The organism is Frankia torreyi, assembly GCF_000948395.1.
GTDB classification, from domain to species: domain Bacteria; phylum Actinomycetota; class Actinomycetes; order Frankiales; family Frankiaceae; genus Frankia; species Frankia torreyi.
In genome coordinates, this window is record NZ_JYFN01000002.1 from 57672 (window position 1) to 114065 (window position 56394).

General features: G+C 74.3%; 50 protein-coding genes and 1 pseudogene (1 of these 51 cut by a window edge). 23 read left to right on the top strand and 28 right to left on the bottom strand.

What is annotated here, in order from left to right:
* Positions 1-2: 2 nt before the first annotated feature.
* Entirely contained in the window at positions 3-938 is a 936-nt protein-coding gene (locus FF36_RS01445; protein ID WP_044883270.1) for a sulfotransferase family protein, read from the bottom strand.
* 237 nt (positions 939-1175) lie between these two features.
* On the opposite strand from FF36_RS01445, the gene FF36_RS01450 reads away from it, so the two are divergent.
* Positions 1176-2102 (top strand): glycoside hydrolase family protein, encoded by a 927-nt coding sequence (locus FF36_RS01450; protein ID WP_044883108.1) that lies wholly within the window; start codon positions 1176-1178, stop codon positions 2100-2102.
* A gap of 90 nt (positions 2103-2192) precedes the next feature.
* Here the strand turns inward: FF36_RS01450 and FF36_RS01455 are convergent, their stop codons facing one another.
* Both FF36_RS01455 and FF36_RS01460 read right to left on the bottom strand, forming a co-directional pair.
* Positions 2193-3407 carry an ABC transporter substrate-binding protein gene (locus FF36_RS01455; protein WP_044883109.1) on the bottom strand — a complete coding sequence of 405 codons (1215 nt, stop codon included), beginning with the start codon at positions 3405-3407 and terminating at the stop codon, positions 2193-2195.
* 573 nt (positions 3408-3980) lie between these two features.
* On the bottom strand, positions 3981-4745 hold the full coding sequence (locus FF36_RS01460) for a crotonase/enoyl-CoA hydratase family protein (protein WP_044883110.1): 765 nt from the start codon (positions 4743-4745) through the stop codon (positions 3981-3983).
* Positions 4746-5249: 504 nt separating this feature from the next.
* Between FF36_RS01460 and FF36_RS01465 the strand changes: the two genes are divergently transcribed.
* From FF36_RS01465 to FF36_RS01475, 3 genes are all read left to right on the top strand, one after another.
* Entirely contained in the window at positions 5250-6557 is a 1308-nt protein-coding gene (locus FF36_RS01465) for an XdhC family protein (protein ID WP_082121583.1), read from the top strand.
* A 643-nt stretch (positions 6558-7200) separates the two neighbouring features.
* On the top strand, positions 7201-8754 hold the full coding sequence (locus tag FF36_RS01470) for an MFS transporter (protein WP_052680889.1): 1554 nt from the start codon (positions 7201-7203) through the stop codon (positions 8752-8754).
* Between the two features lie 246 nt (positions 8755-9000).
* Positions 9001-9786, top strand: coding sequence for a TetR/AcrR family transcriptional regulator (locus FF36_RS01475; RefSeq protein WP_236705905.1), 786 nt, complete (start codon positions 9001-9003; stop codon positions 9784-9786).
* Between the two features lie 120 nt (positions 9787-9906).
* Here FF36_RS01475 and FF36_RS01480 read toward each other — a convergent pair whose 3' ends face one another.
* The 4 genes from FF36_RS01480 to FF36_RS01495 all read right to left on the bottom strand — a co-directional run bounded on the left by FF36_RS01480 (position 9907) and on the right by FF36_RS01495 (position 13831).
* A complete protein-coding gene (locus FF36_RS01480; RefSeq protein ID WP_044883111.1) occupies positions 9907-10833 on the bottom strand; it encodes an SDR family oxidoreductase in 927 nt (308 codons plus the stop codon).
* Positions 10834-10928: 95 nt separating this feature from the next.
* Complete coding sequence (locus FF36_RS01485; RefSeq protein ID WP_044883112.1) at positions 10929-11861, bottom strand: LLM class F420-dependent oxidoreductase; 933 nt, start codon at positions 11859-11861, stop codon at positions 10929-10931.
* Positions 11858-12517 carry a pyridoxamine 5'-phosphate oxidase family protein gene (locus tag FF36_RS01490; RefSeq protein WP_052680890.1) on the bottom strand — a complete coding sequence of 220 codons (660 nt, stop codon included), beginning with the start codon at positions 12515-12517 and terminating at the stop codon, positions 11858-11860. Before FF36_RS01490 ends, FF36_RS01485 begins: the two co-directional genes overlap by 4 nt.
* 114 nt (positions 12518-12631) lie before the next feature.
* The gene (locus FF36_RS01495; protein WP_128423239.1) at positions 12632-13831 is read right to left on the bottom strand and encodes a lipase family protein; all 1200 of its coding nucleotides are present in this window, start codon (positions 13829-13831) and stop codon (positions 12632-12634) included.
* 142 nt (positions 13832-13973) lie between these two features.
* On the opposite strand from FF36_RS01495, the gene FF36_RS35820 reads away from it, so the two are divergent.
* Together FF36_RS35820 and FF36_RS01505 are read left to right on the top strand one after the other, a co-directional pair.
* Positions 13974-15587 (top strand): amidohydrolase family protein, encoded by a 1614-nt coding sequence (locus tag FF36_RS35820; RefSeq protein WP_044883114.1) that lies wholly within the window; start codon positions 13974-13976, stop codon positions 15585-15587.
* A 58-nt stretch (positions 15588-15645) separates the two neighbouring features.
* Positions 15646-16251: an acyl-CoA thioesterase gene (locus FF36_RS01505; protein WP_242417945.1), complete on the top strand. Its 606-nt coding sequence runs from the start codon at positions 15646-15648 to the stop codon at positions 16249-16251.
* 333 nt (positions 16252-16584) lie between these two features.
* Here FF36_RS01505 and FF36_RS01510 read toward each other — a convergent pair whose 3' ends face one another.
* Both FF36_RS01510 and FF36_RS01515 read right to left on the bottom strand, forming a co-directional pair.
* Entirely contained in the window at positions 16585-17157 is a 573-nt protein-coding gene (locus FF36_RS01510) for a DUF2752 domain-containing protein (protein ID WP_236705906.1), read from the bottom strand.
* On the bottom strand, positions 17150-17773 hold the full coding sequence (locus tag FF36_RS01515) for a TM2 domain-containing protein (RefSeq protein ID WP_044883117.1): 624 nt from the start codon (positions 17771-17773) through the stop codon (positions 17150-17152). Before FF36_RS01515 ends, FF36_RS01510 begins: the two co-directional genes overlap by 8 nt.
* Positions 17774-18445: 672 nt before the next feature.
* Here FF36_RS01515 and FF36_RS01520 point away from each other — a divergent pair.
* The 3 genes from FF36_RS01520 to FF36_RS35300 all read left to right on the top strand — a co-directional run bounded on the left by FF36_RS01520 (position 18446) and on the right by FF36_RS35300 (position 21251).
* Complete coding sequence (locus FF36_RS01520; protein WP_044883118.1) at positions 18446-18952, top strand: hypothetical protein; 507 nt, start codon at positions 18446-18448, stop codon at positions 18950-18952.
* A gap of 285 nt (positions 18953-19237) precedes the next feature.
* Positions 19238-20995 carry a bifunctional aminoglycoside phosphotransferase/ATP-binding protein gene (locus FF36_RS01525; RefSeq protein ID WP_052680891.1) on the top strand — a complete coding sequence of 586 codons (1758 nt, stop codon included), beginning with the start codon at positions 19238-19240 and terminating at the stop codon, positions 20993-20995.
* Between the two features lie 112 nt (positions 20996-21107).
* Positions 21108-21251 carry a hypothetical protein gene (locus FF36_RS35300; protein ID WP_157871691.1) on the top strand — a complete coding sequence of 48 codons (144 nt, stop codon included), beginning with the start codon at positions 21108-21110 and terminating at the stop codon, positions 21249-21251.
* A 99-nt stretch (positions 21252-21350) separates the two neighbouring features.
* Here the strand turns inward: FF36_RS35300 and FF36_RS01535 are convergent, their stop codons facing one another.
* Both FF36_RS01535 and FF36_RS01540 read right to left on the bottom strand, forming a co-directional pair.
* A complete protein-coding gene (locus FF36_RS01535) occupies positions 21351-21986 on the bottom strand; it encodes a response regulator (RefSeq protein WP_009738617.1) in 636 nt (211 codons plus the stop codon).
* 83 nt (positions 21987-22069) lie between these two features.
* Entirely contained in the window at positions 22070-24724 is a 2655-nt protein-coding gene (locus FF36_RS01540) for a DEAD/DEAH box helicase (RefSeq protein WP_082121587.1), read from the bottom strand.
* 166 nt (positions 24725-24890) lie between these two features.
* Between FF36_RS01540 and FF36_RS01545 the strand changes: the two genes are divergently transcribed.
* Positions 24891-25868 (top strand): acyl-CoA desaturase, encoded by a 978-nt coding sequence (locus FF36_RS01545; RefSeq protein WP_082121588.1) that lies wholly within the window; start codon positions 24891-24893, stop codon positions 25866-25868.
* A 74-nt stretch (positions 25869-25942) separates the two neighbouring features.
* Here FF36_RS01545 and FF36_RS01550 read toward each other — a convergent pair whose 3' ends face one another.
* Positions 25943-26272, bottom strand: a complete 330-nt coding sequence (locus FF36_RS01550) for an FDXHR family putative zinc-binding protein (RefSeq protein ID WP_044883120.1) — start codon at positions 26270-26272, stop codon at positions 25943-25945.
* A 218-nt stretch (positions 26273-26490) separates the two neighbouring features.
* On the opposite strand from FF36_RS01550, the gene FF36_RS01555 reads away from it, so the two are divergent.
* Positions 26491-28536, top strand: a complete 2046-nt coding sequence (locus FF36_RS01555; protein WP_044883121.1) for a DNA polymerase — start codon at positions 26491-26493, stop codon at positions 28534-28536.
* Between the two features lie 166 nt (positions 28537-28702).
* Here the strand turns inward: FF36_RS01555 and FF36_RS01560 are convergent, their stop codons facing one another.
* Positions 28703-29452 carry an aminoglycoside phosphotransferase/kinase family protein gene (locus FF36_RS01560; protein ID WP_044883278.1) on the bottom strand — a complete coding sequence of 250 codons (750 nt, stop codon included), beginning with the start codon at positions 29450-29452 and terminating at the stop codon, positions 28703-28705.
* Between the two features lie 154 nt (positions 29453-29606).
* Here FF36_RS01560 and FF36_RS01565 point away from each other — a divergent pair, with 154 nt between their 5' ends.
* A complete protein-coding gene (locus FF36_RS01565) occupies positions 29607-30413 on the top strand; it encodes a class I SAM-dependent methyltransferase (protein ID WP_044883122.1) in 807 nt (268 codons plus the stop codon).
* A 392-nt stretch (positions 30414-30805) separates the two neighbouring features.
* Here the strand turns inward: FF36_RS01565 and FF36_RS35305 are convergent, their stop codons facing one another.
* The 4 genes from FF36_RS35305 to FF36_RS01580 form a co-directional block, all read right to left on the bottom strand.
* Positions 30806-30964, bottom strand: coding sequence for a hypothetical protein (locus FF36_RS35305; RefSeq protein WP_157871692.1), 159 nt, complete (start codon positions 30962-30964; stop codon positions 30806-30808).
* 240 nt (positions 30965-31204) lie between these two features.
* The gene (locus FF36_RS01570; protein ID WP_052680892.1) at positions 31205-31717 is read right to left on the bottom strand and encodes a DUF4262 domain-containing protein; all 513 of its coding nucleotides are present in this window, start codon (positions 31715-31717) and stop codon (positions 31205-31207) included.
* Between the two features lie 160 nt (positions 31718-31877).
* Positions 31878-32309, bottom strand: a complete 432-nt coding sequence (gene msrB, locus FF36_RS01575) for a peptide-methionine (R)-S-oxide reductase MsrB (RefSeq protein WP_044883123.1) — start codon at positions 32307-32309, stop codon at positions 31878-31880.
* A gap of 60 nt (positions 32310-32369) precedes the next feature.
* Positions 32370-32795 (bottom strand): hypothetical protein, encoded by a 426-nt coding sequence (locus tag FF36_RS01580; protein WP_044883124.1) that lies wholly within the window; start codon positions 32793-32795, stop codon positions 32370-32372.
* A gap of 96 nt (positions 32796-32891) precedes the next feature.
* Here FF36_RS01580 and FF36_RS01585 point away from each other — a divergent pair, with 96 nt between their 5' ends.
* Entirely contained in the window at positions 32892-33242 is a 351-nt protein-coding gene (locus FF36_RS01585) for an RNA polymerase-binding protein RbpA (protein ID WP_009738606.1), read from the top strand.
* Positions 33243-33376: 134 nt separating this feature from the next.
* Here FF36_RS01585 and FF36_RS39850 read toward each other — a convergent pair whose 3' ends face one another.
* The 5 genes and pseudogenes from FF36_RS39850 to FF36_RS01605 form a co-directional block, all read right to left on the bottom strand.
* Positions 33377-34207, bottom strand: coding sequence for a polyprenol monophosphomannose synthase (locus FF36_RS39850; RefSeq protein ID WP_044883125.1), 831 nt, complete (start codon positions 34205-34207; stop codon positions 33377-33379).
* Positions 34208-34239: 32 nt separating this feature from the next.
* Positions 34240-34834: apolipoprotein N-acyltransferase (locus tag FF36_RS36755; RefSeq protein WP_242422230.1), on the bottom strand; the 595-nt coding region annotated here is incomplete at its 5' end.
* A gap of 4 nt (positions 34835-34838) precedes the next feature.
* Positions 34839-35985, bottom strand: a pseudogene (locus tag FF36_RS36760) (apolipoprotein N-acyltransferase); the annotation flags it as partial.
* Between the two features lie 319 nt (positions 35986-36304).
* The gene (locus FF36_RS01600; protein ID WP_044883280.1) at positions 36305-37906 is read right to left on the bottom strand and encodes an amidohydrolase; all 1602 of its coding nucleotides are present in this window, start codon (positions 37904-37906) and stop codon (positions 36305-36307) included.
* Between the two features lie 292 nt (positions 37907-38198).
* A complete protein-coding gene (locus tag FF36_RS01605) occupies positions 38199-38642 on the bottom strand; it encodes an Lrp/AsnC family transcriptional regulator (protein WP_044883127.1) in 444 nt (147 codons plus the stop codon).
* 267 nt (positions 38643-38909) lie between these two features.
* On the opposite strand from FF36_RS01605, the gene FF36_RS01610 reads away from it, so the two are divergent.
* From FF36_RS01610 to FF36_RS01635, 6 genes are all read left to right on the top strand, one after another.
* The gene (locus tag FF36_RS01610) at positions 38910-39980 is read left to right on the top strand and encodes a 5'-3' exonuclease (protein WP_044883128.1); all 1071 of its coding nucleotides are present in this window, start codon (positions 38910-38912) and stop codon (positions 39978-39980) included.
* 392 nt (positions 39981-40372) lie between these two features.
* On the top strand, positions 40373-42760 hold the full coding sequence (locus FF36_RS01615) for an SDR family oxidoreductase (RefSeq protein WP_044883129.1): 2388 nt from the start codon (positions 40373-40375) through the stop codon (positions 42758-42760).
* A complete protein-coding gene (locus tag FF36_RS01620) occupies positions 42757-43887 on the top strand; it encodes an MDR/zinc-dependent alcohol dehydrogenase-like family protein (RefSeq protein ID WP_044883130.1) in 1131 nt (376 codons plus the stop codon). Before FF36_RS01615 ends, FF36_RS01620 begins: the two co-directional genes overlap by 4 nt.
* A gap of 109 nt (positions 43888-43996) precedes the next feature.
* A complete protein-coding gene (locus FF36_RS01625; RefSeq protein ID WP_236705909.1) occupies positions 43997-45583 on the top strand; it encodes a lactate racemase domain-containing protein in 1587 nt (528 codons plus the stop codon).
* Positions 45584-45686: 103 nt separating this feature from the next.
* Positions 45687-46910: a lysophospholipid acyltransferase family protein gene (locus FF36_RS01630; protein ID WP_044883131.1), complete on the top strand. Its 1224-nt coding sequence runs from the start codon at positions 45687-45689 to the stop codon at positions 46908-46910.
* A 71-nt stretch (positions 46911-46981) separates the two neighbouring features.
* On the top strand, positions 46982-47554 hold the full coding sequence (locus tag FF36_RS01635; protein WP_044883132.1) for a GrpB family protein: 573 nt from the start codon (positions 46982-46984) through the stop codon (positions 47552-47554).
* 160 nt (positions 47555-47714) lie between these two features.
* Here the strand turns inward: FF36_RS01635 and FF36_RS01640 are convergent, their stop codons facing one another.
* Positions 47715-48473 carry a phosphotransferase gene (locus FF36_RS01640; protein WP_044883133.1) on the bottom strand — a complete coding sequence of 253 codons (759 nt, stop codon included), beginning with the start codon at positions 48471-48473 and terminating at the stop codon, positions 47715-47717.
* Between the two features lie 263 nt (positions 48474-48736).
* On the opposite strand from FF36_RS01640, the gene FF36_RS40560 reads away from it, so the two are divergent.
* Positions 48737-49270, top strand: coding sequence for a hypothetical protein (locus FF36_RS40560; protein ID WP_052680893.1), 534 nt, complete (start codon positions 48737-48739; stop codon positions 49268-49270).
* A gap of 9 nt (positions 49271-49279) precedes the next feature.
* On the top strand, positions 49280-49705 hold the full coding sequence (locus FF36_RS01650; RefSeq protein ID WP_044883134.1) for a PPOX class F420-dependent oxidoreductase: 426 nt from the start codon (positions 49280-49282) through the stop codon (positions 49703-49705).
* A 92-nt stretch (positions 49706-49797) separates the two neighbouring features.
* Here the strand turns inward: FF36_RS01650 and FF36_RS01655 are convergent, their stop codons facing one another.
* Positions 49798-50751: a hypothetical protein gene (locus FF36_RS01655; protein WP_044883283.1), complete on the bottom strand. Its 954-nt coding sequence runs from the start codon at positions 50749-50751 to the stop codon at positions 49798-49800.
* A 684-nt stretch (positions 50752-51435) separates the two neighbouring features.
* Positions 51436-52134, bottom strand: a complete 699-nt coding sequence (locus tag FF36_RS01660; RefSeq protein ID WP_236705910.1) for an FMN-binding negative transcriptional regulator — start codon at positions 52132-52134, stop codon at positions 51436-51438.
* Between the two features lie 74 nt (positions 52135-52208).
* On the opposite strand from FF36_RS01660, the gene FF36_RS01665 reads away from it, so the two are divergent.
* Positions 52209-52976: a TetR/AcrR family transcriptional regulator gene (locus tag FF36_RS01665; RefSeq protein WP_242417941.1), complete on the top strand. Its 768-nt coding sequence runs from the start codon at positions 52209-52211 to the stop codon at positions 52974-52976.
* 90 nt (positions 52977-53066) lie between these two features.
* Entirely contained in the window at positions 53067-53858 is a 792-nt protein-coding gene (locus FF36_RS01670; RefSeq protein ID WP_044883286.1) for an SDR family NAD(P)-dependent oxidoreductase, read from the top strand.
* A 126-nt stretch (positions 53859-53984) separates the two neighbouring features.
* Here the strand turns inward: FF36_RS01670 and FF36_RS01675 are convergent, their stop codons facing one another.
* From FF36_RS01675 to map, 3 genes are all read right to left on the bottom strand, one after another.
* Complete coding sequence (locus FF36_RS01675) at positions 53985-54677, bottom strand: GNAT family N-acetyltransferase (protein ID WP_242417940.1); 693 nt, start codon at positions 54675-54677, stop codon at positions 53985-53987.
* 70 nt (positions 54678-54747) lie between these two features.
* On the bottom strand, positions 54748-55911 hold the full coding sequence (locus tag FF36_RS01680) for an epoxide hydrolase family protein (protein WP_044883288.1): 1164 nt from the start codon (positions 55909-55911) through the stop codon (positions 54748-54750).
* A gap of 213 nt (positions 55912-56124) precedes the next feature.
* Positions 56125-56394, bottom strand: the end of a protein-coding gene (gene map, locus FF36_RS01685; protein WP_044883289.1) for a type I methionyl aminopeptidase. It continues 501 nt past the right edge of the window; 270 of the gene's 771 nt are visible here — the last part of the coding sequence; its start codon lies off the right edge, out of view; the stop codon is at positions 56125-56127.

A 56394-nucleotide genomic window follows, 5' to 3' on the forward strand; every position in this document is an offset into this window, starting at 1 on the left:
GGTCAGTCGATCACCTCGGGTTCGAGGCCGACGGTGAGCCAGTCGCGGTAGACCAGCCCGGTGAGCTCCTCCAGCCGGGCGATGTCGTCGACGAAGTAGGGCAGCACCGCGCGGCGCTGCTCCGGGGTCAGTTTCGGCCGGCCGCCCTTCTGGCGTTGCAGCGCGGACAGCAGCGGGTCGCGCACCACGCGGCGCACCGGCACGGGGAAGTGGTGGCCGACGCGGCCGCCGGTCCGCAGCACCGCGCGCAGCGCCGTGTTCACCGGGGTGTCGGCGACGAACGGGGTGACGTTCTCCGACGGCACGAGGCCGACGAGGCCGGTCTCGACGCCGAGGAACTCGCAGACGCGGTCCAGTGTGGCGGCGGGGGAGTCGCGCAGGTCCCGGTAGCGCAGCAGCAGCACCTGGTCGCGGGAGAACAGGCCGAACAGGTGGGCGAGCTGCTCGCCGTAGCGACCGAGGGACACATAGTGCCAGAACTGCGCCCAGCCGGCGTCGCGGCGCTGCTCCTCCAGCGCACAGGCGCGGACGAAGTCCCGTTCGCTCTCCAACCCGGCGGCCCACAGATGCGTCCAGTTGGAGTGGGCGCGGTCGACCGGATTACGCAGCAGCACGATGATCCGCACCTTTGGCAGCAGGCGGCGGATCCGGTTCTGCGCGTCGAGGTCGTACAGATAGAACGGGGTGGCCTCGCCGGTGAGCGTCCCTGCCGGCGCGGGGGCGAACAGCGCCTCGTAGTCGCGGCGGCGCCACACGTGCTCCTGGTAGGTCTGGGCGTCGCCGGGCCCGCCGCGGGCCGGCGGCGGGCCCTCGGACAGGAAGAACTTCGGCTCCTTGACCTGCGGCAGGAACAGCCCGGGATGGCGCGACAGCGCGGCGTGCAGCGCGGTCGTGCCGGCCTTGGGCACGCCGAGGACGAGGAAGTCGGGCAGGGCCATCGGCGGTCGCTCCTGACGGACGGGGGATCGGCCGCGGCCGATCCGCACGGACAGGGATCGGCGTCAACCGATCCGCGGGCACCCGGCGGCGCCGGTCGAAAGGCCAGCCGCGAGAGGCCATCCCCACTGGCATAGCCGAGTAACCCGACCGGTGAAATCAGGATGCTAACCGCGTAACGGCCCTGGCGGGGCCCACTTCGCAAGCCTCCCCGTGTAGCGGAACGGTAGGGTTGCGCGGTGGCAATCAGCCAGCAGCACACGGCGTCCGAGACCATCCCCCTGCCCGGTCGGCAGCCCGCGACGACGGTGGCGCCCGCCCCCGGGCACGGCCCCGGCTTCTGGGCCGGCGCGCCCTGCGCCGTGCTGGCCGACGGCGTGTTCTACCTGGCCTACCGGCTGCGCCGCCCGGTCGGTGCCGGCCGCGGCTTCGGACTGGTCATCGCCCGCTCCACCGACGGGGAGACGTTCACGCAGATCGCCGGCATCCCCCGGGACCCGTTTGGCGCGGAGAGCCTGGAGCGGCCCGCACTGGCGGTGACCCCGCAGGGGTCGTGGCGGCTCTACGTCAGCTGCGCCGCCCCGGGCAGCCCGCACTGGTGGGTGGACCTGCTCGAGGCCGACTCCCCGGCCGCCTTCGACCCGCATCGGCGGCGCACCGTGCTGCCCGGCGACCCGGCGACCCTCGCCGTGAAGGACCCGGTCGTCGCCCTACTCGACGGGCGGTGGCAGCTGTGGGCGTCCTGCCACCTGCTCGACGACCCGGCCGCCACCGACCGGATGGACAGCCGGCACGCCACCAGCCCCGACGGCGTCCACTGGACCTGGACCGGGACGGCGCTCGCCCCCCGCCCGGGCCACTGGGACGCCCGCGGCGTGCGGATCACCTCCGTGCTCACCGGCGGCACCCAGCCGGTGGCCTACTACGACGGGCGGGCCAGCGCCGCGCAGAACTGGGCCGAGCACACCGGCCTCGCCGTCGGCATCACCCCCGACCGCTTCCACGCCGTCGGCACCGAGCCGGTCGCCTTCTCCCCGGACGGCGACGGCGCGCTGCGCTACGTCAGCGTCGTGCCCCTGCCCGACGGCGCCCACCGGTTGTACTACGAGGCCGCCCTGCCCGACGGCAGCCACGAGCTGCGCACGGAGCTGCACCCGGCGCCCTGAGCCGCGGCTCGTCACGCGTCGCCGGGTGCCGGTCGTCCCCGGGGGCGGACGCGGTCGCCTCCACCCCCGGGGACGCGGATCAGGGCCGGCTCAGGAGGTGATCTCCTTGCCGCAGAGCTGCTCCTTGACGACGTCGAACGCGGTGCCGGCATCGTTGACCTGCACGAAGGCGTAGCAGGTGGTCTGGCGGCCCTGGCCGTGGGCGATGTCGATGGGCTGGATGAGGCCCTCGGCGTCGTAGTTCGTCACCGCGCGCAGCCCGTCGATGAAGCCCTGCCGGGTCGGGCAGTCGCCGGCCTCCTCCAGCCCGCGGACGAACATGTCCGTCTGGATGTAGGACATCAGCGGGATGTCCTGCTGCGGCTGGTCGATCTGCGGGGCGTAGCGGTTCATCGCGTCGACGTAGGCGGCGATCGCCGGCCCACCGGACTCGAACGGGCGGTAGAACAGCGGCACCGTCACCCCCGCCATCCCGGCGCCGTACCGCTTGAGCAGCCCGGCGTCGTACCCGTTGACGGCCATGACGACCTTGGGTGCGTGCCCGGCGGCGCGCAGCTGCGCGAGAACCTGGACGAGGGCGTCGGTGTCGGTGATGGCGAGCAGCGTGTCGGCGCCGCTGTCGACGACGCGCTGGGCGACCGCCGCCGGGTTGTCCGCGCCGGGGGTGTAGCTGACGGTCCCGCCGTCGCTGACGCCGGCCGCCGTCATGCTCTGGACGAGCTTGGTGCCCACGTCGGAGACGCCGCCGGACAGCGCGGTCTGCAGCAGCACCGACCGGCTGCCCCCGCGGGACTTCACGAACGTGCCGTAGGTGTCCACGGGGGCGCCGGTGGTGTAGGAGAACGAGAACATGTTGCGGTACTTCGACCAGATGCCCTCGGCGGCCAGCCCCGTGACGGGGACGCTCTGGTCGTTGAGGTACTGGGCGCTGCCGCTGGCCGCGATCGTGGACTCGATGAGGCCGAAGACCTGCTGGTGCTCGATGAGGTCACGCGCGGCGATCGCGTTGGCCGCCGGCGTGCCCTGGTCGTCCCGCCAGTCGTAGAAGATCTTCCGGCCGTTGACGCCGCCCTTGGCGTTGATCGCGCCGAGCCGGGCGTCGATGCCGGCGCGGGCCGCCTGCAACGGCCCCGACACCGCGCCGGTGTCCGGGTAGACGACGCCGATGTGGATCGCGTTCTTGGTCACCCCGGGTGCGTCGCAGTCGCCGGCGGCGCCCGCCGCGCCGCTGGCGCAACCCGTGGCAGTGGCCGCGGTCAGGGTGAGCGCGACGGTCGCGAGACGTAACTGGACGTGGCGGCGCATAAGCGGCGAACCCCTCGGTGGCTGACGGTGGACGATCGACGATGACGGGCGACGATCAGCGAACGGTGCATGCGGACTCCGATCTCGTCGGCAGCAGGGTGCGCCTGGCCGGAACCACGACTGCGATGTTCACCGCCTGTGACAACAGGCACGTGCCCGAGGCGCGGACATTACCGTAAAATGTCCACACCCGAGCACAATACCGAGCCCACTTTTATGGTCTTATGCCTGGTGGGCCTGGGTGTCGGCCGGCAACTGCGCGTAAGGTGCGGCGGGCCCAGCGTCCCGCCGGCGGGCACGCTCACCGCCGCTGTGGTGACACTGGGCAGCCCTCCGCCGGCCCGGCTCGCCGTCAGGCCGCCCGCCCGGCTCGCCGGCCGGCCAAACTACCCGCGCGCGCAGCGGCCGCATCAGATCAGGGACGGCCAGAATCGGGGTCGGCCGCGCGCCCGCGCGCGGCGGCCGCGTCGCGGCGCGCGGCGGCCGCGTCGCGGCGCGCGGCGACCGCGCGCGGGGTGAGGAAGTGTCCGCCCGCGGCCGCCGCGTGCCGTCAGTCCCCTCGCCGGGCGAGGGTCACTCGCCGCGCCAGACCGGCGCCCGCTTCTCGGCGAACGCCAACGCGCCCTCCTTGGCGTCCGCGGAGGCGAACACCGGCTCCATGATCTTTGCCTGGCGGTCGAACGCCTCGTCGGCCGGCCAGGCCGACGCCGAGGCGACGATCTCCTTGGTGGCGGCGACGGCCAGCGGGCCGTTCGCCGCGATCCGGGCGGCGAGCGCCCGGGCGCCGGCCAGCGCCTCGCCGGCCGGGGTCAGCACGTTGACCAGGCCGTAGCGGTGGGCGTCGGGGGCGGAGAGCTGGTCTCCGGTCAGCGCCAGTTCCAGGGCGACCTGGTAGGGGATGCGCTTGGGCAGGCGCAGCAGGCCGCCGGCGCCGGCGACGAGACCGCGCTTGACCTCCGGGATGCCGAAGGCGGCGTTCTCGGCGGCGACGACGAGGTCGCAGGCCAGCACGACCTCGCACCCACCGGCCAGGGCGTAGCCCTCGACGGCGGCGATGATCGGCTTACGCGGCGGCGACAGCGTGATACCGGCCAGGCCCCGGCCCTCGACGACGACGTTCTCGCCCCGCAGGAACGCCTTGAGGTCCATCCCCGAGCAGAACGTGCCGCCCGCGCCCGTGATGATCGCCACGGTCAGGTCCTTGCGGGCCTCGAACTCGTCGAGGGCGGCGGCGACCCCCACGGACACGGCGCTGTTCACGGCGTTGCGCGCCTGCGGGCGGTTGATCGTGATGACGGTGACCCCGTCGGCGTGTTCGACCAGAACTTCGTCGGACATACGTGCTCCCTTGTTGACGGACAGTAAGCCACGCGCGCCCGCGCCGCCGCATACGGGTGATCTCGTCGCGGACGTGGCTGTTTTCGCGCAATACCCGGTGGCCGAACGCTACCGCTAGCGCGCCGCAGAGGAGAGTTCTCGCCCACGCCACCGCCCTCGCCCGAATCCGTCCCGCCGGATCGAGCAGCGCCGGGTCGTGGGTCTGCGCCGGGTCGTGGGTCTGCGCCGGGTCGTGGGTCTGTGCCGGGTCCGGGTACCGCCAGGTGTCCTCCGTGATCCTCGCCGGTCGGCGGCCCGTCGGCGGTGGCCCGCCGAGTTGCTGGAGGGTGGCGACGGTTCCAGTCCCGTGAACGGGGCGCCCCGCCCGCGGGGATCGGACGTCGGCGAAGATGGGATGTCGGCGAGGATGGGATGTCGGCGAGGATGGGATGTCGGCGAGGATGGGATGTCGGCGGGGATGGGACGTCGGCAGAGAGGGAACGTCGGCGGAGAGGGGCGGCGCCGGTGCGCGAGATCGCCGACGCGCTGCGGCGATGGCGGGCCGAGGGCGGCGCGTTCGCGGTGGCGACCGTCGTCGGGGTGCAGGGCAGCGCGCCCCGCCAGCCCGGCGCCGCCATGGCCGTCGCCGCCGGCGGGGAGGTCGTCGGCAGCGTGTCCGGCGGCTGCGTCGAGGGTGCGGTCTACGAGGCCGCGGCCGAGGCGATCCGCACCGGCGTGCCCGTCCTGGAGAGCTACGGCATCTCCGACGACGACGCCTTCGCCGTCGGCCTGACCTGCGGCGGGACCATTGACCTGATCATCGTCCCGTACCCGGCCCGCGGGCCGTCCGCGGGCACGGGCGCGCGGGGCGCGGGCGGCGTGCTCGACGCGGTCCTCGCCGCGCTGGCCGCCGACGACGCGGTGGCGCTGCTGACCGTCGTCGGGGGAGGCAGGTTGGGTGGGCAGGTGGCGGTGTGGCCCGATCGCACCGTGGGTTCGTCCGGGGTCGCCGGTCTCGACGTCGCCGCGGTGGACGATGCCCGCGGGCTGCTGGCGGCCGGTCGCAGCGGGCTGCGCCGTTACGGGCCGCAGGGGCAGCGGCGGCCGGACGCGATCGGCGTGTTCGTCCAGTCGTTCGCCCCACCGCCGCGGATGCTGGTCTTCGGCGCGATCGACTACGCCGCCGCGGTGGTGCGGTTGGGCCGCTTTCTCGGCTACCGGGTGACGGTGTGTGACGCCCGGCCGGTGTTCGCCACCGCGCGGCGCTTCCCCGACGCCGACGAGGTCGTCTGCGAACGCCCGGTGGCCTTCCTCGACCGTGCGGCGGTCGACGCTCGCACGGTGATCTGCGTGCTCACCCACGATCCCAAGTTCGACATCCCGGTGCTGCGCGCCGCGCTGCGCTCCCCGGCGCACTACGTCGGCGCGATGGGGTCGCGGCGCACCCACGCCGACCGGCTGCGTCGGCTGCGTGCCAGCGGCGTCGCCGAGGACGACCTCGCGCGGCTGCACTCCCCGATCGGCCTGGACCTGGGCTCGCGCACGCCCGAGGAGACGGCCGTCTCGATCGCCGCGGAGATCATCCAGAGTCGCTGGGGTGGCAGCGGCCGCCCGCTGCGGGCCACCCGCGGTCGCATCCACGCCGACCCCGGCGAGCCGTCCAAGCCGTCCGAGCAGGCTGGGCCGTCCGAGCAGGCTGGGCCGTCCGAGCAGGCTGGGCCGTCCGAGCAGGCTGGGCCGTCCGAGCAGGCTGGGCCGTCCGAGCCGTCGGCGGACCCGGTCGCGCCGAATCCGGCGGACGCACCGAGCGCCCCGGCCAGACCGGACGGCTGAGTGAGGGCCGTGGCCGTGGGGCCTGATCGGAGCTCGGGTGCCTGGTGGCCTCGAGGCTCGGGCGCTCGCTGGCCGTACCACCTGCCTTGTATCGTTCTGTGATCGTCTATGCACAGAATCGTGCCGAGGGGTAGGTACGGTTTTTAGCCGAAAAACCGTACACAGGCCTCGGCATGATGTGGCCTCAATATGGCCGACACTCGGCTGACGGGCTGACGGGCTGACGGGCTGACGGGCTGACGGGCTGACGGGCTGACGGGCTGACGGCGGTGGTGCGGCGTGGCGTGGTTCCGCCGGACATCATGATCGCCTGGGTTGGGTGGCGGGAGCGCGGTTCCGCGGAACCCCATGATCGTCGCCCTGTGTGACCGGATTTCGCGGTGGCTGGGTAGCCCCCGGGCGGTCACCGGGGAGCTCCGCCGCACGGGGGCATCGGGGCCCTTCGGGCCGGCCGGGAGCCCCACGGTCGTGGCGGGGGATGGGGCCCGACCTGGGTGTTTGCGTATCGCGATGGGTGGCGGCCGTCACTGGGGCGCTCCCCGCGTCGGTGAACCGGCGTTCACTATGCTGGTGAACGTCGGTTCACCGCAAGGTGGCCGAATCTGTTCCGATCATGTCCTGTCTCGATCAGTCAAGGAGTCACGTGGGCGAGCCTGCCGTGCATCCGGTCCGCGCCGTGTCCGCGGGGGAGGCCCCCGCGGGGGGACGTTCCCGGGAGCTCAGCGCCGTGCTGGGCGTCGGCGGCATCCTCACCGCGATCTCGCAGGTCTCGATCGTGCCGCTGCTGCCCGACCTGCCCCGGCTCACCGGCGCGTCGGCGTCGAACGTGAGCTGGCTACTCACCGTCACCCTGCTCGTCGGTGCCGTGGTCACGCCGCTGTTCGGCCGGGCGGGCGACATCTTCGGCAAGCGGCGGATGCTGCTGGTCGCGCTCGGGATGCTGACCACCGGGTCGGTCCTGTGCGCGCTGACGTCGAACATCTGGCTGCTGATCCCGGCCCGCGGACTGCAGGGAGCCTGCCTTGCGGTGGTGCCGCTGTCGATCAGCATCCTGCGCGACGAGCTCCCCCCCGAGCGGGTGGGGTCGGCGGTCGCGCTGATGAGCGCCACCGTCGGCATCGGCGCGGCGCTCGGCGTCCCGTTCGCCTCCCTGATCATCCAGTTCGCCGACTGGCACGTGATGTTCTGGGTCACCGGTGGGCTCGGCCTGGCCGATCTGATCCTCGCCGGGCTGCTCGTGCGCGAGTCGAAGGTCCGCGCCCCCGCCCGCTTCGACATCCCCGGCGCGGTCGGGCTGGCCCTCGGCCTGCTGTGCCTGCTGCTGGCGCTGTCCAAGGCGGCCGACTGGGGCTTCACCAGCCCGCGCTTCGGCGGACTGATCCTCGCCGCCGTGGTGATCTTCGTCGGCTGGGCCCGCTGGCAGTTGCGGGTCGCCGACCCGCTGGTCGACCTGCGTCTGGCGCGGCGGCCCGCGGTGCTCGCCCCGAACGCCGCGGCGCTGCTGATCGGCTTCTCGTTCTACGCCAACTCGCTGTCCACCGCCCAGCTCGTCCAGGTCCCGAAGGAGACCGGCTACGGCCTGGGCCTGTCGGTGTTCGCCAGCGGCCTGTGCCTGCTGCCCGGCGGCGTGGCGATGTTCGCTCTGTCGCCGGTCGCGGCGCGGATCACCGCCTCCCGCGGCCCACGGATCACTCTGCTGCTCGGCGCGTCCGCGCTCGTGTTCGGCTACCTGCTACGCATGTTCACCAGCGAGAATCTACCGATGATCGTGGTGGGTGCGGCGGTGGTCGCCGCCGGGACGGCGCTGGCCTACTCGGCCATGCCGATGCTGATTATGAACGCGGTTCCCCGCACCCAGACGGCCGCCGCCAACGGCCTCAACGTCCTGCTGCGCACGGTCGGGCAGGCGATGTGCAGCGCCGCCGTCGCCGCGCTGCTCAGCCACCTCACGATGACGACCTCCGGCGGGGCGGTGCCGAGCCTCGGCGCCTTCCAGACCGTCTTCGCGATGGCCGGCGTGGTGGGGGCGCTCGCTCTCGGGGTGGGCTGCCTCGTGCCTACCCGTGACCGGGTCGACACGGATGTGCCGGTGCAGCCCGGTGATCCGGCCCGGACCATGCACGCGGCTGGCGACGACGGTGGCCGGCTGGCGGAGTCCGTCTCGGCCGCGCCGACCCCGGTCACCACCACACGCTGACCACGTACCAGGATCCGGGCAGCGGGATCCGGGCAGCAGGGTCCCGGCGACGGCGCGAGCCGACACGGCCAGGGCTGCGTGGCCAGGGCTGCGTGGCCAGGGCTGCGTGGTGAGGATGCGGCAGCCGGGGAGGACCCGACGGTGCCGGGGCGGGCACGGTGCGGCGCCGGTGAGCGGTAGCGTGCAGGCTCGGGCGTCCCGGTTGGGGACGTCCGGCGCATCCCGGGACGGGCGGAGGAGCGGACCATGACGAGCCCTTCGACCACCACCCGCGGACGGCCGGCAGGGCCGGAGTCCAGCAGCCCTGCCGGGGCCGACTCCGCCCGCCCTGACACTGGCCGTTCGGATGCCGGCCAGCACGAGACGTCCCACTCCCATCCCGGCCGGGTCGCCCCGCAGTCCGCGGTCGCCGTCCTGGCTGGGTCCGATGCCGTCCCGGGTGGGGTCGCGCCGACGGGGGCGGCGGGCGGCGGGCGGGGCCGGATGCGGGGGGACGCCGAGGTCAGCCGCGAGGCGATCATCGCCGCGGCCCGCCGGGCGTTCGCCCGCCAGCCCTACGCCGCCATCACGCTCAAGGCGATCGCGGCGGACGCCGGGGTGAGTGCTCCGCTGGTGCTGAAGTACTTCGGCAGCAAGGAGCAGCTCTTCGCGCGGGTCGCCCGCTTCGGCGACGAGATCGACCAGTTGCTCGACGCGCCGCTGCCCGACCTCGGCCGCCACCTGCTGCACGCCCTGCTCGACGCGCACGAGCAGCGCCGCGATCCGCTCATCCGGGTCGCGTTCGCGCTCCAGCACGGCGAGCACGCGACCCTGCTGCGCGACAACTTCCGCGACCAGGTCGTCGCCCGGCTGCGCTCGCGTCTGACCGGCCCGGATGCGGCCCTGCGCGCCGAGCTCGTCCTCGCCCACCTGCTCGGCCTCGGTGTCCTGCGCAAGATCGTGCATACCGAGGCGATCAGCGCCGCCGAACGCGACCGGATCGTCGACCTGTGCGCGCCCGGCCTGCAACGCCTCCTCGACGGCAGCCCCTGACGATCTCCGCCTCGGCCTGACCGCCTCCGGCGCAATCAAGATAATCAACACTGTTGACAGCTCGCCGCCATCCATGATCACAAAAGATGGGCTGATCCTCAGCACCGGCGCCGGGCCGGCTCAGCCGCGGGCCGGCGCGTCGCGCGGGGGACGGTCTCCGGTGAGGTCGGCGTTCGGGGCGGCGGCGCGGACCAGGTCGGGGATGACCTCGCCGAGCGCGCCCGGTTCCCAGACGCCGTCGACGTCGACGGCCGGTCCGTTGGCCCATCCCTCCAGCACGGTGATCCGACCGCCGACGACCGCGAACACCCGCCCGGTCACGCCAGCCGACGCCTCGCTGCCCAGCCAGACCACCAGCGGCGCGATGTGCTCGGCGCTCATCCCCGCCGCCTGCGCCTCGGTTAGGTCGCCGGTGAGGCCCTCGGTCAGCCGGGTCAGTGCGAGCGGGGCGATCGCGTTCACCGTCACCCCGTAGCGGGCGAGCTCCAGCGCGGCGGTCACGGTGAACCCGGCGATGGCGGCCTTGGCGGCGCCGTAGTTCGTCTGGCCGATGTTGCCGAACAACCCCGACGGCGAGCTGGTGTTGACGACCCGGGCCGACCGTCCGCGCCCGGCCCGGTGCTCGTCGCGCCAGTAGACGCCCGCGTGGTGGGTCGGGGCGAAGGTGCCCTTGAGATGCACCCGCACGACCGCGTCCCACTCCGCCTCGGTCATGTTGACCAGGGTGCGGTCGCGCAGAATCCCGGCGTTGTTCACCAGGACGTCCAGCCCCCCGAACGCCTCGATCGCCTGGGCGACGAGGCGCCCGGCCCCGGCGAAGTCGGCGACGTCGTCGGTGTTCGCCACCGCCTGCCCGCCGGCCGCCCGGATCTGCTCGACCACGGCGGCCGCGGGCCCGCCGTCGCGGCCGCGGCCGGCCCGGTCACCGCCGACGTCGTTGACGACCACCCGGGCGCCCTCGGCGGCGAACGCCAGCGCGTGCGCCCGCCCGATCCCGTTGCCGGCCCCCGTGACGATGACCACCCGACCCGCGCACAGACCCCGCACGGGGCCACCCCCTGTCCTTCGCCCTCGGCGGATGTCCTTCACCCTCGGTGCCTCCGGCTCGGCGCCTCCAGGCGCCTGCGGTGCAACGGATCCGGCTACACCGGGTCGGCGGCGTGGGCGACGATCTCCTCGCCGAAGCGGCGCACGGTGTCCTCGGCCGCAGCCGGGTCGTCGCCGCAGACCGCGATCACGATCCAGTCCGCGCCGAGCTTGGCGTAGGTCGCGACGTCGTCGAGCATGGCCGCCGCGTCCCAGCCCTGCCGGACGTCGAGCTGCGGCCACATGCCGGTGGCCACCACGTCGACGGCGTCATGCGGGCGGCCCGCCGCGTCCAGCCGGGCCCGGACGTCGTCGACGACCCGGGTGAACCCGTCGACGCCGGGCACGGCCGCCGTGCGGATCGTGCGGGCCAGGGTGTCGTTCGTGAGCAGGGTGACGACCCCCTGCCCGTAGCGGACGGCCCGCTCCCGCCCCCACGCGCTGTTGCCGTGCAGCCACAGCGGCGGGTGCGGCTGCTGGACGACCCGTGGCTGGATGTTGGTACCGCGGGTCTGCAGCAGCCGGCCGCTGTGGGTCAGCCGCGGCTGCTCCCAGCTAGCGCGCAGCACGTCCACCGTCTCGTCGAACGCGGCGAGCCGCCCGTCGAAGTCGACGCCGAGCGCGCCGAACTCCGAGCGCAGGTAGCCCGCGCCGAGGGTCAGCGTCAGGCGCCCGGCGGACAGCGCGTCGAGCGTCGCCACCTGGTGGGCGGTCAGCAGCGGGCTGCGGTAGGGCGCCACCAGCGCCCAGGTGAACAGGCGGATGCGGCTGGTCACCGCCGCGCAGAAGGCCAACGACACCAGCGGGTCGGCGCTGCCCTCCCCGCCGGAGTCGACCCAGCGCGCCGACGGCGCGGGATGGTCGCTGAACCCGAGCGCGGCGAAACCCGACTCCTCCGCGGCCCGCGCGAAGCCGGTCACCGCGTCCGGGGTGAGGATCCGCGGCGACCAGGCGGGATCGGCCACGGCATGCTGGACGGCGAATCTCATCGGTTCTCCACACTCAAGGTCTCGGCACGCAAGGTCTCGGCACTCCGGGTCTCGGCCGGGCCAACCCAGGGATCGGGCAGGGGCGGCAGGGGGAGGGGCAACGCCGGCAGACCGTCGATGCTCGTGCCGTTGTACTCCTTGCGTTCGCAGTAGGCGGCGAACTCCTCGTCGGTCCGCCGACCGAAGTACTCCCGGTGCAGGCTTCGTTCCTCCCGGTACTCCAGGAACGGCACGGCGTAGCCGCAGCTGTCGCTGATCCGCTCGGCCGTCACGACGATGATCGACCGCAGCCCGCTGGGGTCGGCCGCCCGCGGGTCGAACCGGGCGAGCAGCGCGGCGAAGCGCGGGTCGTCACGGAACACCGGCTCGCCGCGCCCGTGCACCCGCACGATGGTCGGGGGTCCGCTGAACGCGCACCACATCAGCGTGATCCGGCCGTTCTCGCGCAGGTGCGCGAGGGTCTCCGCGTGGCTGCCACCGAAGTCCAGGTAGGCCAGGGTCCGCTCGTCGAGGATGATGAGCGTCCCGGCGCGGCCCTTGGGGGAGAGGTTGACGCTGCCCTGCGCGGACAGGGGCGCCGTCGCGACGAAGAAGACGACCTGGTCCTCGATGAACCGGCGTAGCCGGCCGTCGAGGCGTTCGTAGGTCTTTCCCATGGATAGGCAGTATCGGCCGCGTACCCGCCCGGCGCCCGTGCTTTCCCGCCCCTCCCTGTCCCTCCCTGTCCCGTCCCGTCCCGGGCCGGTGCGCCGGCCCGGGACGGCAGGCGGTCAGCGGGGCGGGCGGCGCCGGCCGTCGGGGCCGGCGCTGAGCTCGTCGTCGCCGAACTCGCAGACGCCGGCCGCCGCCAACGCGTCGATGTAGTAGTGCGGGAAGTGGTCGCTGATCGTGTACGGGAACAGCCGGCCCAGCGGCCGGACCTGGCCGAGCGGGAACGCTGCCAGCGCCCCGGCGAACCCGAGCGTGCTGAGCATCTGCCCCACCGGGCGGCCGGTGGTGTCGGTCCACCCGCCGCCGTAGCGCCACTCCCGGCCGATGTGCCGGTAGCGCCCGACGGTGGCCGGCGGCAGGTGGGGGACCGGATCCTGGCGGTAGACGAAGCGCGCGATCGGCGCCGGGTCGACCACCGCCGCGTAGGCCGCCGCGGTGCCGTCGCCGCCGATCATCGGCTGGCCGAAGGTGTAGACCGCGCGCAGCGCCCGGCGCAGCTCGGCGTACACCGGATCGGCCATGATCCGCAGCCCGAGGATGACCGCCATGGCCCCGCCGAGGCTGTGCCCGGTCAGGTACAGCGCCGGCGGCCGCGCCGACGCCCCCCGCCGTCTCCCGGCGCCGCCGGCGCGGGTCGTGCCGGCGGCGCCGGCGCGGAGACTGGCGTCGCCGTCGCCGTCGCCGTCGCCGTCGGTGTCGTAGATCGACCGGCCGGCCATCGCCCGCCTCAGGGTGCGCAGCACCTCGAACGCGGTGGCGCGCACGTTGCGGTGGAACCCGGCGTGCAGGTCGTCGACGGCCGTGCCCGCCAACCGGACGCGGGTGCGTTCGCGGGAGTGGACGTCCAGGTCGGTGCCCCAGTTGATGAGGTCCGACGGCTCGGTTCCGCGGTAGGCGACGATGACGACCCGGGCGTCGGCGCTCTGCACGACGAACGCCGTCGAGCGGATCAGCATCGCGTCGACCTGCTCGGCGATGATCCGGCACCGGCAGCCGGGCAGGCCCAGCCGGGTCATCGCCGCCGACACCGCGTTGATCCCCCGCGGCAGGTCCGGGTCGAGCAGCGTCGAGGCGGTCTCGGCGTAGGCGTAGCCGGCGCACGCCGCGAGGACGTGACTGGTCGGGTCGTCCGGATGCAGGTGGGTGTCGTCGAAGGCGGCGAGGTGGTCGACGAGATCGCGGTAGACCGGGAAGTGCTCGTCGAGCCGCGGCCGGTACGGGCGCAGGTCGACGAGGTCGAGGACCTGCGCGTTGCTCACCTGCACCGCCTGCTCACCTGCACCCCTTCTTCGTCGATCGCGGCCTTATACGGATCGATGTCGGAGGGTAACTCAACGTGCCCACCTCCGTCCCGTCCCGCGACCCGCCGCGCCGGTGGCCGGTGGCCGTAGGGTGGCGGGGATGGGGCGCGCTGCGCAGGAACCGGAGCGCCGGGCGCTGCTCGTGCGCCGGGCCGAGCTGACCGGGTCGACCGAGCTGACCGGGTCGGCCGGCGGCGGCGCAGCGGGGCCTGGCCGGCGCGTCCTGGCTGGCGCGCTCCCGCCGACGTGGGTCGCGGACGTGCGGATTCTCGGCGGACGGATCGTCGAGGTCAGCGCCGAGCCGCTGCGCCCGCGGGCGGGGGAGGACATCCTCGACGCCGACGGCGGCGCGCTGCTGCCGGGTCTGCACGATCATCATGTCCACCTGCTGTCGCTGGCGGCGTCGGCGTCGTCGGTGCGGGTGGGGCCGCCCGAGGTCGTCGACGCCGCAGGGCTGCGCGCGGCGCTGCGCGCGGCGCCGGGTACCGGTCCGGCGCGGTGGGTGCGCGCGGTCGGCTACCACCCGTCGGTGGCCGGTGACCTCGACCGGCGCACCCTCGACGCGCTGCTGCCCGACCGGCCGGTGCGGGTGCAGCACCGCGGCGGGGCCCTGTGGGTGTTCAACTCGCCGGCGCTACGCCTGGCCGGCATCGACGGCTGCGACCTGCCGGGCGTCGAACGCGACCCCACCGGGGCGCCCACCGGGCGACTGTGGCGGATGGACGGTTGGCTGCGCCGCCACGCCGCGCTGCCCCCGGTGGCCGTGGACCTCGCCGCCGTGGGCCGCGCCGCCGCTGCGGCGGGGATCACCGGGTTCACCGACGCGACCCCCGGCCGCACCGCCGAGCATCGCCGGACCCTCGCCGCGGCCGCCGCGACCGGCGAGCTGCCGCAGCGGCTGACCCTCATGCGCCCCGAACCGCAGCCCACTGCCGATGCGGACGCCCCGGCCGGACGGCGGGCCGGGGAGGGGACCGTCGGCGTGGCAGGCGTGGCAGGCGTGGCAGGCGGTGTCGGTGGTGGTGGTGGCGTTCGCGTCGTCGGCGGCCCGGTGAAGGTGATCCTCGACGACGACACCCTGCCCGACCTCGACACCCTCGCCGCCCGGTTCGCCGCCGCGCACCGCGCCGGCCACCCGGTGGCCGTGCACTGCGTGACCCGCGTCCAGACGGTGCTCACCCTCGCCGCGCTCGACCTCGCCGGCCCGCGCCGGGGCGATCGCCTCGAACATGGTGCCGTCATCCCCGGCGAGCTGTACGGGCAGGTGCGCCGCGCCGGGCTCGTCGTGGTCACCCAGCCCAACTTCGTCGCCGAGCGGGGCGACCGCTACCTCGTCGACGTCACCGACGAGGATCCGGCGGCGCTGTACCCGGCCGCCTCCCTCGTACGGGCCGGCATCGGGCTCGCCGCCGGCACCGACGCCCCGTTCGGCCATCCCGACCCGTGGCGGGCCGTCGCCGCCGCGGTGACCCGGCGCACCGCCGCCGGGATCGTCCTGGGCGCCGACGAACGCCTCGACGCCCCCGCGGCCCTCGCGCTGTTCCTCGGCGACCCGGCGGACCCGGCCCGCCCGCGCCGGGTACGCCCCGGCGCGCGCGCCGACCTCTGCCTGCTGCACCGCCCCCTGCGCGCGGCCCTGCGCGCGGCCCTGCGCGACCCGTCCGCGGCCCAGGTCCGCCAGACGATCGTCGACGGCGTCCCGGTGTACGGGTGAGGTCCAGGACCACCGAGTGCAGGTCAGCCGGTGCGCGACCGCCCGCGGGAGTCCGCCGGTGAGAGATTGCTTGCACGGCGGCCCCGTCGACGCCGCGGATGTGCACAGTGGCGGGATGGACCCCAGACGCGATCCCGAGCGGCTCAGCCTCGCCAGCTACCCGCTCAGTCACCCCGTCCAGGCGCGGTTCAGTGACCTCGACGGCAACGGTCACCTGAACAACGTCGCGCTGGCGTCCTTCTACGAGGACGCCCGCATCACGCTGGACTGGCGGATCTTCACCGACGGCAGGCCGGTGCCGTTCGAGAACTTCACCTTCGTCGTCGCCAACGTCTCCATCCACTACCTGGCCGAGGCGCGCTATCCCGCGACGTACGTCGTCGGCTGTGGGGTCGGCCGGATCGGCACCACCTCGTTCGTGCACAGCGCGGGGCTGTTCCGCGACGGCGTCTGCCTCGGCCTGTGCGACAGCATCCTGGTCCACCTCGTCGAGGGCGCGCCGACGGTCATCCCGCCCGATCGCCGCGCGCAGATGGAGGCCCTGGCGTTCCCGGTGCGCGCGGGTGGCCCGCCGACCGAGCCCGACGCCGAGACCGTCGGGATCCCGGACCAGCCGGCGCAGACCGGCTCCGGTCTGGTCGGCTCCGAGCCCGACCGCCGCTAGGCCCTGCCCTTCGCGTGTGTGGGAGGCGTGGGCGACGGCTCGTGCGTCGGCGGCGGCTGCGTCGGCGGCGGCTGCGTGGGAGAGCGCCTCCATGGTTCTTCCACAGGGTTCGGCGTCCGATTTATCCCTGCGGAAGAGACGGGTGGCGTCGCTCCCGTGCACACCGCCTCGCGGGCCGGGGGTCCGCGCCCGCTGCCAGGACTTCCGCCCGCCGGCGGCGCACCGGAACCTCCCTGTCGATATCAAGATAATCAACGGTGTTGACAGCGCGGCGCGCCAAAATGATCATTCGGGTCGGGAGCCGACACGGGCCCCGGCCAGGCGGACCGACAGTCAGCCGGGCGAGCCGGGGGTGAGCGGCCAGCCGGGCAGGTTACGCACGATCATCCAGACCAGCGCCGCGCCGCCGAGCCCGTAGGCCAGCGGCGCGGGCAGGGGGGCGTACCGGTCGTCGCGCACCGCCCGGGCCTGGCGGGCGAGCAGGCCGGCGAGCAGCGGGGCGCAGGCCAGCACGAACACGTTGTCGTGGCCGGCCGCCGCCCACCGTCCATGCAGCACGTCGTAGGTGGCGCGCAGGGTTCCGCAGGCCGGGCAGTCCAGGCCGGTGACCCGGTGTATGGGGCAGCCGGGCATCGCCGTCGACGGGTCGTGCGGATCGTGGCCCGCCAGGTAGGTCAGGCCGGCCACGGCCGCCGCGGCGACGCCCCAGACCGCGGCGCGGCGCCGGCCCGATCGGGTGGCCGCCGGCCCGGTCGCCGCCGCTGCGGGCGGTTGTGCTGTGGGCGGCCGCGTCGGGGAAAGGGAAGGCGGGGCGGGCGGGTTCGGGGGCGGGAGCGGTCCCGCCGGATCCGCCGGCGACCCGGATGGGGCGTCGGCGGGATCCGTGGACGGGGGCGGCTCAGTCACGCAACGGCCGGCCGTGCCGGTCGCGGACGTTGCCCGTCAGCATCATCACGCCGTCGATCAACGCCCAGACGCCCAGCCCGCCGCAGGTGAACAGCTGCGCCAGCGCGATGCCGGTGTTGCCGAGGTACCAGCGGCCGGCGCCGACCGTGCCGAGCAGGATCTGCAGCAGTCCGGCGGTCAGCTTCTGCTTGTCCGAGTAGGCCTCCCCGGTCAACGGGTGCCGGCCGAACGGGGCGGAAGGGTCGTAGGGCGCCGCACCGCCGTACCCGGGCGGCGGACCGTACCCGGGCGGCGGTCCGTAGCCCATCGGCCCGGGGTAGCCAGGCTGGCCCTGGTAGCCGGGCTGGTTCGGGTAGCCGGGCTGGCCCTGGTAGCCAGGCTGGCCCTCGTAGCCAGGTTGACCCTCATAGCCGGGCTGGCCGGGGAAGCCGGGGGGCGGGCCCGGGTAGCTGTCCTGGCTCGGGTAGCCCTGCTGGCTCGGGTAGCCCTGCTGGTAGCCGGGGGGCGGCTGCTCGGGGTATCCGGGCTGGCCCTGGGCCGCGGGCTTCTGGTCGGGGTGCTCGGGCTGCCCCTGGTAGCCGGGCGGCTGGTCCTGCGGTTGCCATGGCGAGGTCATCTGTGCTCCCAGGGTGTGCGGGTCCGGCTCCCCGGCCGGGCGCCGCGCCCGGTCCGTCCGAGGCCGGCCGGCCCTGGTCGGCGGCTCGCCCGGGGACGCGCCGGCGCGGTGATTGCGGCGATGCTACCGAGATCGCCCCGGCGCGCGACCACCGTTTGCCTCCCGCCGCTGTCCGGTGCGCGACCTGCAGCCCGCCGCCGGCCGCCGGGCGCGGCGCCCGGCGCGGACCCCCTCCCGATGGAGGTGAGCTGTAGGTCTTTCGTGGTCCCTGGATGGCCCATCCGTGGTGGAACCATCGGGTTGTCCTGTCGTCGGCGATGCGTCCCCGACTGGTCACCATCGGTTTCCGTGGTTCTGGTGCGGCAGGCTGACCTGCGGTTCTCTTTCTCGTTCGGGGGTCAACCCCGCCGACTCGTGACCTGTTTGTCGTCCCGTTTCGGATATTCGGGGGTGGCTGACCTGCACGGCACCGGCCGGACGGGCCAACAATCCCCGATCCCAGGGACAAGCGGCTCGATTTCCGTTACACGATCCCCGGTTGTCTTCTACAGTTCAGCGCGGGTTCCCGAAGCCGTCGGCGTCGCAGGCGCGACCCGGCGACGCAGGCGTGCCCCGTCGCGCCCGCGCAGCCGGCCGGCGGGAGCTCGGACCGGAAGGCTGAGGTGGCTGGCGATGCGACACGGGCACGGCGACGGCGCCGCCGGCGGGCGAGCCGGAGCCGAGTTCGACCTGGCGGCGATGGAGATTCTGGAGCCGCTGGCCGAGAAGTACGGGCTTTTCCTCGCCAAACGGACCTGCTGGCATGTCCAGTTCCGGGGTGGCCGGCGAATGTTCGACGTCGCCTGCGATCCGTGGACGTCCTGGGCGCTCGGAGCCAGGGTCGGGATATGGTCGGCCGATTCCGCGCCGGCCGTCGGCGGCGTGCCGGCCCCCCGGCCACGCGCGCTCAGCGTCCAGGACATTCTGCACACGGTTTACGGAATGCGGGAGAACGCCTGGCCGTGGATCGCGGCGACCCCGGCCGAGCTGCGCGCGATTCTGCTGACCCTCGCCGGACTCGTCGACCGGTACTGCGGGGAGCTGTTACTCGACGACGACGCCTTCGCCCGGGCCGAGGCCGCGGTCAACCGGGCGACCGCCGAGCGGGAGGCGTTCCTGCGCCAGTTCGAGGACCGCTGAGGGTGCTTCCCCGCTCCCGGCCGAGGGTCGCCCTGCCCGGCCGGTGAGGTCGCGCGTGCAGGGCGAGTTCTCGCGTGCAGGGCACGGCCCTGATCCGGGACGGATGTCCACCGAGGGTGGTCCGAACGTCCCCCGGGTAGGCAACCTCTGGCGGTCGTGAGATCGCCGACGGACGGCGAGCATGACGAAGGAGAACCATCGAACGCCTGTGTTCGACTGTTCGACGGTGGAACGGGGCGTCGACCGTCAGGATCGTGAGACTTTCACGCAACCCCGGGAGAGGCCATGACCGTCCAGTATGTGCGGGATGCCCTGCCCGGCGAAGGGGCCGGCGACAGCCGCAACGCCGGTAGCCCGTCGCCGCCCGGCACCTCGTCGGCCGGCACCTCGTCGCCGGGCACCTCCCCGGCCGGAACCGGGCCGGGCGGAACCAGGCCGGGCGGCGAGACGGCGTCGACCGGGCCGGCGTCCCTCGCCGGCGCGTCCGTGCCGCCTCGACTACCGGCCCCGTCGTTCGCCGAGCTCGCCGCGGCCGAGACCCGCGAGACGCACAGCGCCGTGCTCTACCTGACCGCCGACCGGGTCTACAAGCGCAAGAAACCCGTCGACCTGGGGTTCCTCGACTTCACCGAACGGCGGACCCGGGAGGCGGTGTGCCTGGCGGAGGTGGCGCTCAACCGCCGCCTCGCCCCCGACGTCTACCTCGGCGTCGCCGACCTGTGCGACGACTCCGGCGAGGTGATCGACCATCTCGTCGTCATGCGGCGGATGCCGACCAGCCGCCGGCTGTCGACCCTGGTGCGCCGCGGCCACCTGCTCGGCCCGGCGCTGCGCTCGGTCGCCCGGGCGCTGGCGGTGTTCCACCAGCGGTGCGAGACCTCCCCGCTGATCGCCACCGCGGGGGAGCAGGCCACCCTGGAGGACCTGTGGCGGGAGGGGATGGCCGGCATCGCCGCCTACCGCGGCACCCAGCTCGACGCGGCGGTCGTCGACGACATCGGCCGCCTGGCGCTGCGCTACCTCGCCGGACGCGCCGAGCTGCTCGCCGAACGCACCCGGGCCGGCTGGATCCGCGACGGGCACGGCGACCTGCTCGCCGACGACATCTTCTGCCTCGACGACGGCCCCCGCATCCTCGACTGCATCGAGTTCGATCCGCGGCTGCGCTTCGGTGACGTCCTCGGCGACGTCGCCTTCCTCGCCATGGACCTGGAGCGTCTCGGCGCCCCGGAGGAGGCCGCCGAGTTCCTGGAGGCCTACCGCGAGTTCAGCGGCGAGGTACATCCCCGGTCACTGCAGCACTTCTACGTCGCCTACCGGGCGTTCGTGCGGGCGAAGGTGGCCTGCATCCGCGGCGGCCAGGGGGACCCCGACGCCGCGGAGAACGCCCGCAGGCTGCTCGCCGTCGCCCACCGCCACCTGCGCGCCGGCCGCGTCCGGCTGGTCGTCGTCGGCGGGCTGCCCGGCACCGGCAAGACGACGCTGGCCAGCCGGCTCGCCGAGGTCGGCGACGGCTGGGTCCTGCTGCGCTCCGACATCATCCGCCAGGAGCTGGTGGGCAAGCCGCCCGCCGAGGCCCCGCCCCAGCAGCACACTGATGGCGCCTCGCCGTCGGCCGACGGCGAGGCGGTGGGGTTCGACGCGGCGGGGTTCGACGCCCAGTTCGGCGTCGGCCGCTACGCCCCGGAGATCACCGACGCGACCTACGCCGAGATGCTGCGCCGGGCCCGGGCGGCGCTGTGCCGGGGGGAGAGCGTCGTGCTCGACGCCTCCTGGTCCAGCGCGCGCCACCGCGCCGCCGCCGCCACCCTCGCCGCCGACGTCTACGCGGACCTGGTGGAGCTGCACTGCGTGACCGCACCCGAGGTCGCCGCGGCGCGCATCGCCCGGCGCATGGCCGCCGGCCCCGACCCGTCCGAGGCCACGGTGGCCATCCACCGGGCGATGGCCGCGCGCGCCGACCCGTGGCCGTCGGCCGCGGTGATCCGCACCGCCGTCACCGTCGCCGAGGCGTTGCAGGCCGTCCAGAGCCATCTCGACTGACCGGCCGCGCCGGGAACCGTTGCAATGTGACCTCACCGGTGAAGGACAGCGCCGGGCGGACACGCCCGCCGGCTCGGCCGCCGCCGCGACGTACGGCCTCGGGGTGACCGACATGAAGGCGCTGAGCATCCTGCTGCACGACGGGCGCGAGGTCGTTGTCACGGTGGACCTCGCCGGGCTGGCCGCTCGCGAGAACGTCTGTCTCAGCATCGGCGCCAGGGACAGTCCCGCGCACGACCTGCGCCGACGACCGTGACGCACCCAGCGGCACCGCGCCGCGATCCGACGCCGTCGCCGGCGCGCCGGCCGGGGTCAGGACCGGACGGGTCGGTGGAGGGGCGGCGCCGGCGGGGCGCTACTTGTCGATGCGGGTCGCGTAGACGGCGGCCTGGGTGCGGCTGGACAGCTCCAGCTTCTCCAGGATCGCCGAGACGTAGTTCTTGACCGTCTTCTCCGACAGGTGGATCCGCCCGGCGATCTGCCGGTTGGTCAGACCCTCCGCGATGAGGACGAGGATCTGGCGCTCCCGCTCGCCCAGCGCCGCGAGCTTGCGGTCCTCCGCCGGACCCTCCCGCAGCCGGGTCAGCACCCGCTGGGTGACCGCCGGATCGAGCAGGGAGCGGCCGGCGGCGATCGTGCGGATCGCCCCGACCAGGTCCGTGCCCTTGATCTGCTTGAGCAGGTAGCCGGCGGCCCCGGCCATGATCGCGGCGAACAATGCGTCGTCGTCGTCGTAGGAGGTGAGGATCAGGCAGCCGATATCGGGATGCGCCGAGCGCAGGTCACGGCAGACGTCGATGCCGTTGCCGTCCTCCAGCCGCGCGTCGAGCACCGCCACGTTCGGTCTGGTGGCGGGGATCCGGCGCAGCGCCTCGGCCGCGGTGGACGCCTCGCCGACGACGTCGACGTCACCGGTCTCGGAGAGCATCTCCCGAATTCCCCGGCGGACGATCTCGTGGTCATCCAGGAGGAAGACCCGTACGGTACTCACAGGGTGACGATACCGCTCGGGTCGCGCGCCCCGGCCCGGATCGCGAGGTGACCCCGGTCGAAGGGGCCCGACGGTGTACCCGGTCAGAGCCGGTCGACGGCGGTCACCCGGACCATCGCCACCCCGGCCTCGTCGGAGGCGGCGAGGTCGATCTCCGCGCTGATCCCCCAGTCGTGGTCCCCGGCCGGATCGTCGAAGATCTGCCGCGCCGTCCACACCCCGGGCCGCTCGTCGAGCAGCAGCAACCCCGGCCCGCGCGCGTCCGGGCCGGTGCCGATCTCGTCGTGCTCGGCATAGTAGCCGGCCAGCGCCCGCTCCCAACCCGCCGCGTCGAACACCGGACCGTCCCCCGCGGCCACCCCAGCCCCGGGGCCGACTCCCGCCCCGAGGCCGACTCCCGCCCCGAGGCCGACTCCCGCCCCGAGGCCGGCTCCGGCCCCCGGGCCGTCGAGCTCGCCGAGCAGGTCGTAGCGGCGCAGCGCGGCCAGCTCCACCCGGCGGAACAACGCGTTGCGGACCAGCACCCGAAACGCCCGGAGGTTGCCCGTCACCGCCGGCGGCCGCTCGTCGACCGCCCCCGCCCCGGCCCCGGCGGCCGCGTCGGGATCGGGGTTGCTCAGCCGCTCCCACTCGTCGAGCAGGCTGGAGTCGGTCTGGCGCACCAGCTCCCCGAGCCACTCGGTGAGGTCGATGACCTCGTCGGTGCGCGCGTCCTCCGGCACCGTCTGGCGCAGTGCCTTGTAGGCGTCGGCGAAGTAGCGCAGCAGCAGCCCCTCGGAGCGGGCCAGCCCGTAGAACGCCACGTACTCGGCGAACGTCATCGCCCGCTCATACAGCTCCCGGGCCACCGACTTCGGTGCCAGCTCGTAGTCGTCGACCCAGGGATGACCCCGCCGGTACGTCGCGAACGCCGCGGCGAGCAGCTCACCCAACGGCTGCGGATAGGTCACCTCCTCCAGCAGCTCCATCCGCCGGTCGTACTCGATCCCCTCGGCCTTCATCGCCGCCACCGCCTCCCCCCGAGCCTTGGTCAGCTGCGCGTGCAGCACCTGGCGGGGGTTGTCCAACGTCGCCTCCAGCACCGACAGCACGTCGAGGGCGTACGTCGGCGACGCCGGGTCGAGCAGTTCGAGCGCGGCCAGCGCGAACGGCGACAGCGGCTGGTTGAGCGCGAAGTCGAGCTGCAGATCCCCGGTCACCCGCACGTTGCGGCCCAGCTCGTCGGGGGAGTCGAGCTTCTCCACCACGCCGGCGGCCAGCAGCGCCCGGTAGATCGCGATCGCCCGGTGGATCAGCCGGCGCTGCGTCGGGAGATCCGAATGGTTGTCGGTGAGCAGGTGACGCATCGACGCGAACGCGTCCCCGGGCCGGTTGACGACGTTGAGCAGCATCGCGTGCGTCACCGTGAACTGCGACGTCAACGGCTCCGGCTCGGCGGCCACCAGCCGGTCGAACGTCGGCTCCCCGTAGCCGACGGTGCCCTCCGGCGGCTTCTTGCGCACCACCTTGCGCCGCTTCTTCGGGTCGTCGCCGGCCTTCGCCAACGCCCGCATGTTCTCCACCACATGATCGGGAGCCTGCACGACGACGTTGCCCACCGAGTCGTACCCGGCCCGCCCGGCCCGCCCGGCGATCTGGTGGAACTCCCGCGCCGAGAGCAGCCGTACCCGCGTCCCGTCGTACTTCGACAGCGACGTGAACACCACCGTGCGGATCGGCACGTTGATCCCCACCCCGAGCGTGTCCGTCCCGCAGATCACCTTCAACAGCCCCGCCTGCGCGAGCTGCTCGACCAGGCGGCGGTACTTCGGCAGCATCCCCGCGTGGTGCACCCCGATGCCGTGGCGCACCAGCCGGGACAGCACCTTGCCGAACCCGGCGGCGAACCGGAAGTTCCCGATCGTCGCCGCGATCTGGTCCTTCTCCGCCCGCGACGACACGTTCACGCTCATCAGCGCCTGCGCCCGTTCCAACGCCTGCGCCTGGGTGAAGTGCACGACGTACACCGGCGCCTGATGGGTCTCCAGCAGCTCACCGATCGTCTCGTGCAGCGGGGTCGTGACGAACCGGTAGAACAACGGCACCGGCCGCTGCGCCGAGCGGACCACCGCCGTCGGCCGCCCGGTGCGCCGCGTCAGATCCGCCTCGAACATCGACACGTCGCCGAGCGTCGCCGACATCAGCACGAACTGGGTGCGCGGCAGCTCCAGCAGCGGCACCTGCCACGCCCACCCCCGCTCCGGATCGGCGTAGTAGTGGAACTCGTCCATGACGACCTGACCGACGTCGGCGGCCACCCCGTCGCGCAGCGCGATGTTCGCCAGCACCTCCGCCGTGCAGCAGACGATCGGCGCGGTGTCGTTGACGGAGGCGTCACCCGTCATCATCCCGACGTTCGCCGCCCCGAACATCGCGCACAGCGCGAAGAACTTCTCCGACACCAGCGCCTTGATCGGCGCGGTGTAGAACGTCCGCCGCCGGGCGGCCAGCGCCGCGAAGTGCGCCCCGGCCGCCACCAGGCTCTTCCCCGACCCCGTCGGCGTCGCCAGGATGACGTTCGACCCGGAGACGATCTCGATGAGCGCCTCGGACTGGGCGGGATAGAGTTCCAGGCCCTGCTCGGCGACCCAGGCGGTGAAGGCGTCGTACAGGGTGTCCGGATCCGGCTCGCCGGGTACATCGTCGGCGGCGCCGGCCACCGGATACGAGGACGCGGGAAGGTGGTCGGTGAGTGTCATGGTCCCTCGATCGTGCCTGACGCGCGCCGCCGCCGACCGGCGGGCACACCCCCGTCTACTGTTGGGGCGGACCCGAACCGGTGTTCCGGTGGCCAGCACCCGTGACCCGGCTCGGAGAACCGACGAGGGTTGCCGGGTATCCGACGAACCTCGTGAGAGGAAATATGTGTCCTCCGAATCGACCGAATCGACATTCCAGCGTATCGACGCGGGCCCGCCTGCCCGCCCCGACATCGCCCCCGATCTGAAGACCCCCCTCGAACAGATCCTGCTGCTGCTGTTCCTCGCCGTCCCCCTCCTCGCGGTGGCCCTGGCGGTGCCCGTGGCCTGGGGACACGGACTGGGCTGGCACGACATCGTCATCGGCGGGGTGATGTACCTGATCTCCGGCTTCGGGATCACCGTGGGCTACCACCGCCTGTTCACCCACGGCTCCTTCAAGGCCAGCCGGCCCCTGCGCATCGGCCTCGCCCTGGCCGGCAGCCTCGCCGTCGAGATGAGCGTCACCGACTGGGTCGCCGCCCACCGCCGCCACCACAAGTACTCCGACGCCGCCGCCGATCCCCATTCACCCTGGCGCTTCGGCCGCAGCGCCGTCGGAGTGACCAGGGGCTTCCTGCACGCCCACGTCGGCTGGCTGTTCAACCGCCACCGCACCTGCCCGAAGCGGTTCTGCCCCGATCTGCTCGCCGACCGCGACGTCGCCGCCGTCGCCGCCGCGTTCCCCTGGTGCGTGGCCGCCTCGGTCCTGATCCCACCGGTGGCTGGCGGGCTGTGGAGCATGTCGTGGACCGGCGCGCTCACCGCCCTGTTCTGGGGCTCCCTGGTGCGCATCGCCCTGCTGCACCACGTCACGTTCTCCATCAACTCGATCTGCCACCTCATCGGCGAACGGCCCTTCACCACCCGCGACCAGTCGCGGAACGTCTGGTGGCTGGCCGTGCCGTCGCTGGGGGAGTCCTGGCACAACCTGCACCATGCCGACCCCACCAGCGCCCGCCACGGCGTCCTGCCCGGTCAGGTCGACCCGAGCGCCGCGCTCATCCGCTGGTTCGAACGCCTGGGCTGGGCCCACGACGTGCGCTGGCCGACCGCCGAACGCATCGCGGCCCGCCGGGCCTGCGCCGCCGAGCAGGCCCGCTGACGCAGCCGACCGTCCGGCCAGCCTGCCGTCCGGCCAGCCTGCCGTGGGGCCGGAGCGCCGTTCGGCCGGCCCGGTCAGCCGGCCATCCGCACCTCGCCGCCGGGGGGCCCGGCCGATCCGCGAGGGTCACCGTGCCCGCCGGCCCCCTCCCGGGAGCGGTGCAGGAGGCGTCCCGGCGGCTGCTCGCCCGCGACCAGCCAGTAGCCCCGGTCATGACGCAGACCGACCAGCTGCGGGGGCTGGCAGACCCCGTTCACCCGGTGGGCGTCGAAACCGGTCGTGGCCCCCGCGAACGTGGCATGACAGGTCGGGCAGTGCGCCGCGGTCAGCGCCGTCCACCGGGCGTCGCACCCACCGCAGCCGAGCAGGATGGGACGTTCGTACTCGTTGTCCCGCCCCGCCATGAATCCACCCTTCCCCCGTGGTACGCGCATCCCTCGTCGACGGGGATTCTTACCGCTCCACGTTTCCAACGGGGGCATTTCCGCTTTCCCGGCCACCATGACGGTCCATCTGACCACGGCACCGCGCACCCGGCCAGGCTCGCCCGCCCGGCCACGCGCGCCGGCCCCCCGCCACCGGGCCGGCGCGAACTGTCGGACCCGGTGGTGAGAATCGAACGATGACGCCGGCCAGCCCGTCGCACCCGGCCGCGGGACCACTCGCGGACCTGTGGTCGGGGGAGTTCGCCCCGCGTCAACCCCTGGCGCTCGTGGTCCTCCCAAAAGTCGGGTTCGCCCTGGCCCACCACCTGCCCGCCGGCCCGCCGCCGCTCCCGCCGTCTCACCCGACCAGCACGCCCGTCACCCTGGTGGTGTCCGCGCCCGAGCCGGCCGAGGCCGCCGAACTGGTCGCCGAGATCGAGCGGCGCTGCGCCCCGCGCTGGGTGTGGTGGTCGGCGTCGGCGGCGGTGCCGCCAGCCACCCAGGTGCGCCTCGCCGCCTGCTGGGATCTCGCCGCCGTGCACCGGCTGCTGCACGGCGGGCGCCGTGACGACCCGGCCGCCGTGTGGGCCGCCGCCGCCGGCCTGCCCCTGCCACCCCCGCCGTCCCGACCTCCCGGCCCCGCCGCGCGGGTCGCGCCGGGCCAGCTCGGCCTGTGGGAGGGCACCGGCGACGACCCCGCTGCCCGGCATCGCCTCGACCCCACCGGCGCCGAGGGAATCAGCGCCGGTGGGGGAGTCGACACCCGCGGTACCCGCGAACCCGTCGGCGCTGGCGGACCCCTCGGCGCTGGCGGTGCGTTCAGTGCTGGCGGCGGGTTCGGCCTCGGCGGTGCGGACGGGCCACTGGCGGGGGATGGCCAGCTCGACGCCGGCTGGCTGCACCGGGCCGCCGGGCCCGGTGAGGCGCTGCGCCGCGCCGCCGCCCTCGCCGCGCTCGCGCTGCAGGCCCAGCACCGTCAGCAGGCCGCGCTGAACGGCCTCGCCGACCGGCGCGCCCGCCCCGGCCGGACCAGCCTCGCCGTCCTGACCGCCCGCGCCGAATCCGCCGCGGAGCTGCTCGCCCGCGAACTCGAACGCGACGGCCTGCCCATCGACCGCGCCACCGCCGAGACGCTGCTCGCCGAGATCGTCGGCCCGCCGCCGCGCACCGACGCCGACGAGCTCGCCGCCCGCCGCCGCCGCGACGCCCCCGTCCTCGCCCACCTGCGCGGCCCCGTCGACCTGCGCAACCCCGCCGCCGTGCGAGCCGCGCTGCGCGCGGTGGGCATCGACGTCCCCGACACCCGCTCGGGCCGCCTCGAACCGCTGCGCGACGCCCATCCCGCCGTCGCCGCGCTGCTGGCCTGGCGGCGCACCGAGCGGATCGCCACGACCTACGGCCACCGTTGGCTCGACACCCACGTCGCCCCGGACGGCCGGCTGCGCGGCGCCTGGCACGGCAGCGACGGCGCCGCCGGGCGGATGACCGCCCAGGCCGGCCTGCACAACCTGCCCGCCGACCTACGCGCCGCCGTCGTCGCCGAACCGGGCCGGGTGTTCGTCCGCGCCGACCTCGGCCAGATCGAACCCCGGGTCCTCGCCGTCGTCTCCGCCGACCCCGCCCTCGCCGCGGCCACCCAGGCCGACGACATGTACGCCCCCGTCGCGGCGCAGCTCGGTCGCGACCGCCCGCAGGCCAAGATCGCGATGCTCGCCGCCATGTACGGCCAGACCACCGGCTCGGCCGGCGAGGCCCTGCGCCGGATGCGCCGCGCCTACCCGACCGCGCTGGCCTACCTCGACGCCGCCGACGCCGCCGGCCGCTCCGGCCGCGACCTGCGCACCTACGGCGGCCGGCTCGTCCGCCTCGCCCCCACGCCGCGCCCACCCCGGGGTCTGACCGACCCGGCGCCGCCCGACGAGGCCTCCCCGGCCGCCGGCGGGGTCACCGAGCAGGCCCGCGGCCGCTTCGCCCGCAACGCCGTCATCCAGGGCCCCGCCGCCGAACTGTTCAAGGCCTGGGCGGTGACCGTCCGCGCCGAGCTGCCCGCCCTCGGCGGCGAGATCGTGCTCTGCCTGCACGACGAACTGCTCCTGCACGTCCCCATCGCGCACGCCGAGGCCGCCGCCGACCTGCTGCGCCGCGCTCTTGCCGCCACGGCCGCCTACTGGTCGACGGCCAGCGGGGTCCGGTTCGTCGCCGACGTGTCCATCCTGCACCGCTGGTCCGACGCCGCCCACTGAGCCCGCCGCCCGCCCACCACCCCCAAGATAATCAACGCCGTTGACGAAGGATCGCCTTTCTTAATCAACAAGAAAGGCGATCCGAACCCGCAACCTGGGGGAGCCGAACCGTTCTTTGCGGCCGTTCTTTGCGGCCACGCCCGCCACCTGAGCCGGCGCCCAAGCGTCATCGCAGGGCGGCTGTCCACACCTCGGTCCGGGCCGCCAGATATTCGGAGGTCGCGCGCCAGTAAGGCCCGTCCTCGACCCAGATCCTGGCCCACGGCTGACGCTGCCGTCGGGCGCCATCGCGCAACAGGTTGTACATCGCTCTGGCGCGTCGGCCCAGCATGCTCGCCAACGCCGGCCTCGACGCCTCATCCAAGCCGTAACCGTCAACGACGGTGCGCAACCGCGCCGCCGACTCCGCCACCGGCCGATCGGCCCGCAGACCCGCCATGCTCTGCGCTGCGTACGCAAGATCCCACAACCGGGAACTCGGTGCCGCTCCATCCCAGTCGATCAGCACCCACCCCCGAGCAGACCTCACGAGGTTCCATGGCGCCACGTCGTTCTGGCAGACGAAGTCCTCCCGATCCGGCGGAATGACCCTGTTCCACACCGCGCCGGCCGGCGGCGCGAAGCCGGCGAGTGCCCGGTGCAGGTCCGCCAGCATCCGACCGATCGAGAACAGCTCTGCCACCGAGTACGTGCCCGCCACCGCACCGAGCTCGCCGGGGATGTACTCCAGCACCTGGCGTCCCTGCGCGTCCCGTCCCAGCGGGCGAGGGGCGCCGGTGAAACCCACCGCGTGCAGGTGTTCCAGCAGCGCATCGACCGCGTCCGTCCATGGTCCGACCGGGCGGCGAACAGTCTGACCCACCCGTACCACACCGGTCGTGACATTCCCCGGCAACAGCTCTTCCTCGCTGCTCACCCCAGGACCCTGGCACAGGCAGGACGCGGAAACGAGTCGTTCTGTCATGCCACGATGCTCCGCGGCCCGCAACCGGTTCGGTGACGGCAACCGCACCGACCCGGAAGCGGGATTCGACCACCACGGCCACGCGGCTGTGCCATGATCACCTTCTGTGGCGGCGGCCGACTCGCAGGGCAGCGCCGAGACCGTCTTCGACGGGCGTGCCGCGACCTACAGCAACCACACCTGGCACATCCGCTACGCCGAACGGCTCGTCGAACTCGCCGCCCCCACCGCGGGCATGCGCATCCTGGACGCCGCGACCGGTACCGGGCTCGCCGCGATCGCCGCCGCCCGGGCCGTCGGACCGACCGGACAGGTGGTCGGCGTCGATATCTCCGCAGGCATGCTCGCCCGGGCCCGGCAGGCAATCGACGCGGCCGGACTGACGACCATCGAGCTGGTCAGGGCGGACGCCACCACCCTGCCCCAGTTCGGGGACGGCTCGTTCGACCTGGTCCTCTGCTCCGCCGGCCTGCTCTACCTGCCGGTCCAGGCGGCGCTGGGGGAATGGCGCCGGCTGCTGGCACCCGGTGGGCAGATCGGTTTCTCGACGATGGCGGCGGGTTTCCCCGTCGCGGCCAGAATCTTTCGCGACCATGCCCGCCGCCACGGACTGGCCCTCACCGACCCGGCCACCGCCCTGGGAACGCGGACGCGATGCCATCGGGCACTGCGTGACGCCGGGTTCACCCCGGCGAAGCAGGTGGGGGAGACCATCCGCTTCTCCTCCCGTGACCTGGAACATGCCTGGGAGGCCCACACCCGCGGCCCGCACCACGACGCGATCGCCACCCTCACTCTCGAGCAGGTGGAGATGTTCCAGCGCGACTACACCGAAACCCTGGCCGATCTGCTTCGTACCGACGCAGATCACCTTCTCACCTCTGAAGTGATCTACGCCTTCGGCGGGGGGTAGGCAGCCCGCAGGCGTGCGTCGTCCGCTTGTGAACGGACGCGGTCCGGTGCGAGCTCGTGAGCCTCCGGCGATCGTGGTATTCCGCGGAACCGCCGGCCACGTCTGATCGGCCATCCTCCATAAAGATAATCAACGCTGTTGACGTCACTTCACATAATGATCAACAACAACTCCACCCAGCCATGCAGCTGACCGCCGGGGGAGAAGTCATGATCAACTTGCTCGTGTTGGATGTGATCTTGTGATCTGTCGGCCTTCGGGCTGGATCGAAATCGAAGTCAATCTTCCGGGGGGCGGGCGGCACGAGGTCCGCGGTAGCGGCAGATCCTGTTCGTCGCGGGCCTCCTGCTGGCCGGGAGTCGGGGCGAACGGGGGGAGCGGCCGATCAATCTCTACTTGACATAATGTGCATTATCGGCGCGTGCGGTGGGGTAGTGGTTGCTGGGTTTTTGGCTGTGTGGGTTGGCTTGGTGGGTGACGTGTTCCAGGTGGATGTGCATGCTGGTCGCCGGGTGGGCTGGGTGCTGGAGCTGGAGGTTGGTGATCGTCACGCTGGTGATCGTTGTCGTTGTCGTTGTCGCGGTCCGGTTGCCAGGTTCGAGCGGTCGAGCAGGTCGGCCGGGTGTGCTGGTCGTCGGTGGTGGTGTTTTCTGGTGGGTTACTGAGGGTGGTTGCCTGACTCCCCCGGCGTCGGCGTGGTCTGAGTTGGCGCGCGCCCCGCGTGGCCCCGGTGTCTCGGCGGTGTTCGGGTGGCACCGCCGCCTGGGTACCGGGGCGCTGGATGGGTGCGGTCAGGGGTGGGGCCTGTCCCCCGCGGTGTCGGGGGGTGGGCCGGCGAGGGGCTGGTGGGCGGCGTCGCCGGTGCAGCCGGTTTCCCAGGGCAGGGTGCCGGCGGGGTCACTCCAGATGATCTGGAGGGCGGTGACGGGTGGGCCGTCGGGGTGCTGGTAGGTGGCGTTGGCGTGGAGCAGCAGCTCGTCGCTGGCGGCGGGGTTGAGGGTGAGTAGGTGGTGGCGTCTGGGGGGTGCGAGGTCGTCGAGGGTGGTGTCGGCTGGCGGGGGGTCGCCGGCGCGGATGCGGGTGGCGAGCAGGTTGAGCAGGGCGGCGGCGTCGTGCGGGTGCAGGCCGGCGATGAGCAGTTCGGGGTGGTGCAGCGCGGTGAGGCCGATGGTGTAGGCGTAGTCGGGTTCGCCGGTGTCGGGTTCGGCGAGGACGGCCTGGACGGCCCAGCCGTGGCGGTGGATGGTGTCGCGGATCCAGGCGGCGCGCCGCCGGTGCCAGTCGAACTGCAGTTCGGTTTCCATGGTGTGCCTCCCCCGGGGTCGGTGGCGGGATGGCAGTGACGGTAGGCGGGGGCACCGACAGTTTTTTGGGGGTGCTGGGTCGTCTTGGGTGGCAGGTGGTGGGTGGGCCGGCCGGTGCGTCAGTGCACCGGCGGCGGCCCGGTCCACGGGCTGGGGTGGGTCAGTGGGTGTCGAGGTCGAGGGCGAGGCTGTTCATGCAGTAGCGCTGGCCGGTGGGGCCGGGGCCGTCGTCGAAGACGTGGCCGAGGTGTCCCCTGCAGCGGGCGCAGCGGACCTCGGTGCGGATCATGCCGTGGGAGCGGTCCTCGACGAGTTCGACGGCGTCAGCGACGGCGGGTTCGGTGAAGCTGGGCCAGCCGGAGCCGGAGTCGTACTTGGTGTCGGAGGTGAACAGCGCCGCGCCGCAGCCGCCGCAGCGGTAGGTGCCGGTTTCCTTGCTGTAGGTGTAGGCGCCGGTGAAGGGGGGTTCGGTGGCGGCCTGGCGCAGGATGGCGTAACGCTGGGGTGAGAGTTCGGCGCGCCACTGCTCGTCGGTCTTGGTGACGTCGGCGGCGTCGGGGCCGGTGGGGGTGGCGTGGTCGCTGGTGGTCATGGCGTCACGGGGTCCTTTCTGGGTGGATTCGTCGATGGGCGATGCGACGGGGTGGTGGGGTCACTCCCCCGGTCCGGTGCGGGTCAGGGGGGCGGCGGCGGCGACGCCACCGAGGGCGGCGGTGGCCATGAGGGTGCCGATGGCGGGTGGCAGGTGGCCGCGGGCGGTGGAGGTCGCGAAGACGGAAACGTCGGCGGCGTCGGCGATCATTCCGGCCCACAGCCAGGTGGTGGTGTCGCGGCCGGTGGTCATCGCGGCGAGCAGGCCGGCGCCGAGGGCGAGGTCGCGGATGCCGGCGAGGCGGGCGACCCAGGCCAGGCGGGTGGCGGTGAGTCGGTCGACGCCGGTGATGCGCAGGGTGTCCACGGCGCGGGTGAGCACGAGGGTGCCGACGGTGGCGCGGGTGATGCCGAGGGTGGCCGTGTGCAGGGTGCGGATGGGACGGGTGGGGCGTTTCGCTGTGGGGTGGGGACGCTGCGCGTTCATGATTGTGTTACGGGTCCTTCCTCGGCGGGAACGTCTCGGCTGGCCAGAACGTTGTCGAGGGGTAGTTGCACACGTCTCGACGCTCGGAGGAGTTATATGGGCGAGCGCATCCTGCGGGGAAGCCGTCTCGGTGCAGTGTCCTACGAGACTGACCGCAGCACCGAGCTTGCCCCACGGCAGTCGGCGTCCTACGACTGCCCCAACGGCCACCAGTTCACCATGCCCTTCGCGGCTGAGGCGGAGGTGCCGTCGGTGTGGGAGTGCAAGGTCTGTGGTGGGGCGTCGGTGATCGTCGATGGTGAGCGGCCTGAGCCGAAGAAGTCGAAGCCGCCGCGGACGCACTGGGACATGTTGATGGAGCGCCGGACCACCGATGATCTGGAGGAGGTTCTGGCGGAGCGGTTGGCGGTGCTGCGCGGGACCGGTGAGGGCCGGCGTACCGCGTAGCGGGGCTGTTTGTCGGTGGTTGCGGGGTCGGGCACGGGGATGTGCGTGCCCGACCCTTTGGCATGCCCGGGGTGGCTGTTCTGGGTGATGTGGCGGCTGCGGGGGGTGACGGGTGGGGGTCGGTCTGGTGGTGGTTAGGCGCTGTGGCTGGTGGTGACGTTGTCGGGGTGGTCGGTGGGGATGTCGGGGTTGGCGGTGGGTTGGCGTGGGGTGGGGTTGGCTGGGAGGTGGGGGGTGCGGGGGGTGGGCCGGCGGCGGCGGGTGGTGGCGGCCCACCAGGCGACGCGCCAGAAGGCTTCGGCGACGATGGCGTTGCTCATCTTGGAGGTGCCGCGTTCGCGTTCGACGAAGGTGATGGGGACTTCGGTGACGCGGTAGCCGGAGCGCCAGGCCTGCCAGGCGAGGTCGACCTGGAAGCAGTAGCCCTGGGAGGAGACGCCGGTCAGGTCGCGGTCGCGCAGGACGTCGGCGCGGTAGGCGCGGTAGCCGGCGGTGGCGTCGCGTAGCGGCATGCCGAGGGCGGCGCGGACGTAGATGTTGCCGCCGCGGGAGAGCAGCAGCCGGGTGCGGGGCCAGTTGCGGACCTCTCCCCCGGGTACCCAGCGGGAGCCGATGACGAGGTCGGCGTGGGCGAGGGCGGCGAGCAGGCGGGGTAGCTGTTCGGGCTGGTGGGAGCCGTCGGCGTCCATTTCGACGATGACGTCGTAGCCGTGGTCGAGGGCCCAGGTGAAGCCGGCGATGTAGGCGGTGCCGAGGCCGGCTTTGCCGTCGCGGTGCAGGACGTGGATGTGGTCGTCGTTGTCGGCGAGTTCGTCGGCGATCTTCCCGGTGCCGTCGGGGCTGGCGTCGTCGATGACGAGCAGGTCGACCGTCGGGTTCGCCGCGCGCAGGCGGCGGGCGGTGTCCGGGAGGTTGTCCCGCTCGTTGTAGGTGGGGACGCAGACGACAACGCGGTGGAGATCCACGCGGTTCCTTTCCTGATCGGGGGCCATATCCGTCAGGCCGGCCCGGCGGGCGTCACCGTGGGTGTCGTCTCGTGGGGTCGTGGTGCCTGCGGGGTGGTGCCGGTGTGGTCGGGGTCGCCGGTGGGGCGGGTTCGGCGGCGGATCACTCCCGCCATCATGGCGCCCAGGCCGAGGGTGAGCAGCACCGCCTCGGGGACGATTCCGGCACGGTCGGCGAGGGTTTGGCTGGTGCGTCGGGGCAGGGCGGCGGTGAGGACGCCGGGTTCGTACAGGCCGGTCTTGGCCAGCAGGGTGCCGTCGGGGGCGATGAGGGCGCTTTCGCCGCTGGTGGAGACCTGGACGGTGGCGCGGCCGTGTTCGACGGCGCGTAGCCGGGACATGGCGAGTTGCTGCTGGCTTTCGCCCTTGCGGCCGAAGGAGGCGTTGTTGGTCTGGATGACGAGGATCTGCGCGCCGTGGTCGACGGTGTCGCGGACGAGGTCGTCGTAGGCGACTTCGAAGCAGATGACGTCGCCGATGGTGGTGCCGGCGGCGTGCAGGGCGCCGGGGCTGTGGCCGGGCAGGAAGTCGCTGGGCATCTCGTTGGCGAAGCGGCCGATGAGGCGGGTGAGCAGGGCGCGGCCGGGGNGGNACTCGGCGAAGGGGACGGGGTGTTGTTTGACGTACATCTGGCCGGTGAAGCCGTCGGCGGTCCAGATCATGCCGGCGTTGCGGACGTGGCGGGGGCCGGGGCCGTCGAGGACGGCGCCGACGAGGACGGGGGCGCCGGCGGTGCGGGCGGCGCCGCGCAGGGCGGCTGCGACGGTGGGGTCTCGCTGGGGGTCGAGGTCGGAGGAGTTCTCCGGCCACAGGACGAGATCGGGGGCGGGGCGGCGGCCGGCGGCGACGTCGGCGGCGAGGCGGCGGGTGCCGGCGACGTGGTTGGCGGTGACCTGGAAGGCGCGGCCGAGGGCGTGGATGCCGCCGTCGGCGGGGACGTTGCCCTGGATGGCGGCGACGGTGAGGGTGCCGTGTTCGGCGGTGGTGGGCAGCGGGACGAGCAGGCCGGCGAGGGTGAGGGCGGTGGCGCCGAGCAGGGGTGCGGCGAGGCGTCGCGGTGCGGTGCGCCGGTGGCCGGTGGTGGCGCGGGCCAGGGTGTGGGCGTGGGTGATGGCGAGGGCGAGCAGGGCACCGGTGGCGGCGACGACGGCGGTGAGCAGGGGTGCGCCGCCGAGGGCGGCGAGTCCGGTCAGCGGGCTGTCGGACTGGGTGAAGGCGAGCCGGCCCCAGGGGAAGCCGCCGAAGGGGGCGCGTCCGCGCAGGGCCTCCTGGGCGACCCAGACGGCGCCGGTCCACAGCCAGGGTGCGGGCAGGCGCCAGACGAGGGTGGTGGCGGGGGCGACGAGGGCGAGGATGGCGGCTTCGGCGACGGCGAGGGCGATCCAGGCGTCGGCGCCGACGAAGGAGACGAAGCGCAGCAGCGGCAGGCAGAACGCGAGGCCGAACAGCAGGCCCAGGGCGTAGGAGGCGCGCAGGCGGCGGCCGCGGACGGTGAGGGTGAGCACGGTGACGGCGATCGGTGCGAGCGGCCAGGCGCCGACCGGTGGGGTGGCGAGGTAGAGCAGGGCGCCGCCGAGCAGGGCGGCCAGGGCCGGGGGGGTGCGTCGGCGCAGGGTGGCGCGGCGGCGGGTCCGGCGGGCGGGCCGCTCTTTGCCGGCCTGGCCGGCCTGGTTGGGCTCGGTCCGGTCGGGTTCGGTGGCGGTCGCGGCGGCCGGGGTGGGCGCGGCGGGTGTGGGGGGNGACGGGTCGCTTGCCCGCGGCGGCTCGATGCCGGTCCGGGGCTGGGGCGGGACGGCGGCGGGCTGGGTCGGCGCGGCGGCGGTGTCGCCGGTCGCCTGGGCCGTGGGGCTTCCGGTGGCCGGCGTGGGGGTCACCCGACCAGTTTCTGTCACGCGGGCCGCGCTGACCACGCCGCCCCTGACCCGAAGGGGGCTCGAAGTGTGGTGGCGGTGTGGCCTGGCGGTGGGGTGGGGCTGGTTGGTGGTGGTTCACCTCTCGACGTTATCGAACATCTGTGCGAATATGGGATTGGTTTCGGGGTGGGGGTGAGCGTGGAGTTCAGTGTGGGGTGTCGTGCAGGATGCGGCCGCGCAGCACGGTGCGCCGGCAGCGGGGGGTGGGGCCGGTGAGGTCGGGCAGGCCGGCGACGGCGCCGCGGGGGTCGGTGGACCAGGCGGCGATGCGGGTGTCGGGGGCCTGGACGACGAGGTCGCCGTGGTGGTCCCAGACGGCGTAGGTGGCGGGGTGGCCGGGGGCGAGGATGCCGTGGCCGTCGGTGTCGGCGCGGGCGGCGCGCCAGCCGCCGCGGCTGGCGGCGGTGAAGGCGGCGCGGGCGGAGATGCGGGCGGCGGGGGTGTGGTGGTGTGCGGCGGCGCGGATGGCGCCCCAGGGGTCCAGGGGGGTGACGGGGGCGTCGGAGGAGAAGGCCAGCGTGATGCCGGCGCGGGTCATGGCGGCGTAGGGGTTCATGGCGCTGGCGCGGGTGGGGCCGAGGCGGGTGGCGTACATGCCGTCCTCGCCGCCCCAGCGGGCGTCGAAGGCGGGTTGGGCGCTGACGATGATGCCGAGGGCGGCCAGGCGTGGGAGGTGGTCGGTGGTGGTCATCTCGGCGTGTTCGAGGCGGTGGCGGCCGGCGGCGATGCGGGCGAGTCCGATTGTGGTGGCGGCGGCCTCCAGGCCGGTGAGCACGGTGGTGATGGCGGCGTCGCCGATGGCGTGGAAGCCGGTCTGCAGGCCGGCGTCGGTGGCGTCGAGGACGGCGTCGCGGATGGCGTCGGCGTCGAGGTGCAGGGTGCCGTGGGTGTGGGGGCGGTCGGCGTAGGGGGTGTGCAGGGCGGCGGTGTGGGAGCCCAGGGAACCGTCGACGAAGGCGTCGCCGCCCCAGGCGGCGCCGAGTTCGACGGCGGTGGGCAGGTCGCCGGCCCAGTAGCCGACGATGTCGGGTCCGGTGACGGTGCGGGCGTGGGCGAGCAGGCCGGCGAGGTCGTCGGCGGAGGAGACGTCGGGTCCGGCCATCTCGTGCAGGGCGGCGATGCCGAGGGCGGCGGCGTGGGTGCGGGTGGTCTGCCAGGCGTGGCGGCGCTGGCTGGGGGTCAGGGTGGTGTCGGCGGTGCGGCGGGCGGCGTGGTGGGCGGTGCCGGTGACGAGGCCGTCGGGGTGCCAGCCGGGGTGGGTGGCGGCGTCGGCGGCGGTGGCCAGGGCGGTGGAGATCACGGCGGTGTGCCCGTCGACGCGGGCGAGGTAGACGGGGGCGCCGCCGGTGGCGCGGTCGAGTTCGCCGGCGGTGGGGGGTGTGGGGTCGGCCCAGGTGGTCTCGTCCCAGCCAGTGCCGAAGACGGTGGTGTGCCGGTGGCGGCGGGCGTGGGTGGCCAGGGCGTCGAGGGCGGCGGTGCGGGTGGGGGTGGCGGTGAGGTCGAGGCCGGTCAGGGCGAGGCCGGTGGCGGTGGTGTGAATGTGGGCGTCGACGAAGGCGGGGGTGATCAGTGCGCCGTCGAGGTCGATGACGGTGTCGGCGTCGAGGGTGGCGGCGGTGTCGTCGGAGCCGATCCAGGCGATGGTGGCGTGGTCGGTGAGCATGGCGGTGGCGGTGGGGCTGGTCGGGGTGTGGATGTGGCCGCCCCGGTAGAGCACGGTGCGGCGGGGGGTGTGGGGGTCGGTCACGCTGGTGAGTCTGCCTGCCCGTCGGGTCGGCTGGTCGCCGGGTATGTCTACGCCGTGGTGCCCGTCGAGCCGGGGCGGGCCGCCGATCTTGCCCGGGTGCTGCGCGAGGCCGGTGCCGCCCTCGTGCCCGGCGTCGGGGAGCAGGTCGTGGCGTGCCGGGCGGCGCGGGTCGCGAGTCGAGCGGTGGTTCGGCCCGGGGCGGCGGCACCTGTTCGACGCGGCCCGCGGCGCGGCGCTCACTGGCCGAGTGGCGCTCCCGACCTGTTTCCCGGCTTACCCGGAGGGCGTCGGGTCACAGGGCGGGGGGGCGGCCCTCGTAGGGGGTGGAGAGCACGACCATGGTGCGGGTGGACACGTTCGCCGCGGCGCGGATGCGCTGGAGCAGGATCTCCAGGTCGCCGGGGCTGGCGACGCGCACCTTGAGCAGGTAGCTTTCCTCCCCGGCGACGCTGTGACAGGCCTCGATCTCGACGATGTGGGCGAGCCGGTCGGCGGCGTCGTCGGGTTGGCTCGGGTCGATCGGGGTGATCGAGACGAAGGCGGTCAGGGGCAGACCCACCTGGGAGGGGTCGACCAGCGCCGTGTAGGACGTGATCACTCCACGTTGTTCCAGACGTCGTACGCGCTGATGGACGGCGGAGACCGACAGGCCGGTGGCCCGGCCGAGGTCGGTGAAGCTCATGCGCCCATCTCGGCACAGCATCTGCACGATTCGACGGTCGAGATCTTCCAGCACGATCCGGAGCGTACGCAGGTCGGCGCGGGGCGAGGGAGCTGTTTCTGGTCCGTTGCCTGGTCCCGGTGGGACAGCCGGTACGGTCGGGATCAGGTGTGGGTGGGGCGCGGTCGCGCGGCGCTGCCGTCGTGATGGCGGTGATAAGGGCGTCGGGCGGGGCGGGCGGTCCCGGGGCGTGGGTGGTGTGTGGACGGTCCGGGTGTGTGGACGGTCCGGGGCGTGGGTGGTGTAGGGCGGGGGGACGGACGGGTAGGGGGCGGATCGGTGATGGCGCGAGGTCCGGCGGTGGATCCGGTGGTGAGCGGCCCGGCGCGTGAGCGGGGCGGCGGGTTGTTGCTCGCCGATGCTCCGTCGCTGTACTTCCGGGCGTTCTACGGGGTGCCGCGTGCGGTGCGGGCGCCGGATGGGACGCCGGTCAACGCGGTGCGGGGTCTGCTTGACGTGCTGGCACGTCAGATCGTCGAGATCCGCCCGCGGGGGCTGGTGGCCTGTTTCGACGCCGACTGGCGTCCGGCGTTCCGGGTGGCGTTGCTGTCGTCGTACAAGGCGCACCGGGTGGCCGTGCCCGCCGACCGGGCCGGCGTCTCGGTGGTGGGCGGGGATGCGGTGGTGGGCGGGGACGTCGAGGAGGTCGCCGATGAGCTGACCGTTCAGCTTCCGATCATCGATGCGGTGCTGGACGCGTTCGGGATCGCCCGGGCGGCCGCGGTGGGGTTCGAGGCCGACGACGTCATCGCCACCCTCGCGACCCGCCACCGTGGCGGCGGGGTGGACATCCTCACCGGGGACCGGGATCTGTTCCAGCTCGTCGACGATCATGCCGGGGTGCGGGTGCGCTACGCGGTGGAGAAGTTCGCCGTGGTCGACGAGGCGTCCGTCACCGCCCGCTACGGCATCCCGGGGCGGGCCTACGCCGATTTCGCGGTGCTGCGCGGCGATCCCAGCGACGGGCTGCCCGGGGTCGGCGGCATCGGCGCGAAGACCGCGGCGATGCTGCTGAACCGGTTCGGGTCGCTGGCGGCGATCCTCGCCGCGCTCGACACTCCCCCGGCTCCCCCGGCTCCCCCGGCTTCGGTGGCCGCGGGCGCGCGGGGTGGCGCGCGGGCGGAGGGGATGCCGGTGGCGGCGCGGCGGCGGCTGCTGGCCGCCCGTGACTACCTCGACGCCGCGGTGGGGGTGGTCGCGGTGGTGCGTGACTGCGACGTCGGTGACGTCGACGGGCGGCTGCCGGTCAGCCCGGCCGACCCGCAGGCGGTGCTGGCGCTGAGCGAACGGTGGGGGCTGGCGGGGCCGTGCACGCGGCTGATGTCCGCCCTGGACGCGGTCGGTGCCGGCTGAGCGGCCCAACCCCGCGGCCGGGGTAGGGCGTCGCCCTCCCTCGGGTCGCCCTCCCCCGGGGGAGGGTTTGGACTGCCCCCGTTCGGGGGTCCGCGGCAGCGCCCCACCACGGGGTGGCCCGGTCGTGGCCCCGCGCTGGGGAAGCAGATGGGTGGGGTGGTTGTCCACGTGGCTGGCCGGATCGTGGGGCTGCCCGTCACCGCGCAGGGGGGCGGACGGTAGGTTTCCCTGCGTACCGCGGCCTGGGCACGCACCCGTGATGAGCAGGTTGGCGCCGCGGGGGCGAGGCGTCGCCTAGGGTTGCCCTCCGGATGTGCACCCGCCCATCCGGATTTACGGCGGGTGCGGGTGCCCGAATGAGGGTGTCGGCGGTGACGGCAGCGGAGGTCAGGGTGGGGCTGCGCGAGCGGCTCGCGGGCAGGCGTGTGTTCGTGACCGGGGTGACCGGATTCATGGGCGAGGCTCTGCTGGAACGGTTGCTGTCGGATTTCCCCGACACCTCGGTGGTGGCGCTGGTGCGGCCGCGGGGCAGTCACACGGGGGCGGCGCGGCTGGCGCGGATGCTGCGCAAGCCGGCGTTTCGCCAGTTGCGCGACCGGCTCGGGTCGGCGGGGCTTGCCGAGCTGGTGGCGCGCCGCGTCGAGGTCGTCGAGGGTGACCTGTCGCGGCTGCCGGCGTTGCCCGGCGACATCGACGTCGTCATCCACTGCGCCGGGGAGGTGTCGTTCGACCCGCCGATCGACGACGGGTTCCGGATCAACGTCGGTGGGCTGCAGGAGCTGCTGCGGGCGCTGGCGGCCGCGGGGGCACGTCCGCATCTGGTGCACGTGTCGACGGCGTATGTGGCGGGGCTGCGTTCGGGGCACATCGCCGAGGGGTCGCTGGCCCACGATGTGGACTGGCGGGTCGAGCAGGACTCGGCTTCCCGGGTGCGTCAGCAGACCGAGGACGCCTCACGGTCGCCGGAGAACTCGGCGCGGTTTCGGACGCAGGCGCAGCGGCGGTTCGCCGCAGCCGGGGCGCAGACGGTGTCGGCGGAGGCGGAGAAGCTGCGGCGGGCGTGGGTGGCGCGCCGGCTGGTCGAGGCCGGCGGGCAGCGTGCGCAGGTGCTGGGTTGGACCGATGCGTACACGTTCACCAAGGCGTTGGGGGAACGGTTCCTCGAGGAGGCGCACGGCGATCTGCCGTTGACGATCCTGCGGCCGTCGATCATCGAAAGTGCGTTGGCGCGGCCGTTCCCTGGGTGGATCGAGGGGTTCAAGATGGCCGAGCCGCTGATCCTGGCCTATGGCCGTGGGGAGCTGCCGGACTTCCCGGCCTCCCCGGACGCGGTCGTCGACATCATCCCGGTGGATCTGGTCGTCAACGCGACGTTGGCCGCGGCGGCGACGGTGCCGCCGGTGGACCGTCCGGCCTACTACACGGTGTGTTCGGGGTTCCGTAACCCGCTGCTGTTCCGGGATCTGTATGCCCATGTGCGCGAGTACTTCCTGGCCGATCCGCTGCCGCAGCGGGGCCGGGGGGCGATCGCGGTGCCGTCGTGGCCGTTTGCGGGGGCGGCGGCGGTGGAGGCGCGGCTGCGGCATTCCGAGCGGCTGGTGGGGCTGGCCGGGCGGGCGTTGGCGCAGGTCCCGGCGTCGGCGCGGACGCGGGCGTTGGCCGGGGAGCTGGAGCGGGCGCAGAGCCGGGTGGCGTTCCTGCGTCGCTATTCGGATGTGTACCGGGCGTACACGAAGGCGGAGCTGGTCTACGTCGACGATGCGACGGCGGCGTTGCACGAGGCGTTGGATCCGGCTGACCAGGTGGAGTTCGGGTTCGATCCGGCGTGCTTCGACTGGCGGCACTACCTGCAGCAGGTGCACTGCCCGGCGGTGACGGCGGTGCTGCGCCGTCCGCGTGAGGCCGCGCCGCGCCGGCGGTTGTCGGGGCATCTGGCCGCCGGCGACGGGGTGCTGGCGGTGTTCGATCTCGACGGTGCGGTGGCGAGCGCGACGGTGATCGAGTCGTATCTGTGGATGCGGCTGGCCGACGCGGGGCCGCGTCGGCGTGCGCGGGAGCTGGCGGGGCTGGCGGCGGCGCTGCCCGGGTATGTGCGCGCGGAGCGGCGTGACCGGGGGCATCTGATGCGCGCGGTGTACGCCCGTTATGCGGGGGTGGATCCCGAGGAGCTGGAGCGTCTGGTTGCCGAGGTGGCCGGGGACATTCTGCTGCGGCGGGTGAAGCCGGCGGGGATCCGCCGCGTGCGGGAGCATCGGGCGGCGGGGCATCGCACGGTGCTGCTGACCGGGGCGGTGGAGGTGCTGACCCGGCCGTTCGCGCCGCTGTTCGACGAGATCGTCGCCGCTCGGCTGGAGGTGGGCGCCGATGGGCTGCTCACCGGCCGGTTGGCGTCCTCGCCGCTGGTCGGGGATGCGCGGGCGGCGTATCTGGGTCATCATGCGCGCAGCACGGGTGCGGATCTGGTGGCGTCGTGGGCGTATGCGGACAGCCAGTCGGATCTGCCGTTGCTGCGGGCGGTGGGTAATCCGGTGGCGGTGAACCCGGATGTGGCGTTGCACCAGGTGGCGCGGGGTGCGGGCTGGCCGATCGAGGAGTGGGCGGCGGCGGCGGGGGAACCGCGGCTGGTGGTGGGCAGTCGGGTGGAGCGGGGCTGGCAGGCCGCGGCGGCGCGGGCCCGTGCCGCCGTCGGTGCTGGCAGTGGTGCTGGTGCTGGTGCTGGCAGTGGTGCCGGTGGGGTGGGCGGTGTGGGTGGTGCCGGTGGGGTGGGGGGTGGGGGGTGACTCGCGGGTTGGAGCTGTATGAGTCCCCGGCGCGCCATGTCGCCGCCCGGCTGGTCGCCCAGGCGCCCGGCGGGGCGTTCGCCGGGCTGGGTCGGGCGGTGCCGTTGCGGTATGTGGATCGTGATGATCCGCGGCCGCCGGATGAACGCTGGGTGCGGGTGCGTCCGTCGCTGGCGGGGATCGGCGGGGCGGAGCTGGCGCTGGTGACCGGGCGGGCGTCGGCGTATCTGACGGCGGTGGTCGGGTTGCCGTTCGTGCCGGGACGGGAGGTCGTCGGCCGGGTGGAGCAGCAGGTGACCCTTCCCGACGGCCGGGTGCTGGCCGCGGGTGCCCGGGTCGTCGTCGACCCGGTGGCGCCCCCGGCGCCGCGGGCGGGTGAGGTCGGGGTCGGTGGCGGTGGGTGGAGCCGGGTCATGCTCGCCCATCGCGGTCAGCTTCAGGCGGTGCCCGACGGCCTGCCCGACGAGCGGGCGGTGCTGGTCGATGCGCTGGCCCGCGCCGTGCACACGGTCGACCGGGCCCGGGTGGTGTCCGGGGCGCGGGTGCTGGTCGTCGGTGCGGGGGCGGTCGGGCTGTGCACGGTGCTGGCGTTGCGGGCGTTCACCGACGCCGGGTCGGTGGCGGTCGTGGCGCGTCATCCGCGCCAGGCGCAGGTGGCCGGCCGGTTCGGCGCGGACGCGGTGTTCGACCCGGCCGGGGCGGTTGCCGGGGTGCGCCGCGGCACGCGGGCGCTGCGGGTGACCCCGCCGTCGGGCGGGTCGTTTCTGCTTGGCGGGGTGGATGTGGCGGTGGACGCGGCGGGTAGCGGTGAGGCGCTGGCGACGGCGCTGCGCACGACGCGGGCGGGCGGCCGGGTGGTGGTGGCCGGTATCCCGTCGGATCGGGTGGATCTGACGCCGCTGTGGGCGCGGGGGCTGGAGCTGGTCGGGGCGGCGCGGACCAGCGCCGATCCGGGTGCGGCGGACGTGCTGGCGCGGGCGTGGGAGCTGGCCGCGACCGCGCCGCTGGATGGGCTGGTCACCGGCGGCTATCCGCTGACTCGCTGGCGGGACGCGCTGGCCCATGCGTGGGACGCGGGGCGGCTCGGCGCGGTGCGGGTGGCGTTCGATCCGGCGGCGCCGTCGTGACCCGGGTCGGGCGGACCCGGGCTGGGCGGACCCGGGCTGGGATGGCGGGGGTGGACTGGGCGCACGCAGGGTGTGGCTCATCGGGGCGGACGTGGAGAGGATCGCGACAGTGAGACCGGGGTTCGTGCTCGAGGTCGACGAGCGGACTCCCCCGCTGCTGGTCCATTCCGGCGCCGGGGTGCTGCTGGAACGGTTCCCGCTGGGTACGCGGGTGGTGTATCCGCCGCAGCCGCGGCCGGGGGTCGGTGACGTCGACGCGGCGATCGGCGCGGCGTTGGCCGAGCCGGTGGGCAGTGCGCCGCTGTCGGCGCTGCTGCGTCCGGGGATGCGTCTGGCGATCAGCGTGGATGATCTGCGTACCCCGCAGCCGCGGGTGCGGGGTGTCGACGCGCGCGGGCGGATCCTGGAGCAGGTGCTGAGCGCGGCGGCGGCGGCCGGCGTCGACGAGGTGACGCTGGTGGTGGCCAACGGGCTGCACCGGCGGCTGAGTGCCGCGGAGGTGGCGGGGATCGTCGGGGAGCGGGTGTTCCGCTCGTTCTGGCCGACGCAGTTGGCCTGCCATGACGCCGAGGACGCGGCGAACCTCGTCGAGGTCGGCCGCAGCGACGCCGGCGAACCGGTCCAGATCGCCCGGGCGGTGGCCGAGGCCGATCTGCTCGTCGCTGTGGGGATCGTGCAGGGTCCTGGGCAGGGTGGGCTGGGTGCGCTGGTCGAGGGGTTGTCGTCGTATGCGTCGTTGCGCGCGGTGCACGGGGTGGCCGCGGTGACGCAGGCCGCCGCGGCGGGTGCGGGCGGCGGCGGGACGGTGGACGGCCGGGTGGTGCAGGGTGCGGCGGCGGGCCGGGTGGGGGCGGTGCTGGGTGCGGCGGTGCCGGTGTTCGCGGTGGCGGCGACGGTGAACGCGGCCGTCGGGCCGGGGCCGTTTCTGACCCGCCGGGAGTGGGAGTGGTCGCCGGCTGATTCGGCGTTGGCGTTCGGGGTGGGCCGGGGCCTGGAGCTGCTCGGGGGGCGGGGGCGGGCGCGGGTGCTGCGCGATCTGGCCGCCGACTATGCGATCACCTCGGTGACGGCCGGGGAGCCGCAGGCGGTGGCGGTGGCGGCGTGGCAGGCGGTCGACGCCCAGCAGCGGGTCGACGTCGACGGGCAGAGTGACGTCGTCGTCGTGGGGCTGCCCCCGTTCGGGGCGTATCAGGGTGGGGCGCCGGCGGATCCGGTGCTCGCCGCGCACGGTGCGCTCGCCGACGTCTTCGCCCGCCACCGGGGGCGGCCCGTCGTCCGCGAGAACGGGGCGATGATCGTCTACCATCCGGTGGCGGCCCGGTTCTCCCAGTTGCATCAGCCGTCGTATGTGGACTTCTACGAGGAGGTGCTTGCCGAGTCGAGTGATCCGGCGACGATCGAGGCGAAGTTCGAACGGCAGTACGCCACTGACCCCTGGTATGCGTCGCTGTACCGGACGTCGCTGGCGCATCACGGGGTGCATCCGTTCCACCGCTGGTATGAGACGGCGCCGGCGCGGGCGCATCTGGCCGAGGTGGTCTTCGTCGGCGGGGATCGGGCGGTGTGCGCGCGGCTGGGTTACCGGGCGGCGTCGACGCTGGCGGACGCGTTGGAGATCGTGGCGGGGTCGGTGGGCCGTGACCCGTCGATCACCTACCTGCACAGCCCGCCGCAGCTGATCACCGAGGTGCGGTGAGGGGTGCTGGGGTCGCGCCGTGACGGGCGGGTTGCTGGGCGCGGCTGGGTGCGGCGGATCGGACCGGTAGGACGAAGGTGTTCGGGACGGATGGGTGATCGGGATGGGTAGGCCGCGACGGGGTGTGGGGCTGCGCGAGGCCGCACGGGGTTTTCGTCGGGGTGGCCCGCCGTGGGCGCCGGTCGGCGACGCGGGCGGTGCGGCGCGGCCGGCGTCGCGGGAGTTTCCCACCGGGTGGGCGCGCGGCGGGGCGGCGCGCACGACCCGGGCGGTGTTCCTGCGCGGGGTGATGAACCCGCTGCTGCATGCCTCGCTGACCGCGGATACGCATGGCGCGGAGGTGTTCGACGCCGTCCGCGACACCCCGGTGATCATCGTGTCGAATCACACCAGCCATCTCGACGCCCCCATGCTGCTGTGCGCGCTGCCCGGGCCGGTGCGTTCGCGGACCGCGGTGACGGCGGCGGCGGACTACTTCTTCGACAGTGTGTGGCGGGGGGCGGGCAGCGCGTTGGCGTTCGCGACGGTGCCGATCGACCGTAGCGGCGGGGCGCCGTCGTCGACGCCGATGGATCTGCTGCGCGACGGCTGGAACCTGGTGATCTTCCCGGAGGGGACGCGGTCGCGGGACGGGGCGCGGGGCCGGTTCCGGCTGGGGGCGGCGTATCTGGCGATCAACGCCGGGGTGCCGGTGGTGCCGGTGGGGGTGCGGGGGGCGTTCGCGGCGATGCCGCGGGGCCGGTCGTGGCCGGTGCCGGGCCGCCCGCAGGTGACGGTGCGCTTCGGTCGGCCGCTGCGCCCGGCGCCCGGTGAGGATGTGCGGACGTTCACCGCCCGGCTGGCCGCCGAGGTCGACCGGCTGTGCGCCGAGGACGCCACCAGCTGGTGGGATGCCACCCGTGCCGCGCTCGCCGAGCAGCCCACCGACTCCCCTGTCGCCACCGACTCCCCTGTCGCCGCGGGCGCGCCGACCGCGGCCGGGCCCGACGTGTCCGACGTGCCACCACGCCAGCCGACCGCCGCCGACCATGCCGACGCTGACGGCCTGTCCCCCGCTGCTGGGCCTGTGCTCGGCGGGCCGCGCCTTGACCAGGGGGACGACGACGGATCGGGCGGCAGCCCGGCCGCGCCGACGGCCGCTGTCGGCGCGGCGCGCACCCTGGGCCGCCACCGTCCCCGCGTCGCGGCGCGCAGCGGGACCGGCCCGGTGTCGATCTCCGCGCGGCTGCGCGGCGCCCCGGACACCCCGACGGCGCGCTGGCGGCGGATCTGGGCGGCCACCGAACCGTTGCCGCGCAGCACCTCCCGCTCCCCCTGGCGGCGCTGAGCGCCGCCGCGGCTGTCCGGGGCAGATCGTCGGGCGGGCGACGATGACGTGCGGGTGGGAGGGGCACGCACATGGTCGGCGACGAGCCGGGCGAGATGGTCGGCGACGAGCCGGTCGAGCTTGTCGCCCATGACCCGGCGTGGGCTGGCCGGTTCGTCGAGCAGCGCGACCGGCTGGCGGCCATCCTGGGGGATCTGCTGGCCGGCGCGGTGGAGCAGATCGGCTCCACCGCGGTGGCGGGCCTGCCCGCCAAGCCCGTCGTCGACATCCTCGCCCCGGTGCACGACCTGGACACCGCGCGCGGCGCGGTGCCGGCGCTGGCCGCCGAGGGCTGGCTGTACTGGCCGCAGGATCCGGCTGGCGGCTACCGTCTGTGGTTCCTGCGCCCCCATCCGGCCGCGCGCACCCACCATCTGCACGTGATTGCCTATGACGATCCGCACGCCCGCGCCCTGCTCGCCTTCCGCGACGCCCTGCGCGCCGATGCGGATCTGCGCGGGCGGTACGCGCGGCTCAAACGGCGCCTGGCCGCGGCGCATCGCGACAACCGCAACGCCTACACCAACGCCAAGGGCGTCTTCGTCGACGAGGCGCTGCGCGCGGTCGGGATCGACCCGCCGCGCCGCGACGTCCTGCCGGAATAGGCCGCGCGGCCGACGATCCCCGGCCCTCGGCCCCTGACCGGCCGCCGAGGTGCGCAGCGAGGCCGTCATGACCGACGGCGATGCTCGCCCGCCACGCGGTCCCGGCCGGCGCGCACCCAGCCGGCTGACGTCTGCCGGCGTGGGGCCGCCCGCGCCGCCGCTATCCCTGGGCGGGGCGGCGCCCGATGAGCCCCTCCTGCAGAGGGCTGCGGTGGGCGGCGACCCAGTGGTACGCCGCGCGCACCTCCTCGACGGCACCGGCCTCGCGCAGGTGCCGGGCGCCCGGCTGGCCGGCCCGCGCACCGGCCTCGATGCCGCGCCAGCATCGGTCCTGCCACCACAGGATCGTCTCGATCAGACGGTCGCGGTGTCGCAGCCCGTAGGCGTCGCAGATCACCGCGATCCGTCGGGTCACCTCGGTCAGGTCGGTCACCGACGGGCCGAGTCCGAGGAACTGCCAGCAGACGTGGGCGACGTCGTCGAGGCGCCGGCCGGGTGCGGCCAGATCCCAGTCCAGCAGTGCCACCGGGCGCAGCGCCCCGGCCACCGGCCGGTAGACGGTGTTGCGCGGCGCCAGGTCGTTGTGGCAGACGACCTCGCCGCCGTGCGCCAGTGCCGTCCCCGCGGTCAGGTCGTGGAGCTGACGGACCAGCTCGGCGAGGCGGGCGAGGCTGCCGTCGGCGGTGACGGCGGCCGGCTGGTCGGCCTGCCAGGCGACGTGGCCGGGCAGGTAGGTGAGGATCTCGCGGCCCTGCCCGTCGACGCCGAGCAGCCGTGGCGCTCCCTCGAAGCCGCGGTCCGCCAGCAGGCCCAGGAGGCGGTGGACGAACTCGGCGCGGTCCGGCGCGGGTCGGCGCACGGTGTCCCCGATCCGGACGACCGGGTTGACGAGCCCACCGGGCAGGGGTGTCTCCGTCATGGGCGCAACCGGGTCATAGCTGCATCCTCGCCGATCCGCTCGCCGTCCCGGGTGGACGTCGCCGAGCGTCGGCGGATCCCCGACCGAGTCACGTCTGCTCTGTGACGTTCATCACGTGATGATCGAGATGTGGATAACCCTGTCAACGGAGCGGTGGGTAACTCGGTGTGACCCTGTGGATGTCCTGTGGGGAAAGGGTGATCCCGCGCGGCGGGGAGAAGTCAAGGCGTTGCGGTGCGTATCTGGCGCGGTATCACTGATGCATGGCTCTGCCGCACCCGACCGCCCGGTCCACTCCGCCCGCCCGCCAGCCCGAGTCCGCCCGCCCGAGTTCGACGGCGCGCCCCGTCCAGGTCGGGGGCCCCGCTGCGCCGGCCGGCCCGCCCGCCCGGGCGCGGCTGGACACCGCCCGTCCGGGCACGGCGGGTCCGGGTCGTGCCGGTCCCGCCGGTGACCGCCACGCCGGCGGCCGTCCGGCGGCGGGTGGCGCGGCCGGGTCCCCGTGTGGGACGGCCGGGCCGGGGGGTGGGGCGGCGCCGCTGCCACCGAGTGTGGCTCGGGTCGCCGCACGCACCCGGCTGTCCGCCGAGCTGCTCGCCGCGATCCTGGAGGTCGAGCGGCGGACCCGGGCCACCCTGGACGACATCGAACGCGCCGACGCCCTCGCCGAGCGGCTGCTGGTCCGCCGTGGCCATCGTCTGCGCGCCACCGGCGGGCGCGGCGCCGGAACCAGCGGCGGTCCGGCCGCCGGCGGCTCGGGCCTGAGCGGTCCGAGCACCGCAGCCTCGGCGGCATAGGGTGCTCGCATGGCGACGATGACCGACGCGCAGTGGCGGGCGTTCGTCTCGGCGGGCACGCGCACCGGCAAGCTCGCCACCGTCCGCGCCGACGGCCGGCCGCACGTGGTGCCGATCTGGTTCCTCCTCGACGGCGCCGACGTCGTGTTCAACACCGGGGCGGAGTCGGTGAAGGGCAGGGCGCTGCGGCGCACCGGGGTCGCGTCGCTGTGCGTCGACGACGAGCGGCCGCCGTACTCGTTCGTCACCCTGGCCGGGCCGGTGGCGCTGTCCGAAGATGTGGCCGAGGTGCGCCGCTGGGCCACGCGCATCGCCGCCCGCTACATGGGCGCCGACCGCGCCGAGGAGTACGGCGCGCGCAACGGCGTGCCCGGCGAGCTGCTCGTGCGCCTGTCCCCCACCCAGGTCGTCGCCCTCGCCGACGTCGCGGACTGACCCCGATCCCGCCGAACTGCGCCACCGGTACCGGACTACCGGCGCTCAGCTGCCGGCACCGCGCCTGCCCTACGCCGACCCGGCGGCTTTCGTCAGGAGGCGCCGGCGGTGCGGGGGGCGTGGTCGACCGGGGGCGTGGAGATCAGCAGCAGGACCTCGTGCACCCGGGTGGCCAGCAGCCGCGACGGGCGGGTGTCGAGGATGGCGACCATCTCGTCGAGGACACCGCCGGCGGTGGCCGGGTCGTGGTTGACCAGCGTGGTGGCCAGCGCCGCCAGCGCCCAGCCGCGTTCGAGGGTGCCCGGGGTGGTGATCGCCACGGCGCGCCACGCCGCGGATCGGGCTCCGGGCACACCCAGCCGGGCCATCGCGTCGGCGACGACGCACGCCTCACGGACGTCGTCGAAGGCGGGCCAGCCGGGATGGCGCAGGCCGTGCACGACCGGGCGGTCGCGCAGGCGGGCCAGCGCGGCGTCGACGCCGGGTTCGTCTCCGGCGGCCGCGGCGAGGGTGACCTCGGCGGCGGCGGCCCAGCCGTGCAGGTAGGGATGCTCCACGGCGGCGGCCCGGGCGGCGGCGGCGCGGGCGGCGTCGAGGCGTCCGTCGGCGAAGGCGATCGCGGCGTCCAGGCTGCGGGAGGTGCCGGTGAGCAGCCGGTCGTCGAGCTGGGCGGCGAACTGCTCGGTGAGGGTGGCGAAGCGGCGGGCGGAGGTGTCCGCGCCGGTGTCCGCGGACAGCACACCCAGGTAGAACGACAGGTAGCCGGCGACGCGGGTCAGCTCGATGTGCACCGCGGGCGACAGCCGCCGCGCCAGGGCGGCCTGCACGCGGCGCCAGTCGCCGATGATCGGGCCGAGCAGGCTGGTGTGGGGCACGCTGAGCAGGGTGGTGGCGTAGCGGTACAGGCGGTCGTCGAACTCGCTGAGCGCCAGCGGGTCGGGGTCGGCGTAGGCGATCTCCCGGGAGATCATCGCCGCGGCGCGGGCGGCGGCGGACAGGCCGAAGCGGTCCGGCACCTGTGCGCCCGGCAGTTCCACCGCGTCCATGCCCTGCATCCCCTCCACCTCCCGGCCGGCGGCGCACACCGCCGGCCGGACCGCCCGTCCCGCGCCCGCCGTCACGTCCGGGCCGGGCCGGGGCCCGGGCGGGCCGTGCGCACCGCGCCGGCGCGGCCGGATGCCGCGGCGGCGCAGGCCGCAGGCAAGCCCACCCCTGTCCGTCACGCCGCGTTACCGTCGGGTGGTCGTGGGGCTGGTGCCCGCCGTGCCCGCCTTCTCTCGGCGGGCCCGCTGCGGGGTGCCGGAGCTGGGCTTCGACGCCGGGCACACGGCGACCCGTCCCTGGCGACGCCTCCTACCGGTGTGTAGCCGGATCGGTGGACGACGTGACGGTGGGCACGCTACCGCGCCCACGGGGGGGTCTGTACAGAGGTTCGACGAACTCCACACCGCCCCCGCGTTGTCCAGTCGGGACATTCCTCCTCTTGTAGGCGGAAGGTGAGGCGTGTAAAGGGGCCCCGATGGCCCGTTCGGGCCGAGGCGCCCGGCCGGCAGGGCGTGGCCGGCGGGCCTGGTCAGGGCCGGCGTGGGCGCCCGGGGGCCGGGTGGCGGTGCGCCCGCGGGCATCCTTGGTCGCCCTGGGGCTGTCCCCCGTCGCGGGGCGCGGCCCGGACCCGGCCGCTCGGGCATACCGGCTCCGGCCCGCTCGCCCGCGTCTCCCCCATGCGGGGGTCACCCGCCGGCGGCCGGCGGAATCGGCGCAGTGGGCTGAGTCGCCTCGGTCGCCTCGGTCGCCTCGGTCGGTGGAATCGGGGGGCGGTGGTGGGCGACGGCGTCGGCGGTGGCGTGCTCGCCGCGGGCGCGCAGCCCGGCCAGGACCCCGTCGACGTCGGCGGGCGGACGGTTCTGGCTGAGCTTCACCGCCGCCTCGACGCGCTCGATGAGCACCTCGATGCCGACGACCGCGCGCAGCATCGTGGCGAGGTAGTCGGGTGGGGCGTCGTCGACGGACCACGGCTCGGCGTGGGCGGCCTCGTGGGTGTCGGTGAGGCAGCGCAGCACGTCGGCGAGCCAGGCGGGGTCGTCGTGCACGCGCAGCCGGCCGTGGACGTGGACCCGGAGGTAGTCCCAGGTGGGTACGACGCGGCCGTGTTCGGCCTTGGCCGCGTACCAGGACGGGGAGATGTAGGCGTCGGGGCCGCCCACGATGACCAGGGCCGGGCCATCGCGGCCGGTGCGCCACTGGTCGTTGCCGCGGGCGAGGTGGCCCAGCAGCGCGCCGCGTGGGCCGCGGTCGGGATCCAGGACGAACGGCACGACCGAGGCGGTCGGCCCGGTGGCGGTGACGGTGACGAGGTCGGCCGCGCCGGGGTGGGCGAGGATCTCGGCGATGGCCTGGGCGTTGGCCGCGAACGGCGCCGGTACGTACATCGCGGTAAAGCTACCCGGGCAGCGGGCGGGCCGGACCCGTTGACATACCGCCTGGTCGGTTTAGTGTCGGGCGCATGGGCGAGGTGGCGGCGGGCGAGGTGGCGGCGATGGTCCCGGCGACGGCCAAGGGTGAGGCGACCCGTGCCCACCTGTTGCGCACCGCGGCGGCGGTGTTCGCCGGGCAGGGCTACGCCGCGACGACGATGGCGCAGCTCATCGACGCCAGCGGGCTGACCAAGGGCGCGTTCTACTTCTACTTCCGCTCTAAGGCCGAGCTCGCCCTCGCCGTGCTCGCCGAGCAGAAGACCCGTTTCCTCGACCGGGTCGTCGCGGCGCTGGCGGGCCGGGAGCGGGCGGTCGACGAGCTGCTCGCCATGGTCCCGGTGATGGTCGAGCTGATCGAGCGCGACCCGGCAGTGTGGAGCGTCACCCGCCTGGCCCGCGAGCTCGCCGCCGAACCGGAGCTCGCCGCGCGGGTACGTGAGCCGATGGTGGCCTGGGTGGCGCTTGTCGCGGACGTCGTACGCCGGGCCCAGGCTCAGGGTGACCTGCGCGCCCATCTCGACGCCGACGCCCTCGCCGCGGTGCTCGTCGCCGCGTTCGACGGGCTGAAGTCGCTCACCGACGTCCTCGACGGCCCGCGGGCCTCGGCCCGCTTCGCCGAGCGGGCGGGGGTGCTGGCCGGCCTCGTCGACCTGGCGCTGTGCGGCGGTCGGGGCATGGCCACCGACCCGGCGGTCGGGGCGTCCTCGGTGGACACGGGCTCGGGGGCGGACACGGCGACGGAGGCGATCGCGCCACCGTCGGCCGTGGCCGCGGTGCCCGCCCGGCCCGGCGGGTAGCCCCGCCCGCGCGCCTCGCGGCGGTCGGCGTCACCGCCGTCGTGTCCGCCTGCTCCCCCAACAAACCGACCGGATGGTATGGAGACGCTGATGGACCTGCAGGGACAGACCGCGCTGATCACCGGGGCGTCGACGGGCATTGGCGCGGTGTTCGCCCGCGCCCTCGCCGCGCGCGGCGCCGACGTCGTCCTCGTCGCCCGCGACCCAGACCGCCTGCAGGCGGTGGCCGACCAGATCGTGGGCGACCACGGGGTGCGCGCCCAGATCGTCGCCGTCGACCTGGGCGACCCGGGCGCCGCCGACGTCGTCGCCGAGCGGGTCGCGGCCGCCGGGGGCCGGGTGGACCTGCTGGTCAACAACGCCGGCTTCGGCGCCTACGGCGACCTGGTCGGGGCCGACCCGGTCCGCCTCGCCGACCTGGTGCGGCTCAACTGCGTCGCGGTGGTCGCGCTGACCGCCCGTTTCCTGCCCGCGATGGTGGCCCGTGGGCAGGGGGCGGTGGTGAACGTGGCGAGCACCGCGGCGTTCCAGCCGTTGCCCCACATGGCCGTCTACGGGGCGAGCAAGGCGTTCGTGCTGTCGTTCAGCGAGGCGTTGTGGGCGGAGACGCGTTCGGCGGGGGTGCGGGTGCTGGCGCTGTGCCCGGGTGCCACCGAGACGCCGTTCTTCGACGTCCTCGGCACCCGCGACAGCGTCGTCGGCGCGGTGCGCACCCCCGAGCAGGTGGTGGCCGCCGCGTTGCGCGCCCTGCAGCGGGGCCGGCCGGTCGCGATCGACGGGCGGCGCAACGCGCTGCTGGCCCGCGGCGGGCGGCTGCTGCCTCGGCGGATGCTGGTGCGGATCGCCGAGCGCACCATGCGCCCGACGCCCGCCCGCATCTGAACGCCGCCGGCACCAGGCCTCGCCGGCCAGGTCCGGCCTCACGGTAGGTCGCCCGGTTCGAAGGAGGCGGGGCGAGGCCCCAGCCGCCCGTGGCCCGTTCGAGGGCCCGCCTGGTGTGCAGCGGGTTCATCCCGCGGACGCCGGTGAGGTGTCGGCGTGGGTGAGGGGGCGGGTGAAGGCGATGCGGTGCAGTCCCGGCCCGTCGTAGTCGACCTGGACGTCGACCTGGACGTCGACGCCGTCGACCGTGCGCTGCCCCGGGATGATGCGGAAGCCGAGCGCGGTGTGGAAGGCCACGGAGGTGGCGTTGCCCGGGCTGGTGATCGCCTCGACGCGCCGGGCGCCGTCGGCGGCGGCCTGGGCGAACAACCACCGGTACAGCCCGGCGGCGACGCCGCGGCGGCGCAGGGCCGGGTCGACGCCGACGAAGTGGATGTAGGCGGCGTCGGGCTGCGCGGCGGAGCGGAAGGCGATCAGGAAGGCCGTCAGCCGGCCGTCGGCGGCCTCGCCGAGCACGGAGGTGTCGGCGAAGTGCTGGAAGAACAGCCGCGGCAGCAGCAGCGCCCGCTGCCGGGAGCCGGCCTCGCCGCCGAAGCCGCCCCACCAGTCGTCCAGCACGGCGAGCACCCGCGCCTGGTCGGCGCCGCGCGGCCGCCGCCAGCGCAGCTCGCCGGGCAGCGCGGGGTGCTCGTACCGCGCGGGGTGCTCGGCCGGTGCGAGGTCACCGGCCGGTGCGGGGTGGTCGGGCCGGGTGGGGTGGTCGGGCCGGGTGGGGCCGGGAGCCGGCGCCGGGGCGGGGCCGTCGGGCGTGCGGATCATGTGGTGAGCCTGCCGGCCCCGCCGCGACCCGTCACCCCCTTTTCGTCCGCCGGCCACCCGGGGGCACAGGTCAGGGGCGCAGGGTGCGGAAGAAGGCGGTGACGTCGGCGGTGAAAAGCTCGGGCTGTTCGAGGGCGGCGAAGTGGCCGCCGTGGGGCTGCACGGTCCAGCGCCGCAGGTTGTAGTGGCGGGCGATGACGGCGCGCGCCGGCCGGTAGATCTCCTTCGGGAAGATCGCCGCGCCGGTGGGGGTGCTCACCTGCCGTTCGGGCGCGCCGAGCAGGCCCGCGGCACGCGTTTCGTAGTACAGCCGGATCGACGAGCCGATCGTCTCCGTCACCCAGTAGGTGGTGATGTTGGTGAGGAGGTCGTCACGGCTGATCGCCTTCTCCACGTCGCCGTCGCAGTCCGACCAGGTGCGGAACTTCTCCACGATCCAGCCCGCGAGCCCCGCCGGGGAGTCGGCCAGGGCGTGGGCGAGCGTCTGCGGCTTGGTGCCCTGGATGGCCTGGTAGCCGGTCTCGTACTGGGCGAAACGGCGGGCGAAGTCGAGGTCGGCGATCTCCTCCGGGGTGAGGTTGGCCCGTTCCTCGCGGGTCATCGGCGGCGGCGGGACCAGGTTGAGGTGGATGCCGAGCAGCCGGTCGGGATGGTAGGCGCCGAGATGGGCGGTGATGGCTCCGCCCCAGTCGCCGCCCTGGGCGGCGAAACGGTCGTAGCCCAGGCGGGTCATCAGCTCCGCCCAGGCGTCGGCGATGCGGCGCACGTGCCAGCCGCGTTCGACCGTCGGCCCGGACCAGCCGTAGCCGGGCAGCGACGGGCAGATGACGTGGAAGGCGTCGGCGGCGTCGCCGCCGTAGGACGGCGGGTCGACGAGGCGGTCGATGACCCCGTCGAACTCCACGATCGACCCGGGCCAGCCGTGGGTGAGCAGCAGTGGCACCGCGTCCGGATGCGGGGAGCGGGCGTGCAGGGCGTGCACGGTGGTGCCGTCGATGACGGTGCGCAGGTGCGGCCAGCGGTTGAGGCGGGCCTCGGCGGCGCGCCAGTCGAACCCGTCCGCCCAGTAGGCGCACAGCCCGCGCAGGTAGTCCACGTCGGTGCCCAGGTCCCAGCCCGTGCCGGGGATCTGCTCGGTCCACCGCGTCCGGCGCAGCCGGTGGCGCAGATCGTCGAGGACGGCGTCGGGAACGTCGATCGTGAAGGGCTGCAGGGCGGTTGACGGCGACGTCATGGCTCGCTCCGAGGGGTCCGGGGTCGGATGATCACCGGCCGGCGGCGGGTGCCGCACGGCCAGCTCCGACTATCGACCGCCGCGGCGGCGACCCGCAACGGACCGGGTACCGCCCGCGTCGGGCGGTCCTGGTCCCGTCGGGCGGTCCTGGTTGCATCAGGTGGTCCTGGTCGGTTCGGGTGGTCCGGTCGGGTCAGGCCGGTGCGGGGCTGGTCAGCCGGTGGTGGTGAGGATGCGCGGGCCGTCGGCGGTGATGGCGACGGTGTGCTCGACGTGGGCGGCGCGGCTGCCGTCGACGGTGTGCAGGGCCCAGCCGTCGGCGGCGGTGCGGTAGCTGTCGCGGCCCCCGGCGCAGAACATCGGTTCCAGGGCGAGGACGAGCCCGGCGCGCAGCGGCATGCCCCGTCCGGGCCGGCCGTCGTTGGGCACGCTGGGATCCTCGTGCATGCGCCGGCCGATGCCGTGCCCGCCGAAGCCGCGGGG

Bases quoted from the DNA above. Each gene is read 5' to 3' on its own strand.
- FF36_RS01485 (WP_044883112.1), bottom strand. From the start codon at position 11,861: ATGAGATTCGCCGTCCAGCATGCCGTGGCCGATCCCGCCTGGTCGCCG.
- FF36_RS01455 (WP_044883109.1), bottom strand. From the start codon at position 3,407: ATGCGCCGCCACGTCCAGTTACGTCTCGCGACCGTCGCGCTCACCCTG.
- FF36_RS01460 (WP_044883110.1), bottom strand. From the start codon at position 4,745: ATGTCCGACGAAGTTCTGGTCGAACACGCCGACGGGGTCACCGTCATC.
- FF36_RS01675 (WP_242417940.1), bottom strand. From the start codon at position 54,677: ATGATCCGCACGCCCGACGGCCCCGCCCCGGCGCCGGCTCCCGGCCCC.
- FF36_RS01665 (WP_242417941.1), top strand. From the start codon at position 52,209: ATGGGCGAGGTGGCGGCGGGCGAGGTGGCGGCGATGGTCCCGGCGACG.
- FF36_RS35300 (WP_157871691.1), top strand. From the start codon at position 21,108: ATGAAGGCGCTGAGCATCCTGCTGCACGACGGGCGCGAGGTCGTTGTC.
- FF36_RS01585 (WP_009738606.1), top strand. From the start codon at position 32,892: ATGGGCGAGCGCATCCTGCGGGGAAGCCGTCTCGGTGCAGTGTCCTAC.
- FF36_RS01520 (WP_044883118.1), top strand. From the start codon at position 18,446: ATGCGACACGGGCACGGCGACGGCGCCGCCGGCGGGCGAGCCGGAGCC.
- FF36_RS01540 (WP_082121587.1), bottom strand. From the start codon at position 24,724: ATGACACTCACCGACCACCTTCCCGCGTCCTCGTATCCGGTGGCCGGC.
- FF36_RS35820 (WP_044883114.1), top strand. From the start codon at position 13,974: ATGGGGCGCGCTGCGCAGGAACCGGAGCGCCGGGCGCTGCTCGTGCGC.
- FF36_RS01655 (WP_044883283.1), bottom strand. From the start codon at position 50,751: ATGGACGCGGTGGAACTGCCGGGCGCACAGGTGCCGGACCGCTTCGGC.
- FF36_RS01550 (WP_044883120.1), bottom strand. From the start codon at position 26,272: ATGGCGGGGCGGGACAACGAGTACGAACGTCCCATCCTGCTCGGCTGC.
- FF36_RS01490 (WP_052680890.1), bottom strand. From the start codon at position 12,517: ATGGGAAAGACCTACGAACGCCTCGACGGCCGGCTACGCCGGTTCATC.
- FF36_RS01670 (WP_044883286.1), top strand. From the start codon at position 53,067: ATGGACCTGCAGGGACAGACCGCGCTGATCACCGGGGCGTCGACGGGC.
- FF36_RS40560 (WP_052680893.1), top strand. From the start codon at position 48,737: ATGGCTCTGCCGCACCCGACCGCCCGGTCCACTCCGCCCGCCCGCCAG.
- FF36_RS01555 (WP_044883121.1), top strand. From the start codon at position 26,491: ATGACGCCGGCCAGCCCGTCGCACCCGGCCGCGGGACCACTCGCGGAC.
- FF36_RS01610 (WP_044883128.1), top strand. From the start codon at position 38,910: ATGGCGCGAGGTCCGGCGGTGGATCCGGTGGTGAGCGGCCCGGCGCGT.
- FF36_RS01680 (WP_044883288.1), bottom strand. From the start codon at position 55,911: ATGACGTCGCCGTCAACCGCCCTGCAGCCCTTCACGATCGACGTTCCC.
- FF36_RS01580 (WP_044883124.1), bottom strand. From the start codon at position 32,795: ATGAACGCGCAGCGTCCCCACCCCACAGCGAAACGCCCCACCCGTCCC.
- FF36_RS01570 (WP_052680892.1), bottom strand. From the start codon at position 31,717: ATGGAAACCGAACTGCAGTTCGACTGGCACCGGCGGCGCGCCGCCTGG.
- FF36_RS01445 (WP_044883270.1), bottom strand. From the start codon at position 938: ATGGCCCTGCCCGACTTCCTCGTCCTCGGCGTGCCCAAGGCCGGCACG.
- FF36_RS01650 (WP_044883134.1), top strand. From the start codon at position 49,280: ATGGCGACGATGACCGACGCGCAGTGGCGGGCGTTCGTCTCGGCGGGC.
- FF36_RS01640 (WP_044883133.1), bottom strand. From the start codon at position 48,473: ATGACGGAGACACCCCTGCCCGGTGGGCTCGTCAACCCGGTCGTCCGG.
- FF36_RS01630 (WP_044883131.1), top strand. From the start codon at position 45,687: ATGGGTAGGCCGCGACGGGGTGTGGGGCTGCGCGAGGCCGCACGGGGT.
- FF36_RS01660 (WP_236705910.1), bottom strand. From the start codon at position 52,134: ATGTACGTACCGGCGCCGTTCGCGGCCAACGCCCAGGCCATCGCCGAG.
- FF36_RS01515 (WP_044883117.1), bottom strand. From the start codon at position 17,773: ATGACCTCGCCATGGCAACCGCAGGACCAGCCGCCCGGCTACCAGGGG.
- FF36_RS01635 (WP_044883132.1), top strand. From the start codon at position 46,982: ATGGTCGGCGACGAGCCGGGCGAGATGGTCGGCGACGAGCCGGTCGAG.
- FF36_RS01475 (WP_236705905.1), top strand. From the start codon at position 9,001: ATGACGAGCCCTTCGACCACCACCCGCGGACGGCCGGCAGGGCCGGAG.
- msrB (WP_044883123.1), bottom strand. From the start codon at position 32,309: ATGACCACCAGCGACCACGCCACCCCCACCGGCCCCGACGCCGCCGAC.
- FF36_RS01525 (WP_052680891.1), top strand. From the start codon at position 19,238: ATGACCGTCCAGTATGTGCGGGATGCCCTGCCCGGCGAAGGGGCCGGC.